This is a genomic window from Rhodococcus sp. NPDC057297, assembly GCF_042667435.1.
In the GTDB taxonomy this organism is placed as follows: Bacteria; Actinomycetota; Actinomycetes; order Mycobacteriales; family Mycobacteriaceae; genus Rhodococcoides.
This window is the reverse complement of sequence record NZ_JBHUZE010000003.1, coordinates 222,401-279,933: the sequence shown is the minus strand read 5'-3', so window position 1 is coordinate 279,933 and position 57,533 is coordinate 222,401. Positions and strand designations below refer to the sequence as shown.

The following is a 57,533-nucleotide window of genomic DNA, read 5'->3' as shown; positions in this document are numbered from 1 at the left end:
GGTGGGAGGATCCTGCCGCGTTGTCCCGGCTGCCGTGGCACGCCATCCCCGACATACTTCGCGGAGTGACCCGTGAGGTGTCGGAACTGCCGGAGCAGCACGACGCACCCGCGGCCGCGGGCACCTGCAGCGTCCAACTTCTCCGTACGTATCCGCGCAGGCGCCCGGCGTACCCGTTCGCGACACAGGGTGAGTTCAGCGCTGCCCGCGCGTACGCCAAAGTTCTGCGGCGCGCCCGCGAACTGGTCTACGTCGAGGATCAGTACCTGTGGTCGGTGGACGTGGCGCGAGTGTTCGCCGCCGCCTTGCGACGCTCACAGGATCTGCGCCTGGTCATCGTCGTCCCGAAGCATCTCGACGACGACAGCGCCATCACCATTCCGTCGGCTCTGCTCGGCCACTCCGCGGCACTCGACGTGATTCGCGATGCGGGGGGTGACCGCGTGCTCGTCCTCGACCTCGAGAACGACCGCGGCATCCCCGTCTACGTGCACTCGAAGGTGTGCATCGTCGACGACGTGTGGGCCGCCGTCGGTTCGGACAACTTCAACCGGCGGTCCTGGACTCACGACTCCGAGCTGACGGCCGCGATCGTCGACGACGAACGCGATGGTCGTGAACCCGCCGACCCGGCCGGTCTCGGCGACGGAGCGCGGGTCTTCGCTCGCGAACTACGGCTGGAACTCATCCGCGAGCACCTGGGCCGCGCGCCGGGCGACGACGGAGACCTCGTCGACCCTGCTTCGTTCTTCGACGCGGTGAGCAGCAGCGCGACGCGTCTCGATGCGTGGCACACGGCACCGTCGGCGTCGCCCCGACCGGCGGGAAGACTCCGCCGTCATGAGATCGATGTACCACCGCAGTGGCAACAGCGGCTGGCTGCGGTCGCGTACCGCTTGTTCGTCGATCCCGACGGCAGACCCCTCGGCATGAGGTTCCGACGCCGTTTCTGACACACTGAACGTTCATCCTCCCTTTTAATCGTTCAGAAACGGGCCTTGCGATGGATTTGCAGCGCGTCAGTCCACGTGTCGGCAGCGCCGCCGACGTGACTCGCCGCGCAGCGCTCATCGGCGCAGTGGTGTTTCTGGCCTGCCTCTTCGGTATCGCGACCCGCTTGCCGGGCACGCTGGCCGTGTTCTGGCCCGCCAACGCCGTGCTGCTGGGAATTCTGCTTCGCTCGCCTCGATCGGCAACGCCTGCCACATGGGTGGGTGCATCGCTCGGGTACTTCGCCGCCGATACGGTGACCGGTACCCCGTTGTTCTCCAACGTCGCCTTCAACCTGTGCAATATCGCCGGCGTCGCGGCCGGCTTCATGATCTTCCGGTTCATCGGCCAGCAACGGCCCTGGTTGACGCGCGTCCAGTCGCTCGCTTTGGTGGCCGCAGTCATTCTCGTCGCGTCGTCGGTCGCGGGCGTTGCCGGCGGATTCGCGAACTCTGCCATCGAGTCGACTCCGTGGCAGAGCGGATGGGCGCGCTGGTTCTCCGGGGAGTTTCTCAACTACATGGCCGTCATGCCTGCGGTTCTCACCGCGCCCACGACGGCGGATCTCCGCCGATTCCGTCGGCGCGGCGAGGTCGTTGCACTCGCCCGCCGGGTCGCCCCGGCAGCTGCGTTGCTGGTGCTCTGCCTGATCCTCGTCTGGGCGGTCGGAGGCTCGGGCGCGATCACGTTCGCCATGCCCGCCCTCGTCGTCGCCGCGTTGACGACGGGGGTCTTCGTCACGTCGCTGTTCATCTGGACGACGACGATGTGGATGCTCGTCCTCACCGCCGACGGACACATCGGGGTTCCGAATCTCGGTGCGATGCCGGTGGAACTGTCGGTGAGCATTGGATTGTCGTTCCTCGCGATCGCCCCGATCGCCGTGGCCTGCGTGACCAACGAGCGCCGCGCGGCCATCACCGCGCTACGCCACGCCGTCGCACACGACGACCTGACCGGTGCCCTACGTCGGGACGAGTTCTTCCGCCGCGCTCATCGGTTGACCCGCGACGCAACGGATGGCGTCGCGACGGTGCTGATGATGGATCTCGATCACTTCAAGACCCTCAACGACACGTACGGGCACAGCGCCGGTGACAGCGCGTTGGAAAGATTCGCCGACGACGTCAGATCCCGCCTCGACCGCCATCACCTGTTCGCCCGTCTCGGCGGAGAAGAGTTCGCCGTGTTCTGCACCGATACCACAGAGCTCGACGCCTACGCGATCGCCGACACCATTCGCCTCGGCCAGTTCGAGCGCGCTACCGAGCAGTTCGCCGGCCACGGCGTCACCGTCAGCATCGGGCTCGCACACGGATCCGACAGTCTCGAGATGTTGTTCGACGCCGCCGACCGGGCGCTGTACGACGCGAAGCGACAGGGCCGCAATCGCATCGTCACAGCGACACCCGCGAGCGACGTCCACCGGTCGAGCTGACGGACACTGTCAGGACAGGGCTTGAACCACTCTGTCCGCCAACGGTTTCGTCGACGCCGGATTCTGCCCGGTGTAGAGCGTGCGATCGACGACGACGTGCGGCGACCAGGGATCGGAATTCTCGAACTGTGCGCCGCGCTCTCTCAACCTGGATTCGAGAAGCCACGGTGCCTTGTCCGCCAGCCCTGCCTGGGTTTCCTCCTCGTCGGTGAAACCGGTCAGCTGGTAGCCGTCGAACACCCATTTCCCGTCCGGCGTCGTGGCAGGCAGCAACGCAGCCGGTGCGTGGCACACTGCCGAGACGATCTTGCCCGTGCTCAGGAAGTCGGTCACGAGCGCACCGAAATCGCTCGACACCGCGAGGTCCTCCATCGGCCCGTGACCTCCCGGCACGAAGACGGCATCGAAGTCGGATTCCTGCTGATCCTCCAGCGAAGCCGGGTTCTGCAGAATCGACTCGATCGATTCCAGATACTTCTTCTGGTCGGCGACCTTCGCCTCGTCTCCTCCGTTGGCATCGATCGCGAGCGATCCTTCGTCGACGACGGGCGCCCTGCCACCCGGCGTCGCGACGACGACATCCCAGCCGGCGTCGACGAACGTGCGGTGCGATTCGACGAGTTCCTCGGCCCAGAAGCCCGTCGGATGCTTGGTTCCGTCGTTCAGGGTCCAGTGGTCGGCAGCGGTCACAGCGAACAACAGTTTCGTCATGCGTCCTGGCATGCCCGCTGGCGCCACTTCCGAATCAGTCGCGCACTCCGGTCATCGTTACTTTCCAGGTGAGGACAGGTATGTCATCAGCCTCGTCGTCACGTATCCGCTGTTGTAGGCGCCGAGGGCGTTGAACTGCTCCAGCGGGGTGCCCGCACGCCTGACGCCTGCGCTCTCGAACTGCCCGACGGTGATGACCGGTTGTGTAGCGCCGGCCTGCAGAGACGCGATGTCGGAGGACAACTGCGCACGGGCGAGGTCGAACGCGTTCGACAGCGCGTTCTCGTACATGAACCCGGTGACCCGGAGGTTGTCGTCGGTGATCGCGTTGTTGTAGTACTTCTCGACCAGTTGCTGATTGCGGACGTAGTTGCTGACGCCGTAGCCGATGGTCGCGTACTGCCCGTTGGGTTTTCCTTCCCCCAGATACTTCTCGATCGCGGGCTGCGCGTTCCGTTGGTGCACGGCTGCCGCGACGTCGATGTCCATGTAGGACAGTTGGCCGATCACCGAATCCAGTGAGCGCCCCGTACGATCCGCCACCTGGGCGGGCATTCCGGTCCGAAACGCGGCGAGGTTGGCGTCGGCGCCGCGGCGGAAGAAGTCGCCGACCTGAGCGAGGTCGACGCCCGAGTCGATGTCGGCACCGGGGTTGTCGCGGCCGACCTCCCACACTGCTTTCGTCCCTGCCAATTGGGATTTCGCTGCTTCGAGGAAGATCAACGGTGTCGAGAGATAGTCGACGAATTCGACGATGTCGATGGGTTGTGTGTCGATCCGACCGTCGATCGCCTCGATCTCGCTTGCGGCGTAGTCGAAGATCGTCAGCGCGTCGAAGGCACCTGCGTACGCGTTGACCACCGCTTCGACGTCGGGCAACGTCACGGGTTCGAACGTGGCGATGGAATCGAGAAACGAGAAGAACGCGGCTTCCGCCGGACCGGTGTCGGTGGCCTGCGCAACGAATGCGCCCAGACCCGCCGGGCCCTGAGAGATCAACGGTGTCAACGAGTTACCCACCGAATAGGACGCTTCCATGACGGCGGCGGCTTCGAGCGCGGTGACCAACGCGCCGGCTATCGACCCCTGCCGATGCAGATTCCGAGCCCGGTCGGCGGCCTTCGCAGCAGTCTCCGGGAGCCCGGTGTTCATCATCGTCCGCAGGATGTTCACGTCGAGCGTGTCCAGCATCGTCAGCGCATTGTCGTACCGGCCCATCGCGGCGGTGTACTGCGCGTCGACCTTGTCGTACGCCCGGTTGTCGAGCCGCGTGTCCGGTTCCAGCCTCGGTGCCTCCAACTCGGAGCCGGTGAGCAGTCCGTACGCCTCGTAGATATCACCGACCTCGACGACGTTCACCCCGGCTCGGTCCCCGATCCGCACGACGTCGACACTGTCTCCGTTGCGGTCCGTACTGTTGCGTTGCCCGAGTGGAATCAGCACCGTGTCGTACCCGGCGGCACCCGCCGCCTGGACCTTCTCGGGGATACCGCCGACGGGACCGATGGTGCCGGTAGCGTTGATCGTCCCGGTCATCGTCGCGGTGTCGGAGATCTGTTCGTCGCGCTGCAACGCGATGAGCGCGGCGGTCTTCAACGCGCCCGCACTGGGACCGTCGATCTGCCCGCTGATCTCGAACTCGAAGCGACCGGACATCGGCTGCGACATGATCAGCGTCGAGACGATCGCGGCGTTCCACGACGCCGCCCTCGAGGCGTCGCCCAGGCCGGACACCTCGTCCTCGGAGAAGTCGACGCGAAACGACGAGTCCGTGGTCGCCGATCTCGTGACGATTTCTTCACCGACTCCACCATCGCCGCTTCCGGTGGTGAAGAGCGGCGCGATGGTCATCGACCGGCTCTCCATCGATACCGCACCCATCCCCTCGGACAGTGCCGTCCCCTGCGTCGTCGATGCGCAGCCGACCGCGAGTACCGCGGCCACCCCCACGGCGACCGACCTGGTCGCGAGAACTCTCCGTCTTGCCATGACAACCCTCCCCGAACACACCGAATCGGACAAATAGAACAATCGCCCGTTCAATGTAGGAGATGGCAGCCCGTCAGGCCATGAGTAGATCCACTCGAGCTGACTGGGTAGAAATCGCTGCGACTACCCGACCGAGCGACCAGCAGGGCGCAGCACGACGGTGAAGTTGTCCACCGTGGACTCGGTCACCTCGGGCGGGATCGCGGCGCCGTCGTCGCCGAGAATCGACAGAATGTCGAACCCTGCGCCGACGACGAGACTGCGCAGGTCCGTCAACGACGTGAAGTGCATGACCGGCCCGAAGTCGTGTGCAGCGAGCGGACCGACTGCCCACGAACCGTGGTCGACCGTCAGACGCCGATGCCGTCGCCAGTTCACTACTCTGCGTACCGAACCCGCCGGATCCAGAACACGACGTCCGACGGACACGACGATCTTGCGCGGCGAGAACGTCATCGGACGGTTGGGGCGTGAGAGTTGGAACGGTGACTCGCCGAATCCGGGACCGTCCTTGTTGAGCGTCGCCACCACGACGATGCCGTCGTCGGCGACGACACGGCGGCACTCACGCAACACCGACACTCTGTCGTCGTGGTCGACGGTGTCCATTCCGTTGTTGCTGAAGAGCACCAGACCGTAGCGACCATCGGCGATCCGATACATGTCGCGGGCGTCGGCGACGTACGCCGGGAACTGCGGAAAACTACGCCGGAACGCGTCGATCATGTTGGGTGAGTAGTCCACTGCGGTGTAGTCGTCGGAAAGCAGTCGCAGCAACGGTGTCGTTCGGCCACCTCCCACACCGATGTCGAGCACCGGGCGGCCTCGAACGTGGGGTGCGGCGAGCGCGAGCGCAGCGGCCTCGCCGCCGTCGAGGAACCCGGTCGTCGGCGCAGCGTAGGACTCGTACACCGCTGCGACGTGGGCGTCGTCGAACACGTGCTGGTTGTGGTCGGCTCGATCCATCAGATGGCCCCCTGAACGCTTGCAGTTTCAACAAGCGTACGGAGTCAACCTGAATGTCCGATAAGTAACGATCAGACCGAGCTCACCGCGGCCGTCCCGTCGTCCGTCGCCGGACGAGCGTGGGCGCCAGCACCACATCGCGCGCACTCTCACCCGCTATGCGCGCGAGCGCTTCCTGCACTGCCGCCTCGGCGAGCGCGGCCACATCCTGAGAGATCGACGTCAGCTGGATGTGAGCGATGCGCGCCAAGCGGGAATCGTCGTATCCGACGACCGAGATGTCCCCCGGTACGTCGATACCGCGACGAAGCAGGTGATCCAGCACTCCGGTGGCGGAGTTGTCGTTGAACGCCACCACGGCCGTCGGAGGATCGGTCGAGTCGAGCAGTAGTCGCATTCCCTGTGCGCCTTCGGTTTCGGTGATACCACCGTCGACGACAGGGGCAGACAAACCATGGCTTGCCATGGCGTCGACGAATCCTTGACGCCTGTCCTGCGCACCCGCCGAACTGCCGCCGTCGATGTGGGCAATTCGATTGTGTCCCAACGACATCAGATGTTCCACCGCCGACCCGACACCGGCCACATCGTCACCGCGCACCGATCCGATACCGTCGACGCCGCTGGTGCGCAGCAGCGTCACGACCGGCACCGCACGGTCGACCGAGCCGAGTTCGGTTGCATCCATTCGAGACCCGAGCAGCAGCGCTGCTTCGCATCGCTCGTGCACGAGCGTCCTGACCGCACTGGCCTCGTCCCGCGTGGGCGCTACGGCTCCGAGCATCACGTCGTACCCGGCCCGTTCGGCGACGCCGTAGATCTGCTCGACGAGATCGCCGTGGAACGGTTGCTGCAGATCGAACGTGACACCCAACAGTCGGGAACTGGTCTGACGAAGTTTCTGCGCGCGCCGGTCCGGGACGTAACCGATCTCGTCGGCAATCGATTTGATTCGCGTACGAGTCTCCTCCGAAGCCCCCTCCACTCCCCGCATGACGATCGAGACGAGCGCAGGTGACACCCCGGCAGCTTTTGCCACGTCGGCCATGGTCGGTCGAGCCACAGAAGTACCTTTCCGTCGTTTCCGCCTCGAGAGCAACAGTAGACAGAACACCGTGCCGACGCCCATTCGAACATATGCACTAACAGGCTGTGGACAAACCTGTGGAAATCTCGAGGACCAACACTTCCGATCTGTGGATGGCGTGTGGATGAACGTGGGCCGACGCCAGGTTTTTGCTGTTCAGGGGGTGTGTACCTGAATTACACGCCTGTGAGTAACTTGGGTGAGAAGGCTGTGGATCGACCGTCGCTAAGCTCAGTTGCATGAGCGAACCGATCCTTGTCTGCGCGTCCGTCTCCCACGGAAACACCAGACGGGTCGCCGACGCCATCGCCGGGGTCCTCGGCGCCTCGGTGATCTCACCCGAATCGGCCGATCCCGCCGGCCGCGACCTCGACGGGCACGACCTCGTCGGCTTCGGATCAGGCATCTATTACGGCTCGTTCCACTCCGCCCTGGTTGCCTACATCGACGCACTGCCACCCCAGGACGGCACACCCGCGTTCCTCTTCGCCACCAGCGGCCTCGCCGAATCCCGCTGGCTCCGCTTCTCCGCATCACTCGTCGAACGGCTCGAACACAAAGGCTTCGACGTCGTCGGAGGTTTCTCCTGCCGCGGATTCGACACATTCATGCCGTTCAAGCTCGTCGGCGGCATCCGACGCGGGCGACCGAACGGCACCGACCTCGCCTCCGCCCGCGCCTTCGCCGAGCACCTGCGCGACAACGCTCGATGAGACCCCGCCCCGCACGACGAAACCCCTCCCCAGCTGACGCTGGGAAGGGGTTTTCGCTCTTACGAGCCGCCTAAGAGAATCGAACTCTTGACCTTTTCATTACGAGTGAAATGCTCTACCGACTGAGCTAAGGCGGCGTGCCTTTCGGCGTTGGTGAGTCTAACGGAGCATCCGCCCGAAACTGAAATCGCCTCCCCTCAGGACCCCGCGGGGATGGCGAGACCCTCGACCGGACCGGCGAGAACGGACTTGAAGTACCTGGTCACGTCGTCGGCAAGCACCTCGGTGTCCCCGTTCGCGACACCGTCGACGATGGCTTTCGCCACATCCTTCGGATCGTTCTTCGGCACGTCCAGGTCCGCGATCATGTCCGTGTCGGTGTAACCCAGATGCACTCCCGTCACGAGCGTCCCTTGCGGGCCGAGTTCGACCCGAAGGGAGTTGGTCGCCGACCACAGTGCGGCCTTCGATGCGCCGTACGCTCCGGCGCCACCCACCCAGGACAGAACCGAATGCACGTCGACCAGTGCACCGCCGCCGTTGCTCGCGAGAATCGGCGCGAAGGACTGCGCGACCCCCACGGCACCGAAGAAGTTGGTCTCGAACACGGTCCGCACGTCCTCGAGTGTCGATCCCAGCAACGGACCCGACCCCGGGGCGCCCGCATTGTTGACGACGATGGTGACATCGGTCAGCTCCCGAGCCAGTGCTGCAACAGAATCCGGGTCGGTGACATCGAGAGCCTTCGCGGCGACGCGCGGATCGTCTGTGGGCTTGGGGACCCTGGCCGTCGCGTAGATCTTCGCCGCGCCACGCGCCAGAAACTCGTCGACGATCGATTTGCCCAACCCACGCTGCCCGCCGGTCACCACTACGACCGCGCCTTCGATTGCCACCATCGGACCCACCCTTCGACATAACTTAAATGCTTTTGACTCTGTCAGTACTACTTGCCCGGATCGACATAGTCAAATACTGTTGAGTTATGTCATCGACGCCGACACCGACGGAGCGATTTCGCCTCGACCCCGCCCCCGACGGCCTCGCTTACGTCCAGAACCTGCTCAACACCCGAGCGATCGACGCAAAGGGACTGCCCGACCTGCTCGCCGACGGCGCGGTGGCATCCACCGCGATGGGACACGACCTCGGCGACGACGACGCCGCGGCACTACGCGAACTGCGCACGACGATCGAACTACTCATTGCAGGCACGGCTCCGACAGCCCCGCGCGCCGACGCTGTCCTCACCCTCGATGCATCGGGAACCGTCCGGTTGGGACCGTCGGGAACCGGCCACGAGTACGTGGCGTCACGCATTTGGGCCGAGGTTCTGCTGGCTCAACGCGCGGACACCTGGCGGCGCCTCAAGCGTTGCAAGAACAAAGCGTGCGGCTCTGCGTTCTACGACCGTTCCCGCAACAACAGCGGCGTCTGGCACGACGTCAAGACCTGCGGGAACATTGCCAATCTTCGGGCTTCGCGGGCGCGACGGAAAGCCTGATCTCACGCCTCAGCGCAGCGCTGCACCCAATTGCGCGACCATGGCGTAGACGGCGAACTTGGGCTTGGAGTTGAGCGCCAAGGCTTCACGGCATTCGAGGATTGCCTCGATGCTCTTCAACAGAGCCTCCGGCGACGCACCCCTGGCCATACGTTCGATCTGTTCCGACATGTCCGGATGGTTGAGCACAGCGGTGGATCCGTAAGAGCGGGCCAACGCATCGCGATACAACCCGGCGAGGTCGATCAGAGCTCGGTCGAAAGCGTCACGAAGATTGCGGGTTCGACGTGACTTCTGCCGCGCCTCGAGTTCCTTGATGACGCCGGCGGACCCACGCAGCGCGCCCGCCGCGCCCTTACCTGTTCCGCCTGCGCCGAGCGCAGTGCGCAGCTCCTCCATCTCGACGTCGTCGAGAGCCGCACTGATTTCCGCGGCTTCCGTCTCCGCGGCCTTCACCATCTCCTCGGCCGCGAGGTAGGCCTGGTTGGGCCGCGCTGCAGCCGACGCGAGACCGAGGGCACGCTTGCGCCTGGCACGAGCGTCCTCGTCCTTCGCCAGTCGCCGGGCGCGGCCCACGTGTCCACCGCTGATCGACGCCGCCCACTGGGCCGTCTCCGCGTCGAGCTTGTCGCGAGTCTGCAGAACCTGAGCGATCGCCGGCGTCGTAGGCGTCACGAGATGCACGTGGCGGCAGCGAGAGCGGAGGGTGACGGACATGTCCTCCGGATCGGTCGACGGCGCACACAGCAACATGACCGTCCGCTCCGGCGGCTCCTCGACGACCTTCAGCAACGCGTTGGCGGCCGCCTCGCTGAGCCGATCCGCATCTTCGATGACAACGATCTGCCAGCGCCCGGTGCTGGGCCGACGCGCAGCGATCTGCACGATCTCCCGCATCTCCTTGACGCTGATGCTCAAGCCCTGCGGGATGATCCGTCGGACATCGCCGTGGGTGCCGGCCATCGTCGTGGTGCACGGGTGACAGGTACCGCAGCCTGGTGACCCCTCGGTGGTGCATTGCAGGGCCGCCGCGAAGCACAGAGCAGCGATGGATCGACCGGATCCGGGAGGGCCGGTGAACAACCAGGAGTGCGTCATCGCGGACCCCGGGTCCCCGGTACGAGCCCCGACGGCCGCGGCGGTCAACTCTGCCTCTACGTCCTCTTGGCCGATCAGCCGATCGAAAACTCCCGCCATGCCAGCGAGCCTAGTCGCTCGGTGCGACACGAACGCCTCGCGCCCGGCGCATCACGCAGGCGGCGGGAGATACGGCAGCACCACGCGGAAAACGTCGACCGAGCCGGCACGCACCTCCTCGGCGGACGACACACCGAGTCGATTCGCGCTCAGCATCACTGCACCCGACGCCGTCATCGTCTGAGTGGTGTACGTGTCGCCGTCGAGCAGGAAGGCGTAGGTGGTGTATCCGCCGTCGGTCAGCGTACGAACCTCGGTGGTCGAGGGACTCGTGTACGGGTCGGGAAGCGTCGACGTGTCCTCGAACACCAGAACCGACACCGCGATGCGGTCGTTTCCCCAGATACATCCGAGCTCTCCCACCGCGGTCGGCTGAGCCTCCACCAGATCGAGATCGCGCAGCAACGCATCCGGCAAGGCGCAGGGGTCGAAATCTGACGACGGTTCGACAGAAGACGTTGCTGCGTACTCTGTTTCGGATGAATCGAGGACCTCGTCCGACGCCGTGGCCGTCCCGTCGACACCGGAACCACACGCCGCGACGGACACCACGAACGCACTTGCCAGCGTGGTCAGCACTGCCGGTCGTCGCACCTAGATCTCCTCCAGGATCAGTGTCGTCGCGACCTTCAGCCGAATGCAGAAGGAATCGAAATCCGTTTCCGCGAGCGTGAACTGCACTGTTCGGCCGTCGATCTCGGCCAACGAGATGCATCTGTTGCCCTCGAACACGAAACTGTCCACCATCTGACCGTCCGCCTCGAACTCGCTCAACTCGGTGACTCCGGGTGTGGTCGCGAGCCGAGTCCGATCGACTCCTTCGCTGTACCCGACCGAGAAACGCCCGGACTGGCCCGTCCAGCTACACCCGTCCACACTCGGCAAGGGTTCCTTGGTTGCCGGGTCCACGCCCGCGTAGATACTCAGCTGAAGATCCTCGAGGACACACGGATCGAAGGACGACGGCCTCGCCGACGGGGACGCCGACGGGGTCGCTGCCGGTGACGACGACGGCGCCTGGCCGCCCGTAGACCCACCAGCGGCAAGACCTTGCCCTCGCCACACATCCTGGCCGACGGCTCTGCCGGGCGAGGTCCGAGTACACGCGGCCAACGACAACAACACGCACAACAGGACTACCAGTTTCTTCCCCACACCCACTTGGACGCACCGAGACCGCGGTTGGTTCCGTCGCCACCCTCAGCGCTCGAAAGGTTCACTCGTACGAACAGATGGCGTGCAGTGCCCATTCAAGCGAGCGGGCCGGCAGGCACCCATCGTTTGAATGCGCCATTCATGTTGACAGACAACATGATTGGCGCATTCGAGCGGAGGTCGGCGGTGATCGGCGCATCACCCGAGCGTTGGAAGCGATCAGGAGTCCGCTGGGGGAGCTTTCTTCGCTGCAGTTTTCTTCGCCGGTGTCTTCTTGGCAGGCGTTTTCTTGGCAGCAGTTTTCTTGGCTGCGGCTTTCTTCGCCGGGGTCTTCTTGGCTGCGGTCTTGGTAGCAGCCTTCTTGGTAGCAGCCTTTTTGGTTGCCTTCTTCTTCACGGGCCCGCGGGCACGCCTGTCCGCCAACAGCTCCGAGGCGCGATCGTCGGTGATGGTGGCGACGTCGTCGTCCTTGCGGAGGCTCGCGTTGGTCTCGCCGTCGGTGACGTAGGGACCGAAACGGCCGTCCTTGATCACCATCGGCTTCTCGCTGACAGGGTCGGTGCCGAGCTCACGCAGAGGTGGCTTCGCTTCACCTTGTCGTCCGCGTCGCTTCGGCTCGGAGTAGATTTTCAGCGCCTCGTCCAAGGTGACGGTGAAGAGCTGTTCCTCGTCGGTCAGCGACCGAGAGTCCTTGCCCTTCTTCAGGTACGGGCCGTAGCGACCGTTCTGGGCGGTGATCTCTTCCTTCGATTCCGGGTCCACGCCGACGATCCGTGGCAACGACAGGAGCTTGAGGGCGTCCTCGAGCGTGATGGTCGCCAGATCCATCGACTTCAGCAGCGAACCGGTGCGGGGCTTGGGTCCGGTGGCCTTCTTCGCCGCCTTCTTGGCCGGAGCCTTCTTCGCCGCAGCTTTCTTCACCGCGGTCTTGGTGCCGCCACCGCCGTCCGAGTCCTGCGGAATCGGCACGATGTCCGGCTCGGGAGGAGTCGGTTCCGGCTCCGGCTCGGGCAGGATTTCGGTGACGTACGGACCGAAACGCCCTTCCTTGGCTACGATCTCGTGACCGGTCAGCGGGTCGGCTCCGAGCTTGCGCCCTTCCTGCGGGGTCGCGAACAGCTTCTCGGCGAAGTCGATGGTCAACTCGTCCGGCGGCAGATCGTCGGGCAGGTTGGCGCGCTGCGAGATCGGGTCCCCATCGGGATCGTCGTCGTTTTTCACCATCCGCTCGAGGTACGGGCCGTAGCGCCCGACGCGTACATGGATCTCGCGGCCCTGATCGTCGTCGAACAACCTGATGGAGTTGATGACGCGAGCGTCGATGTCCTCGAGGTTGGTGCCGACCATCTTCTTCAGACCACCGGACCTCGCGACGGATCCCTCGGCCCCGGTGTCTCCACCGAAGTAGAAGCTCGTCAACCAGTCGCCGCGGCGTTCACGACCACCGGCGATAGCGTCGAGGTCGTCCTCCATGCCCGCCGTGAAATCGAAGTCGACGAGCCGACCGAAGTGAGCCTCCAGCAGCGCGACCACCGAGAACGCCACCCACGACGGCACGAGTGCGCTGCCGCGTTTGTAGACGTATCCGCGGTCGAGGATTGTCTTGATGATCGACGCGTACGTCGACGGCCGGCCGATACCCAGCTCTTCGAGGGTCTTGATGAGCGACGCCTCGGTGTACCGAGCGGGTGGGTTGGTGGTGTGGCCGTCCGGATCGAGCTGGGTCGCGGTGACCGCAGCGCCTTCCTTCAGCGCAGGGAGGCGAGACTCGGCGTCGTCGGACTGGCCGCCTGCCTCGTCGTCGACGCTTTCCACGTAGGCCTTCAGGAAGCCCGCGAAAGTGATGGTACGGCCGGACGACGAGAACGTGCACTGTTCGCCGGTGCCCGCGGTACCGGTGATGCGCAGCGTGAGCGTCGTGCCCCGCACGTCGGCCATCTGGGAAGCGACGGTCCGCTGCCAGATCAGCTCGTACAACCGGAACTCGTCGGTCTGCAGCGCGGAATGCAACTGGCCGGGCGTCTGGAACACATCGCCGGCAGGCCTGATTGCCTCGTGCGCCTCCTGGGCGTTCTTGACCTTGCGCGTGTACTGACGCGGCGACGGATGCACGTACTCCGCGCCGTACAGCTCGGTCGCCTGCGACCTGGCTGCCGAGATAGCCGACTCCGACAGCGTCGTCGAGTCGGTACGCATGTAGGTGATGTAGCCGTTCTCGTACAACCGCTGCGCGACGCGCATGGTGCGTTCGGAGGAGAACCGCAGCTTGCGGCCTGCTTCCTGCTGCAGCGTCGATGTCATGAACGGCGGATACGGCTTACGGGTGTACGGCTTGTCCTCAGCGGACGCGACGGTGAGGTCCACACCCTGAAGGGCCTCGGCGAGGCGTCGGGCACGCGGTTCGTCCAGAACGGTCACACCGTCGGACTTCAGCTTTCCGTCGGCACCGAAATCACGACCCGCGGCCACGCGTGAACCGTCGACGTTGACCAGCCGCGCACCGAAGCTCCGCGGCGACGCTTCCGCCCCGGCGTCGAGGGTGGCCGAGATGTCCCAGTACTCCGCACTGCGGAACGCCATTCGGTCGCGCTCGCGCTGAACGATGATCCTGGTGGCGACGGACTGCACACGGCCCGCCGACAGCTTCGGCATGACCTTCTTCCACAGCACCGGCGACACTTCGTAGCCGTAGAGCCGGTCGAGGATGCGCCTGGTTTCCTGCGCGTCGACGAGGTCCTGGTCCAGCTCACGGGTATCGGCGGCGGCCGCGAGGATGGCCGGCTTGGTGATCTCGTGGAAGACCATGCGTCGAACAGGGATCTTGGGGTTCAGGGTCTCGAGGAGATGCCAGGCGATGGCCTCGCCCTCGCGGTCGGGGTCGGTGGCGAGGAAGAGTTCGTCGGCGTCCTTGAGCAGGCTCTTGAGCTCGGCGACCTTGCCCTTCTTCTCCGGGGAGACGACGTAGAGCGCTTCGAAGTCGTGGTCGACGTCGACACCGAGGCGGGCCCACGGCTCACCCTTGTACTTCGCGGGGACGTCCGCGGCACCGCGTGGAAGGTCGCGGATATGGCCGACCGACGCCTCGACCACGTAGTTGCTACCCAGGTAGGGTGCGATCTTCTTGGCCTTGGTCGGAGACTCCACGATGACAAGGCGGCGCGGCTGGGCACCGCCGGTGGTGGTATCCCCCGTGCCGTTCTTGCGTGCTGCCACCTTGCTGCCGAACCTTCCTCGTTGCGTCCTGTAGAGCCACTCCGTGAGTAGTTTCTACCTGTCGAAACCGACAATTTTGCCGGTCCGCCTGGTAACAGAGTGGCATACGACGTCAAAATACTCGCAGATCAGCTCTACATCTTCTTACTCGGCGGTCGGCCAACTGGTACGTGCGTCCGGATTTTCCGGCGCAGGTCCGACGTTCTCGACCAGCCTCAGCATTCGCCTGCGCCCGGTGATGCGCAGCCCTGGATTGGAGCCTCGGGTGCCGATGAGAGTGGGAGCTATGCCTGCTCTCATCAGCGACTGAGCCAACGGGGCGTGCGTGTCGGGCGCGTGCGGATCCAGTCCCAGAACATACCGTTCGCCCTCGGCTTCCGGTCGGCCGCCTGCGAGCACCCACGCGCGGAGCTCGCGGGCGCCGGGCACCCAACCCGGCGGCATCGACTTGACCGCGCCCTTCGTCCACAACGACGCGAGTGCCGACAACTCGGGCACCGACGCCGTCCGCACGAGCGGCCTGTCCTCCTCGGACCGGCCGAGTTCGGACACGAGCCCGCACTGCGCCATCAGGTCCGCGATGGCCTCCGCGCGCCAGGACGAATCGACGACGACCGAGATGCGAGCACCGGACGCCGACAGAACCACCTGCCCGGTGGACGCGAGAAGTCCACTCAAGTCGGTCACCGACGGCGGCAGCGACTCGGCGGAGAAGAAGGACAACTGGTTCACAATGTGGACAGTAGAACAAAAGCGAGAGTGGAGCCTGCAGGAACGACCCGAGAAGACGGTGTCTGCTTCGGCCAGAAGCCACATATACAACTCATCCCCCTTCGCTTCGGCATGCGCCGAAAGCGATAGGGGGATGAGAGGTGTCGATTCCGCTCGCGGGGAGCGGGGTGTCGATCAGACTGCGCGAACTCCGGTTGCCTGGGGTCCCTTGGTTCCCTGGCCGACCTCGAACTCGACGCGCTGGTTCTCCTCGAGGGTGCGGAAGCCGCTGCCCTGGATCTCGGAGTAGTGGACGAAAACGTCAGCGGAGCCGTCTTCTGGTGCGATGAATCCAAAGCCTTTTTCGGCGTTGAACCACTTCACAGTTCCCTGTGCCATGCTTTTCCTTCTCTTTCTAACACCGGATGCGGTGGGCAGCACTTACAGTCCACCGGGCCGGTTCCGACCGTTGTACTTCCTGAATTCCCCCTCAGGCGGAACCCGCGTCCGACAAGCGTTGCCGAACCACAGACCCCTTCAGGAAACGCTCCAAAAGCACACCGCCCGCAACATAAGATCCTGCGAGCGTGAAAACGAACACAGAAGCTGCGACCGGTTCAAGTCAACCACGCTTTTCGCGTTTCCAACAGTCGAAAAAGTCAGTTTTCGCACATTTTGTTGATCTTGACGCTCATCACCGGCAGATTTGCGTCGCCCGACCCCTCTCACCAGCACGTATACCGAGGCGCCGTCGTCGTTCGAATGACCGACCGATAGCATGAAACCCGCAGGTCGCGACGTCATCGCGACGCACCTGCAACAGAACCGAAACATGGAGAGCAGTAGTGACCCAACCAGATCCATCGCCGACGGGTCATTCGAACAGCTACGGCAGGGCGCTTCTCGACCGCGTGCTGGCGGGTACGCCGTCCGGAGAGCAGCCCCTCACCCATGTCGCGGAGCTACCGGGTCGCGAGGCCCAATTCACGGACTGGCCAACATGGTTGAAGCCCGAAGTAGCCGCCGTCTTCCGATCTCGCGGTATCGCACGTCCGTGGACACACCAGGCGCACGCGGCAACTCTGGCCCACAATGGTCATCATGTTGTCCTGTCAACCGGCACAGCATCCGGGAAGTCACTGGCATACCAGATGCCCATCCTGTCCACACTTCTCGGCGATTCACGAGGCACCGCGCTCTATCTGGCACCGACGAAAGCGCTCGGTGCCGATCAACTGCGCAGCACCATCGCCGTCACCGACGAGTTGCGCGCTGATGCACCGGAACTGGCCGAGGTATTTTCCAGCGCCTACGACGGGGACACACCGATCGAGATCCGCCAGTGGGCGCGCGCGAACGCCAGGTGGCTCTTCACCAACCCCGACATGATCCACATCGGGATACTCGGCGCACACGAGCGTTGGGCACGATTTCTGCGCAACCTCCGCTACGTCGTGGTCGACGAATGTCACTATTACCGTGGCGTGTTCGGCTCCAACGTCGCCTTGATCCTGAGGCGTCTCCGCCGAATCTGCGCCCGCTACGGCGCGACCCCGACCTTTGTCCTCGCCAGCGCCACCACGTCCAATCCAGGCACGGCCGCGTCCAGGCTCGTCGGCGCTCCGTGCGAGGAGGTGACCGAGGACGGATCACCGCACGGCCCACGAACCGTCGCGTTGTGGGAGCCCCCGCTCATGAAGGAGATCACCGGTGAGAACGGTGCGCCCGTCCGGCGATCCGCGGGCGCGGAGGCGTCCCGCATCATGGCCGACCTGATGGTCGAGGGCGCGCGCACACTCACGTTCGTCCGTTCCCGTCGTGGCGCCGAGGTGACCGCGCTCGGCACTCAAAGCCTGCTGGCCGACGTCGACCGCGACCTTCCCGGCCGCGTCGCGGCCTACCGCGCGGGGTACCTCGCCGAGGATCGACGCAAGCTCGAATCCGATCTGTCCGACGGCACCCTGCTCGGTGTCGCGACCACCAACGCACTGGAGTTGGGTGTCGACATCGCCGGACTCGACGCCGTGGTGGTGGCCGGCTTCCCCGGCACGGTGTCCTCGTTCTGGCAGCAGGCGGGTCGGTCCGGTCGACGAGGCGAGGGGTCGCTCGTCGCCCTCGTCGCCCGAGACGATCCACTGGACACCTACCTCGTTCACCATCCGGCCGCCCTGTTGGACAAACCGATCGAGGCGACCGTCACCGATCCGTCGAACCCGTATCTCCTGGCACCTCAGATGCTCTGCGCGGCAGCCGAACTACCCATCACGACCGACGAGGCCGCCGAGTTCGGAGCAGAGGCGGTGCTCGACGGCCTCGCCACGGACGGGTTGGTGCGCAAGCGACCGCACGGCTGGTTCATCACGCCGGACGGCCAGCAGTACGCCCCGCACGCGTCGGTGAACATCCGCGGTGGAACCGGCACCCAGGTGGCCATCGTCGACGGCGGATCGGGGCGGATGCTCGGAACGGTCGACTCCGGAAAAGCGCCGGCAACAGTGCATCCCGGAGCAGTGCACATTCATCAGGGTGAGAGCTTCGTCGTCGACGATCTGAACCTGGAGGACGGTCTGGCGCTCGTTCATCCCGAACAGCCCGACTGGAGCACGTCCGCACGCGAAACGACCGACATCGCCGTCACCGACGTCCACTCCCGACGTGACCACGGTCAGGTCACCGTCGCACTCGTTCAGGTGAACGTGACGCACCAGGTCGTCGGCTATCTGCGTCGGCTGCACTCGGGCGAGATTCTCGATTCGATCGAGCTCGACATGCCGGAGCAGACGCTCGACACCCGCGCCGTGATGTACACGATCACCCCGGAGCTGCTGGAGGACAGCGGAATCACCGCCGAACGTTTCCCCGGCTCTCTCCACGCGGCCGAACACGCAGCCATCGGTCTGCTCCCGCTGGTCGCGACCTGCGACCGATGGGACATCGGCGGGGTCTCGACGGCGCTGCACCCGGACACCGGACTTCCGACGGTGTTCGTCTACGACGGATACGACGGCGGTGCCGGCTTCGCGGACCGCGGACATCGAGCGATCGTCGACTGGCTGGAAGCGACGAGAGAGGCGATCACCTCCTGCGAGTGCCCGTCGGGGTGCCCGTCGTGCGTGCAGTCACCGAAATGCGGGAACGGAAACGATCCCCTCGACAAGGACGGCGCCGTGACCGTCCTGGATGTCGTGGTGGCCGCGATTCGCCCGTCGTGATCGGCCACACCACGGCGCCGCAACTTTTGTAAGTTGTGGGCGAGTTCGACCGCTTCGCTGCACATCTCTCCGTCGACTGGTGGACTTCCATTCAGTAGACGAGGAGAGGTGACCATGTCGACGATGTCGCTGATCGATCACGAAGTGTCCGAGCCCCGATCCATACGGGACATGGTGGGCGCACACCACTTCGTGACATTCACCTACGAAGTCGGACGCGAGAAGATCCGCGAATTCACCCGTGCGGTCCACGACGACCACCCCGCGCACGTCGACGATGCGGCCGGCCACGAACTGGGGCACGACGGCATCATCGCGCCGGTCACGTTCGTCGCCGTCATCGGCGCAGCCGTGTTGCCGGAACTGTTCGAGAACCTCCTCGTCGGGTACGGGCTGAAGGACATTCTGCACTCCGACCAGCAGATCGTGCTGCACAGAACGATACGAACCGGTGATGTCCTGGGCAGCGACCTGTGCCTCGAATCGTTCCGCCAGGCTGGTGGCAGCGACATCATGGTCACCAGGAACGAAATCTGCGACTCGGCAGGCGAACCCGTCGTCACCACCAGAACCACGTTCGTCGCCCGGACCGACGAGCGCCGCGACAACGGCGTCACGGCTGCCGATGACGGCTTCGGCAGCCTGCTCGACGGGATCATGCGCAGAGGCGGGTAAGGCACGAGTGGAGCCTGCGGAGCGACGGTCAGGGGCCTGCGCGGGCCGAGGCCACTGCGTCGCGGATACCCAAGCGTCCCAGCGTCACCGAGACAGTGACTTCGACGACGACGTCCCACCCCTCGACAGTGCAGGTCGACACGGATCCGCCGACGCGCTCGACGACGTCTAGGCCCGTGGCGCACGCGTCCACGACACCTCGATCGAGCGCACCGGCCGCGGCCAGGGCCGCGAGATCCGCAGCCGATTGCGCTCGGTGGCGCGCGCCGACGGCGGATCCGACGTGCACGACGGCTATCACCACCACCAGCAACGCGGTCAACGCGAACGCCGCGGTCACCGTCACGCTGCCTTTGTCCTGTGATTCGAATCGAGCAAAGGCGTTCATTCGGGCACCGACTCCATGACCGCCACCGCATCGGCCGAGACGGTGAGCCCGGGCAGCAGCGTGGACGATTGGACTCGAACGGTCACCATTCCGTCCTCGGTGTCCACCGACATCGTGGCTCTCGCAGGCAACAGCGATTCCGACACGTCGTCACCTCGGGCCACGAGCCGAGCAGCCTCCCTGGCTGCATCGACGCACCGGACATGCTGCGACACTGCGGTGATCGCACCGATGCAGGTGATGACGACGGCGACGATGGAGGCAAGCGCGATAGCCGCCTCCACCGTCGCCGAACCGTCGTCGGCTACACCGAAGTGGCGAGCGCGCGATCGATGATCCCGGTCAACGCGTCGACGATGGACGATCCCGTGACCACCGTGTAGAGAATCGCACCGAACGCCGCCGCGGCGATCGTGCCGATGGCGTATTCCGCGGTGGACATCCCGTCGTCGTTCACCGCGGCGAGAATCAATCGCGTCCTCGCCTGTCGCATCACAGCTTTCATGATCTTCCCCCTTATTGACGTCCGGACCGGCGAACCCGGTCCGGAATTCCAGTCGTGATGTCACAGCGCACCACCTCCGAGCACCGTGCTCGCCAGTCCGATCACCACAGGGACGATGCCGAGACAGACGAAGGCAGGTAGGAAACACAGTCCCAGTGGCCCACTGACGAGCACTCCTGCTCGTTCGGCTTCCGCTGCCGCGGCGTCCTCGGCGCTCGCGCGCTCGGAGTCTGCCAACTCCGCGACGGCGTCCGCGAACGACGCACCCGATCGAGAGGATCGACGAGCCATGCGCGCCAACGCTTCCACCTCGGGTAGCGCACCGACTGCCCTCCACGCATCGTCCGGATCGGCGCCGAGACTCAGCAGGTCCGCTGTGGTCCGTAGCGCGTTGGACACGTGGGGCGGAGCCATCGTCGACACCGCGCGAGCCGCGGCCCCTGCGGACAGTCCACCGGCGAGGCACGCCGCCATCATGTCGAAACACGTTGCCACCGCGTGTCGATCGGCGACGGGGGCGGTCTCGCGTTCGTCGACGACGTAGCCCTCCCCCACTACCCTCCCGAGTCCACTCCTGTCCGCAGGTGCGGTGATCAGAGCGGCTGCGGCACACAGCATCGCAATCCCGATCATCGGCATACCTTGTCGGTGATGGCATCCGTCCACAGAAGTCCGCCGCAGACGAGGGCCGTCCCGATCACGAGGAGAACGCCCCCGAGCCCTCCTCCGAGGAGCACCGACAGCGGGGCCGCTCCCATTGCCTGACCGAGGCCGACGCCCACGATGGGCAGACACGCGAGGACGGTTCCGGTGGCCCGGGCACCTGCCAGCGAAGCCTGAGTGCGGTCACGGAACCGATTGCGTGCCTGCATGTCTCTGCGAGCGGCGCCGAGCAACCGGGCCAGGGCGAGACCGTGTTCGTCGGCGATTCGCCATGCGGAGGCGACGATGGACAGCGGGTCGGAGATCGCTGTGTCCGGTACCGACAGCCCATCGTGCGCGCGCCCGCCCATGCGTGCGTGTCCGGAGGCGCGCTCGAACGCGATCCCCACGGTGCCGGAACTTTCCGCAGCCGCGACAGCCGACGCGGACGCAGGATGCGATCCGACTCCGAGTTCTCCGATGACGGTGTCCAGTGCAGCGATCAAACTTGCGGATTCGGTACGGAACGTCCTCTTCTCGCGTGCGGATCGTCGACGCTTCCACACTGTGGCCCCGACGATCACAGCGGCGAACAGTGCATGAACTCCCGCGAACCACACGAGGGCGATCGCACCGACAACCGCCGAAACCGGAACGATCGCGGCCCGATACCGCAGGACCGTCACTGTTGGAGTGCGGAGCACTCGAAGGCGAGCCTGCGGACCGGGAACAGCGAGAAGCGCAGCTGCGCAGAGCAGTACGCCCATCGCGGTCACAGCGAATCCATCCGACGGCGAATCATGTCGTCGAGTTCGGCTCTGCCGCCGGCGGTACCGTCGATCGACCACGCGGGCACGACCCCTACTCGGCCCGTCACGTCGGGAACGAGCACGGCGATCTCCCTCAATCGCCTGCGACCGTTGGACGATCTGTGCACGTGTAGCACCACCTGAACCGCAGCGCCGAGTTGACTGTGCAGCGCGTCTCGACCCATGCCGCCGAGCGCCGCGAGCGCCTCCAACCTCGCGGGTACCTCGGCGGGAGAGTTGGCGTGAATGGTGCCCGCGCCCCCGTCGTGTCCGGTATTGAGCGCCGTCAGCAGGTCGACGACCTCGGCTCCGCGTACCTCACCTACCACGAGACGATCCGGCCTCATACGCAGTGCCTGACGCACGAGCTGGCGCACGGTCACCTCGCCGACACCCTCGACATTCGGCGCACGCGCCACCATCCGCACGACATGAGGATGAGACGGGGCGAGCTCGGCGGCGTCCTCGACACACACGATCCGCTCGGTGGCGTCGACCTCACCGAGAAGCGCGGCGAGCAACGTAGTTTTTCCCGCGCCCGTGCCGCCGATCACGAGGAACGCCAGTCTGGCCCGGACGATGGCGCGCAGCAGGTCGAGCGCCTCCGGATCGACGGCCCCGCGCTCGGCAAGTGCTCCCAACCCTTGAGTCGCCGGCCGAAGCACCCGCAACGACAGGCACGTGCCGCCACGCGCGACAGGTGCCAGCACGGCGTGCAGCCGAACCCCGAAGGAACCGTCACCGACCCCGGGCAGTTGACCGTCGACCCACGGTTGAGCATCGTCGAGGCGTCGGCCCGCCGACAACGCGAGCCGTTGGCAGAGTCGCCGCACGGCCGTCTCGTCGGCGAAACGGATTCTGCTGCGCTCCAGGCCGACTCCCCGGTCCACCCACACCTCGTCCGGCGCGGTCACGAGGACGTCCGCGACAGCCGGGTCTCGCAGCAGCGGCTCCAACGGTCCAGCGCCGGTGAATTCCGTCTGCAGAGTCCGCAGTGCAGCCAACAGGTCGGTGTCGCTGAGCACACCGCCGGCCTCGATCCTGATGGCTGCGGCCACGGTCGTCGGTGTCGGTTCCTCTCCCGCGCCGGCAAGCCTGCCCCGCACCCGATCGAGCAGTTCCCCCGTCACGACGGCGCTCATGCCGCCCGCCGTCCCTGCCGAGGCTTACGTGCGAACGTCTCCAGAATGTCCGACGCCGCACGACGAAGCGGCGATCGCGCCGACAACGTCAATCCACCACGCTCGACGCGTCGGGCGAGGCCCGGTTCGGGACGCATGCTCGCAAGCAACGGCAAGCTCAACGCGTCGGCGATGTCGGTGCTGCGGAGCCCACCGGGCGCCGGCCCGCGGACGACGAGCCCGACGTTCGAATTCCTGGCACTCAGGTACGCCGACGCGTTCTCCGCCGCCGACACCGACGCCAACGTGGCGGTCACCACCAGCACCACGAGATCCGCAGCGTCGTGATAGATGTCGGAATGCGATCCGATGGTGCGCGGTGCGTCGCAGACCACCAGATCACCGATGCGTCGTCCGGCGTCGACGACAGCGGACGACGACGCCTCGCCCTGGCCCGCGCCGCGCGTTCTGCTCGCCACACTGCCGGCCGACAGCACCGACAGATGCCCGACGGTGGGGAGCGCACCCCGGAGCGCGTCACCGGAGATTCGACCGGCTTCGACGATCAGCCCCGGCCATCGGAGCCCAGGGCTGGATTCCCAGCCGAGGAGCAGGTCCATTCCGGCGCCGTACTCGTCTCCGTCCACCAACAACGTTCGGATGTCCTGTGAGGACGCGGTGAGGGCTATCGCCGCAGCGAGGGTGGACGCCCCCGCTCCGCCGGTCGCACCCGTCACCGTGATGACCCCGCCGTCTCCCGCCGAGTCGTCCGGCTCGGCGCTGAGCAACGCGACGAGCGCGCTGTCGTCGCTCGGCAGTTCCATGACGTCGGATGCGCCGAGGACAGTGGCCAGACGCCAATGATCGACGCTCGCAGCACCGGGAACGACGACGGCAACTCTTGCTCGTCGCGGTAGGGACAGCCCGCCTGCCCTGCCGTCGACCAGGACGACACCGGCGTCCTCCCATTCGAGTCGCATCGAAGGCGAAATCTTACCGACTGGTAGGTCCCGTTCCACCACAACACAATCCGCCGCGGCCGCTACCCGCAGAACCTCTGCTCGCAGGGCAGCGTCGTCGGTCAACAGCAAGCAGGGGCGATCGCGTCTCGTCCCGATTCGGTCGGTGTCCATGGCCAGAAGCTTGGATGCGGAATCGGCTCGCCACCAGGGGGGTCTGCGACATTGTGGATGGATCTGGGGGTTGTGGATGAATTACTGGACACCCGTACCAGATTTCTTTCCCCGAACAGAGGACGACCCTCGCCAGGGGGGGAGGAGGCGAGGGTCGTCGGGTTCAGCCCCGGGGGGTCGGGCTGAACACGTCCGAACTAGTCGGACTGCACCGATACTACACCCGCATCACGTGCCGTTTGCAAGTTCAACATTCGACGAAATCCGGTACCGACCAGTAGCCCTGACCCCCACCCGACCACTACACACTCCACTCGCGTCACCTGGGTCGTTCCTGCAGGCTCCACTCCCGTCACCTGGGTCGTTCCCGCAGGCTCCACTCCCGTCACCTGCGCCCTCTATCCTTCACAGTGTGACCACCAGCGCCCGTATCGACGACGCCGAATCCACTCGTCCCGCCGGAAGAATTGCCGCGTTCTTCGATTTGGACAAGACAATTATCGCCAAGTCCAGCACGCTTGCGTTCAGCAAACCGTTCTTCGATCAGGGACTGATAAACAGACGCGCCGTACTGAAGAGCAGCTACGCGCAGTTTCTCTTCCTGCTCTCCGGTGCCGACCACGATCAGATGGAACGGATGCGCGCCCATATCGCAGCGATGTGCGCGGGTTGGGACGTGGAACAAGTCCGTTCGATCGTTGCAGAGACGTTGCACGACATAGTCGATCCGCTCGTGTTCGCCGAAGCCGCCGATCTCATCGCGGACCACAAACTGCGCGGACACGACGTCGTCGTCGTGTCCGCTTCCGGCGAGGAGATCGTCAGGCCGATCGCCGAGGCACTCGGCGCGGACATCTCCACGGCGACCAAGATGGAAGTCGAGGACGGCCGCTACAACGGGACCGTCGAGTTCTACTGCTACGGCGAGGGCAAGGTGGAGGCGATGGAGTCTCTCGCCGAATCCCGAAACTACGATCTGTCACAGTGTTTCGCGTATTCGGACTCCATCACGGACCTGCCGATGCTCGGCGCCGTCGGACACCCGACGGCAGTCAACCCGGACCGAGCGCTACGCAAGGAAGCCGCAGCCGCTGGATGGCCGATTCTGACGTTCTCCAACCCGGTATCCCTGCGATCACGTATCCAGAAACCATCGGGAACAACCGTAGCGGCAAGTGCTGCAGTAGGTTTCAGCGCTCTGGCCGCCGGCGCGATCACTTACAGACTACTCCGCAGAAAACGATGACCTCTACCCCTTGATGTGAGCGGCGCCACAGGGTACAAATGACGTACGGAAGAACGGAAGGCCAAGTTCGAACCGGAAGAGAAGGTTCGTTTCTCCCGACCGCGATTCCCAGCACGGACATCAGGCACCCACGCGGAGCGCGCCGCTGACAGGGCAGAAGCGCTGTGGGCCTGCGAGTTTCGGGAAGCAGCAGCAAGAACCCTGCACCGGTTGCAGGGATGACCTCCTACTTCACCGGATCGTCGCCGAGGCCTCGCGATCACAGAATCGCCACAGCCCACCTTTGCACGCTTGGTAACCGGTTAGTCCGTGCTAAGGGGCGGCGAAGTCGACTTCGGACGATGACGCCGCCCTTTTGGGGTTTCTACTGGCTTGCGGAGCCGGCCGCCTCCGCAATCGACGTCGCCTCCGCCGCGCCTGCTTCGAGAGCGCCGCAGCAATAGATGATCCAGCTCCCGACACCCGTCGCCGAGCCGGACGCGAAACCGTCGGCGCCGTCGCGATACGCCTGCGAACGTCGCATCCAGCTGACCTCGGGCACACCGAGGTTGTGCGGATCGAGACCGGACGACGCCGCGACCAATCTCGACGCCGCTCGGGCGACCACACCATCGGCGGTTCCGAACGGCTTCAACGTCAGCAGCTCACCGTGCACTATGGCGGCGACGACGGGCGCAGGAGCGGACGTGCCCCCGGTGACGAGCTGGGCGAGAAGATCCAACCGATTCCCGACGCCGTCGCGTGGCCGTCCGAGCAGTGTGTCGTCGTCGACGAGGTCGGCCGCAGCGAGCAGATGCAGCCGTGCAAGTGCTTGTAGCGGTGCCCGCTTCCACACGGGCAGCATGTTCTGCAGCGCGTCGCCGTCGAGCGCGGACCCGACGCGCAGGCACCCGGCCAGAATCGGATCGCCGTCCTCGCCTGCACGAGGGAAGTCCATCGTGCCCCCTTCGAGCACGGACGACGACCGAGCGGCGCGGACAGCGGCCTCCGCCGCGGTCGCCGGCCAACCCCGACGGTTCGCCTTGTGTCGGTGAACAGCGCCGAGAGCATCACGCGCGCGCTCGGCGGCGTCGACGATTCCCGGTAGCTCGAGCAGCGGTGCAAGTGGATCGGTCACGAGTGACGACGGTACCCGCGTGCTCTTCTCACCGGCACCGCACCACCGTGCGCTCACGACCGGGATGTCGGCGGTGGACGCACGGTGGTGCGAGTGACCAGGAGCGTCAGGCTCCGAGCTGAATGGATCCACCCGGAATAGCGGCCAGCAGCCGCTGCGTGTACTCCTCCTTGGGATTGTCGAAGACTTCGTCGGTCTTCGCTGCCTCGACGATTTCACCCGAGCGCATGACGAGGACGTCGTCGGCGATCTGCCGGACGACGGCGAGGTCGTGCGTGATGAACAGGTACGTCAGTCCCAGTTCTGCCTGCAGATCGTTCAACAGGGACAGAATCTGAGCCTGGACGAGTACGTCGAGGGCCGATACCGCCTCGTCGCAGATGACCACCTCGGGCTGAAGCGCGAGCGCACGGGCGATGGCCACACGTTGACGCTGACCACCGGACAACTCGTTGGGGAACCGCCGCATGACCGAGGCCGGCAGCGACACCTTGTCCAGCAGATCCCGCACCCGAGCTTCGCGCTCCTTCTTGGTGCCGACGCCGTGGGTGCGGAGCGGCTCCTCGATGGTGCGGAAGATCGAGTACATCGGATCCAGTGAGCCGTAGGGGTTCTGAAAGATCGGCTGGACTCGACGCCGGAACGCGAATGCGTCCTTGTTGGACAGCCCGGCGACGTCGCGGCCGTCGAACTTCACCGTTCCCTCCGTCGGCTCGAGCAGACCGAGAACCATCTGCGCCACGGTCGATTTACCGGACCCGGACTCGCCGACGATGGCCGTCGTCGTACCGCGCTCGACCGTGAAGGACACATCCTTGACGGCGGTGAAGAGCGTCGATTTGAACGGGCTGCCGCCGCGCAGCTTGAACTGCTTGGTCAAACGATCGACCACCAGTACGGTGTCCTCGGCGGGCTCGAAGGCACTGTCGTGCTCCTCGGCGACGACCTCCTCGGCAACCTCCTTGGCTTGCTCGACGATCTCCTTGCGCACCGCCGACGACTTCAGCCGCTGCGACGCCAGCGACGGTGCCGCCGCGACCAGCTTCTTCGTGTACGGGTGCTGCGGGTTCTGCAGAATCTCCAGTGCCGGACCGGATTCGACGATCCGGCCCTTGCTCATGACCACCAGGTGCTCGGCGCGCTCGGCAGCAAGACCGAGATCGTGGGTGATGAGCAGAACCGCAGTTCCGAGTTCCTTCGTCAGACCTTCCAGATGATCGAGAATCTGACGCTGCACGGTGACGTCGAGCGCGGACGTCGGCTCGTCGGCGATGAGCAGTTTCGGCCGGGCGGACAATCCGATCGCGATGAGTGCACGCTGACGCATACCGCCGGAGAACTCGTGCGGATACTGATTGACACGCTTCGCCGAGTCCGTCAGGCCTGCTTCGTCGAGCAGTTCGATGGCCCGAGCCTTCGCGGCCTTGCCCTTGGCTATGTTGTTGGCCGCCAACGCCTCCTCGATCTGGAAACCGATCTTCCACACCGGGTTGAGGTTGGACATCGGGTCCTGAGGAACCAGCCCGATCTGACTGCCGCGAACCTCGACGAAGTCCTTCTCCTTGGCCGTGGCCAGGTCCTTGCCGTCGAAGAGGATCTCGCCGCCGGTCACCTTGCCGGTGCCGGGCAGCAGATTGATGATGGCGTGCGCCGTCGTCGACTTACCGGACCCGGATTCGCCGACGATGGCCACGGTCTGGCCGGGATACACCGTCAAGCTGACGCCTCGAACTGCCGGTACCGGACCGGAATTCGACTGGAAGGACACCTCGAGGTTCTTGATGTCGAGCAGAGGCTGCTCTGCCTTGCCTGGATCAGTGGTCATCGCGTCGTCTTTCGTACGTTCGCTCATCGCTTACGGGCCTTCGGGTCGAGAGCGTCGCGCAACGCGTCGCCCATCATGATGAAGCCCAGCACGGTGATTGCCAGTGCCGCTGCGGGATAGAACAGAATCGTCGATCCCTGACGCAGGGTGACCTGCGCGGCGCTGATGTCGCCGCCCCACGACACCTCGGTCGGGGGAAGCCCGATACCCAGGAAGGACAGCGTGGCTTCGGCAACGATGAAGGTACCGAGCGAAATCGTCGTGATGACGATGATCGGAGCCATCGAGTTGGGAAGGACGTGCCGAATCAGGGTGCGCACCTTCGAGACTCCCAATGCACGGGAGGCCATGACGTAATCGTTGTTCTTCGCCGACAGTACGGCGCCACGCGTGATGCGCGCCATCTGCGGCCAACCGAACAGTGCGAGAACGAGAATCACGGTCCAGATGGTGCGATCGGTGAAGAGCTGCATGAGCACGATGGCAGCGAGGATCAGCGGGACACCGAAGAAGATGTCGGTCAGACGAGACAGCAACGAATCCGCCCAGCCGCCGTAGAAGCCCGCGAACGCACCGAACAGCACGCCGATGACCAGAACGAGGAAGGTGACTCCGACACCGGTCAGCACCGACGCGCGTGCACCGTAGATGGTGCGTGCGTAGATGTCACAGCCCTGACGGTCGAATCCGAAGATGTGGCCGGACTGCGGTCCCTGCATGCTGAAGTCCAGGTTGCAGTACCTGGGGTCGGCGCTGGTGAACAGCGACGGGAACGCAGCGACGACGATGACGGCCAGAATGATGAGCGCCGAGACGATGAAGATCGGACGCTTGCGCAGGCTGACCCACGCGTCCTTCCAGATGCTGGCGGGCGCCTCGTCGATGTTCACGGCATCGGTCTGACTGACGTCGATGACCTCGTCTTGTTCGACGAATCGCGCTTGCCGCACGGAGCGGTCGTTCGAAGATGTGGACTCAGGCATAACGGATCCTTGGGTCGAGCGCTGCGTAGAGGAGATCGACGACGAGGTTCGCGATCAGGTAGACGACGATCAGGACGGTCACGAAGGACACCACCGTCGGCGCCTCACCTCGGATGACCGCCTGGTAGATCGTGCCGCCGACGCCGTTGATGTTGAAGATTCCCTCGGTGATGATCGCGCCGCCCATCAGCGCAGCGAGGTCCGCGCCGAGGAACGTGACGACCGGGATGAGCGAGTTACGCAAGACGTGCACGTTCACGACGCGACTGCGGGACAGGCCCTTGGCTGTCGACGTGCGCACGAAGTCCGCGCTCAGGTTCTCCGCGACCGAGGTCCGCGTCAGGCGCACCACGTACGCGAAGGACACGGCACCGAGAACGAATGCCGGGAGCAACAAATTCTTGAAACTGGTGTTGCCACCGACCGTCGGCGGGACGATGCCCCATTTGATACCGATGAAGAACTGTGCCAGGAAGCCGATGACGAAGATCGGGACGGCGATGATGACGAGGCTGACGATCAGCACGGTCGAGTCGAACAGCTTGCCCTTGCGAAGACCGGCGATCAGACCGAAACCGATACCGAAGACGCCCTCGATGACGAGAGCCATCGCGGCGAGCTTGGCGGTGATCGGAAATGCCTGCACGAGAACTTCGCTGACGGGACGGCCGGAGAACGACATTCCGAAGTCGAAGGTGAAGATGCCCTTCAGGTACAGCAGGTACTGCACGATGAACGGCTGGTCGAGGTTGTAGCGAGCCCGCAGCTGATCGGCGACGGCGGGGCTGATGGCCTTGTCACCTGCGAGTGCGGCAATGGGGTCTCCTGGAAGCAGGAAGACCATGGCGTAGATCAGGAATGTCGCCCCGATGAAAACGGGGATCATCTGAAGTAATCGGCGTCCGATGTACCAGAGCATCGGATCACCTCCTTTGGAGGAAGGTGGACGTCACCGAGAAGGCCGGGGCGTCGAAAAGTAGTGAGGGGGCAAGCACACGAGCAGGGCGGTAGGTGAAAGACCTACCGCCCTGCTCGGTCTCATGGAGATGAAGAAGAGAAGATCAGTTCTTCTCGATCTCGTTGTAGATCGGGATTCCGTCCCAGCCGATCTTCACGTTGGTCACGTTCTCGGACCATCCGCTGGCTGCGTTGCGGTACCAGTTCGGCACTGCGGGAAGGTCGTTCAGCAGGATCGACTGAGCCTGGTTGACCAATTCCTGCGCTGCGGCCTTGTCCGTCTCACCTGCGGACTCGCGGAGCAGACGGTCGAACTCGGGGTTGGAGTAGTCACCGTCGTTGGAGCTGCCGCCGGTCTGGTAGTTCTGCGCAAGGAAGCCGTACTGCTGCGGGTAGTCACCCTGCCAGCCCGAGCGGAACGCCGTCGGGATGGTGCGGTTGGTGGCCTCGGTGCGCAGCTGCGCGAAGGTCGGGTACGGAGCACCCTGCGCCTCGATGCCGAGCGTGTTGCGGATGCTGTTGGTGACAGCGTCGACCCATTCCTGGTGTCCACCATCGGAGTTGTACGCGATGGCGAAGGTGCCGGTCCACGGTGCGATGGCGTCGGCCTGAGCCCACAGAGCCTTCGCGGCCTCGGGGTCGTACTCCACGTTGGACTCGTTCTCGAGCGAATCCGTCCAGCCCTCGATGGCCGGACTGGTGTAGTCCTTGGCCGGGGTACGCGTGTTGTTGAAGATCTGCTCGGTGATCTGGTCGCGGTTGATCGCCTTGGAGATCGCCTGACGACGCAGAACGCCTTCCTCGCCGCCGAAGTGCGCGAGACGCGACGGGATGGTGAACGTCTCGATGCTGGCAGACGGCTGGTTGACCGTGCGGCCGGGCAGATCGGTCTCGAACGTGGTGACGGCCGAGGACGGCACGTTGTCGAGAACGTCGACGTTGTTCGACAGCAGATCCGTGTACGCGGTGTCCAGGTTGCTGTAGAGGATGAAGCTGACGCCACCGTTGGCGGGCTTACGGTTTCCGTCGTAATCCGGGTTGGTGATCAGGTCGATGCGGACGTTGTGCTGCCACGCACCTTCGGACGCGAACTTGTACGGTCCGTTGCCGATGGGGTTCTCGCCGAATGCCGCGATGTCGTCGTATGCGACCTCGGGCAGCGGGTAGTACGCGGCGAATCCGAGACGATCGGGGAACGCTGCCTCGGGCTGCTTGAGCTCGATGGTGAACGTCTTGTCGTCGACGACCTTCAGTCCGGACATGGTCTGGACTGTCGGGTTCTCGGCGGCGACCTCGTCGTAGCCCTGGATCGGGTCGAAGAACGATCCCTGCAGCTGCGCGTTGGTGGACAGCGCGCCGTAGTTCCAGGCGTCGACGAAGGAGTTGGCGGTGACGGGGGTCCCGTCGGTGAACGTCCACCCGTCCTTCAACGTGATGGTGTAGTTCTGGCCGTCGGTGGTGTCGATGGACTCGGCCACCTCGTTCTGCACACCACCCTCGGGCGTGTACGAGACCAGGCCGGCGAAGATCGAGTCGACGACTCGGCCACCGGTGTTCTCGCTGGTATTCGTAGGAACAAGCGGGTTCTGGGGCTCGCCACTCCAGGCGTTGATGATCGCGGAGCCGTCTCCCGACCCTCCGCCACTCGTCGAGTCACCGGACGAGCACGCCGTGACCAGCGCCGCCGATACGACGACTGCTACCGCAGCTGTCGCAATGCGTGTTCTACGCAAGACAAATCCTCTCTTCGGTCGATCACGGGTTCGCCGTGATCGTCTCCCCACGGGCGTCACGCCCACGGGGTTCTGTGGGGCGACCGCCGGCCACACCCTTTAGTGCGGGGTGGCAACGATCTCAATACCGCAGACTTTAGACACATCCTGAAACGAACATGTGAACTCCCCCAGTTTTTGCTGACCGCCGAGTAGGCACGAAACATGATCGAAACGTTTCGGCAAGTCATTTGTCGCGATGACGGCACCCGTCCGTCCGGGCCACTCCGTCGGATCAGTCCTGAATACCGTCCGTCGCGCAGAACCGACCGATCACCGCAGATCAGAGGGTTGCACGCCGCTGCAACGATGCGACCGCCCTCACATGTGACTACCCTCACAAGGGCTTCCTGTGATGGCATTGAGCGCCTTACGCGGACGACGAAAGCGAGCATTCTTAAGATGACGACCAGCACCCCTGAAGCGACGGAGAACGGGGCCGGGGAGACCGCAGCGGAGACGTACCCGCCTTCGGCCGAATTCGCGGCTCAGGCGAACGCGACGGCCGACCTCTACGACGAAGCCGAGAAGGACCGCCTGGCGTTCTGGGCCGAACAAGCGCGCCGGTTGCACTGGCACACCCCGTTCACCGAGGTACTCGACTGGTCCGACGCACCGGTCGCCAAGTGGTTCGGCGACGGCGAACTCAACGTCGCCTACAACTGCGTCGACCGCCACGTGATCGACGGCCACGGTGACCAGGTCGCCATCCACTGGGAAGGCGAACCGGGCGACAGCCGCGACGTCACCTACTCCGACCTCCTCGCCGAGGTCTCCCAGGCCGCGAACACCCTCACCGACCTCGGTCTCGTCGCCGGCGATCGCGTCGCGATCTACATGCCGATGATCCCCGAGGCCATCGTCTCCATCCTCGCGTGCGCACGCCTCGGCCTGACCCACTCCGTCGTCTTCGCCGGATTCTCCGCCACCGCGCTGCGGTCACGCATCGACGACGCCGAAGCCAAACTCGTCATCACCACCGACGGCCAGTGGCGACGCGGCAAGCCCGCGCCCATCAAGGAAACCGTCGACCACGCCGTCGACGGGGCAGCCTCGATTCAGAACGTCCTCGTCGTCAAGCGCACCGACTCCGAGGTGGAATGGACCGAAGGCCGCGACCTGTGGTGGCACGAGACCGTCGCGCAGGCATCGACAGAGCACGAGGCGCAGCCGTTCCCGGCCGAGCACCCACTGTTCATCCTCTACACCTCCGGCACCACGGGTAAGCCGAAGGGCATCATCCATACCTCCGGCGGATACCTGACGCAGACTTCGTACACCCACCACAACGTCTTCGACCACAAGGCAGGCACGGACGTCTACTGGTGCACCGCCGACATCGGTTGGGTCACCGGGCATTCCTACATCGTCTACGGCCCGCTCTCCAACCGCGCCACGCAGGTCGTCTACGAGGGAACCCCCAATTCCCCCGACGAGCACCGGCATTGGAACGTCATCGAGAAGTACAAGGTCTCGATCTACTACACCTCCCCCACCCTCGTGCGCACGTTCATGAAGTGGGGCAAGGAAATCCCCGAAGCACACGACCTGACGAGCGTTCGCCTGCTCGGATCCGTCGGCGAACCCATCAACCCCGAAGCATGGCGATGGTTCCGCGACGTCGTCGGCGGCGGCACCGCCCCCATCGTCGACACGTGGTGGCAGACCGAGACCGGCTCGATCATGATCTCCCCGCTGCCCGGCGTCACCTCCACCAAGCCGGGTTCGGCGATGACCCCGCTGCCGGGAATCTCCGCCATGATCGTCGACGACGACGCCAAGCCACTGGGCAACGGCGGCAACGGATATCTCGTCCTCGACAAGCCGTGGCCGTCGATGCTCCGCGGCATCTGGGGCGACATGGAGCGCTACAAGGACACCTACTGGTCGCGCTACGCCGAAGAAGGCTGGTACTTCGCCGGCGACGGCGCCAAGTACGACGACGACGGCGCCCTGTGGGTCCTCGGCCGCGTCGACGACGTCATGAACGTCTCCGGCCACCGTATCTCCACCAGCGAAGTCGAATCGGCACTCGTCAGCCACCACGGCGTCGCCGAAGCAGCTGTCGTCGGGGCCGCCGACGACACCACCGGCCAGGGCATCGTCGCGTTCGTCATCCTGCGTGCCGGAGTGGACAACACCGGCGACGACCTCATCGCCGAGCTCAAAGCACAGGTGTCCGAGGAGATCTCACCGATCGCCAAGCCACGCGAGATCTCCATCGTCCCCGAACTGCCGAAGACCCGCTCCGGTAAGATCATGCGACGCCTCCTGCGCGACGTCGCCGAAGGCCGCGACCTGGGCGACACCTCCACCCTCGTCGACCCCAAGGTCTTCGAGGCAATCAAGAAGGGCCGCTGACACTCTCGCTTCCAAATGGGTCACTCCGCAGGCTCCGCTCCTGCCAAAATACCCCCGAGTTGTGCGTCCAGGACTCCTGGAGCCGCACAACTCGGGGGTATTTCCGTCAGTCGAGCGTTACACGTTCTCGAGCTGCTGATCCCTGGTTTCCTTCATCACGATCAGCGAGATCAGGGTCAGTGCAGCGACGATGGCCAGGTACACCCCGACCCATCCGACGCCGTAGCTCGAGACCAGCCAAGTGGCGATGAACGGTGCCACTGCGGCACCGAGGATCGAGCTGGTGTTGTACGAGATTCCCGAGCCGGTGTACCGCACGTTCGTCGGGAACAGCTCTGGCAGAACAGCACTCATCGGCCCGAAGGTGAGGCCCATCAGTCCGAGACCGACGCACATGAAGACCAGCATGCGTCCGGCCGACGCGTTCTCCGGCGCCGCGAACCAGTGGAACGACAGACCGAACACGACGATCGCCGAGGTGATGACGATCAGGGTGGGTCGACGGCCGTACTTGTCGGCGAGGATGCCTGCCACCGGAATAAGGGCCGCGAAGAACAACACCGCGATCAGCTGCAGCTCGAGGAAATCGGTGTAGGCGATGGTGATCTTCGGACCGTTCACGTCGGAGACCTTGCCGGTTCCGTAACTGACCACCCACGTGGTCATGATGTAGAACAGCGTGTACGTCGCCAGCATCACGAACGTGCCGATGATCAGCTGACGCCAGCTCGTCTTGAACACCTCGGCCAGCGGAGTCTTGACCTTCTGTCCGCGCTCGACGGCAAGCTTGAACACCGGAGTCTCCTCCAGCTTCAGCCGCACGTACAGGCCGATGATGACCATGATCGCGCTCAGCAGGAACGGAATTCGCCAGCCCCACGTCAGGAAGGCGTGGTCGCTGCCGGACACCGCGGCGTCGTACCCGGTGAGGATGACGATCAGCAAGAAGATGCCGTTGGCGAAGAAGAAACCGATCGGCGCACCCAACTGCGGGTACATCGCAGCCCAGGCGCGCTTGCCCGGCTTCGCCGTCTCCGTCGCGAGCAGTGCTGCGCCGCTCCACTCACCGCCCAGACCGACACCCTGCGCGAAACGCATCAAGGCCAGCAGAGCAGGCGCGATGATGCCGACGGAGTCGTACGTCGGCAGCAAACCGATCAGGAACGTCGCGACACCCATCGTCAGCAGCGAGCCGACGAGGGTTGCCTTCCGTCCGATGCGGTCACCGAAATGGCCGAACAGAATGGACCCGATGGGACGCGCGACGAACGCGAGCCCGAACGTCGCGAACGACGCGAGCAACGCCGTCGTGTCGTTCCCGGCCGGGAAGAACAGCTTGGGGAAAACGAGAACCGCGGCGGTCGCGTAGATGTAGAAGTCGAAGAACTCGATCGACGTTCCGACCATCGAAGCCACGACGATACGAGACCGTGGTACCTCCGGGGCCGCCGCTACAGAGCCGTCACCTGGGACGGCCGGGGAAGTACTCACTGCCTGCGCTCCTGCGATTGCACTCGGTATATGGGGGTATGTACAACTGGGAAGTTACCTGACAGCAACCTGAGAATTTCAGCGGATGCGTCGTTCCTGCAGCCACGACGCGTACGACCATGGGTCGGCACTAGTGTTAGGGCCGCAAGAACCAAACGATGCACCAGCAAGTGGAGGGGTCGAGAAGTTGAGCGATACCAATCGCGGCCAAGGCACCATTGCCAACGGCAAGAACGGCTACCCGGACGGGGTGCCGAACACCATCTCGTCCATCCCGTTGTCGGACGTCGACTACCGCGCGCCCGGCACCGGCAGCATCGGCAACCTGGTCAAGGACGCGACGACGCAGGTCTCGACGCTGGTGCGCGCCGAAGTCGAGCTGGCCAAGGCCGAGGTCACCGGTGAGATCAAGAAGGGACTGCAGGGCAGCCTGTTCTTCCTGCTCGCGCTCGCGGTTCTGATCTTCAGCGCGTTCTTCTTCTTCTTCTTCGCCGCGGAGACACTCGACATCTGGCTGCCCAGGTGGGCCGCTTTCCTGATCGTCTTCGTGTTCATGCTGCTCGTCGCCGCACTGTTCGGCTTCCTCGGCTACCTGCGCGTCAAGAAGCTGCGCAAACCCGAGAAGACCATCGACTCGCTCAAGCAGGCGTCGACGGTGCTGCCGAACCAGCACGAGAGCACTCCCGGCATCCCCGGTTACAAGAAGTAGCGGCGGCACGCACCGAACATGAGCCAGCCCGACCCGTCGACGGTGCGTTTCGCCGGCCCCTGGACGCACCGGGACGTACATGCCAACGGCATCCGCTTCCACGTCGTCGAGGCGGCCGACTCACCTGCCGACGGTCCTCTCGTGGTGTTGCTGCACGGTTTCGCCGATTTCTGGTGGTCCTGGCGTCATCAACTCACCGCGCTGACCGAGGCCGGCTACCGCGCAGTCGCCGTCGATCTGCGCGGTTACGGGGACAGCGACAAGCCACCTCGCGGATACGACGGATGGACATTGGCGGGCGACGTCGTCGGCCTGATCAGGGCCCTCGGTCACTCGCGCGCTGCTCTCGTCGGGCACGCCGACGGAGGTCTCGTGTGCTGGGCGACGGCCGCGTTGCACCCACGGATGGTGAGCGCTATCGGTCTGGTCGGATCGCCGCACCCGATCGCGCTACGCCGGTCGGTTCTCCGCGACAAGGCACAGCGGCGAGCCCTTCTGCCGTTCTTTCTGCGCTATCAGGTGCCTCTCCTGCCGGAGCGCTCCCTGACGAAAAAGAACGGCGAGGCCGTCGAGCAGCTGTTCAGGTCGCGTACCAGCCCTGCCTGGCAGGGCACCGAGGAATGCACCGACGCCGTGACCCAATTGCGGTCCGCGATCCGCATCGCCGGTGCTGCGCACTGTGCGCTGGAATATCAGCGTTGGGCGTTCCGCAGCCAGTTCCGCGGCGACGGCCGTCGTTTCATGAAGGCGATGGACACGTCGCTGGACATCCCCGCGCTGCAGGTCCGCGGCGAACTGGACCCGTACGTCCTCGCCCGCACCGTTCACGGTGACGTCGGGTGGGCCCCGGAGCGGCGCCTGCACACGGTTCTCGGTGCCGGTCACTATGCGCATCAGGAGTCGCCCGATGAGGTCACCGATCAGCTGAAGGAGCTTCTGGAGTCGTCCGGCGTCCGCTGACCCCTCTGTGAGTACTTATATAAGTACTCACATGCGGCGGAGCCGCATCAGACGATGCACGCTCCCGTGCCCACCGGCACCGGGGCGTTCATGCTCTGCGCGAGTTCGTCGGCGATCTCGGCTGCGGTCAACACGAAGCCGGTGTCGGGGTCGTCCACCGCTGCACCGAAGACCAAGCCCAGTACCTGGCCGTTCTCGGTGACGAGTGGGCCACCCGAGTTTCCCTGCCGCACCGTCCCGCGGACCGTGTACACCTGGCGCTCGACCGTTCCCGTGCGGTAGATGTCCGGGCCGTTGAGGTTCAGTACTTCACGTACGCGCGCCGGGCTTGCCGTGTACGGGCCGCCGCCCGGGTAACCCAGAACGATCGCGCTCTCGCCGGACACCGCCGGATCGGGAGCGAAGTTCAGAACCGGCGCCTGCAGCCCGGGCACGCGAAGGATCGCCACGTCCTCCTCCGGATCGAACAGAACGACGTCGGCATCCAGGACGGTGCCGAGCGAATCGACGGTGACTCCGTCGGTGCCTGCGACCACGTGAGCGTTGGTCATCACCAACTCCGGTGCGACGACGAATCCCGATCCTTCGAGCGCCTTCTGGCAGCTCGGCGCGACGCCGCTGATCTTCAACACGCTCTCGTGCAGCTGGTCCACAACGGGGCTGGCCTGCAGAGCCGGGTCGGGTACATCGACATTCGCCACCGGGGTGCGGCCGAACGGTCCGATGACGTCCGGCAGACCCGATGTGTCGAGCAGTGCGGAGAACTCCTTGGGGACCTCGCGAAGCCACCCGGGCGCGACGTCGTCGACCTTTCCGAGCACCGTCGATCCGCGAACGGCACTGGCCACGTCGGGTTGCGACGACGACGTCAGAGGAATGGCGAGCAACCACGCCGCGGCGAGCACCGCAACAGCCTGGAGTCCAGCGCCGATGACACTGTCCACCGAACGTGCACTGCGCGAATGCATTCCGCTGCGCAACGCCCGGCCCAAGACCATCCCCGACACTTCACCGATGATCACCAGCGCGACGATCAGCCCGATTCCGACGAGAACACGCATGCGTGAACCGTCCACGTGAACCAATACGTGTGGGGCGATCAGGATGCCTGCGACCGCACCGAGCACCACACCCAGAAACGCCATCGCCGACGCCACCGCGCCCTGCCGCCACCCCGAGGATGCCGCCAACAGGGCGACACCGAGGACGATGATGTCGACCCATGTCGAACCGGTCACTGGTCCAGACCCTCCCCTACTGTGGCCAAACTCGTCTCCAGATCACGGATGTCGTCGGTGTCCCATTCCAGTTCCCACCCGGAAACCGCGAGCAGGCCTGCCAGAATACCGCCGGTGAAGCCCCACACGAGCATCCCGTCGACTGCGAATGCGGGGCCCTGATAGCCCGCCGGGTGTCTGACCTGGAATCGGTTGTCGGGGTCGAGTAACGCCCGGATGGGAACTCGCACCACCCGCGCGGCCTCGGCGGTGTCGACGACTCCGACCTCACTGGGGTTACGCCAGTACGCGAGGACCGGCACGACGTCGAACCTGGACGGCGGCACGTAGATGCCAGGCAGCGTGGCGAGCGGCTCGACGCCTCCCGGGTCGAGGCCGGTCTCCTCGACCGCCTCGCGCAGGGCCGTCGCGACCGGCGAATCGTCCTCGGGATCCGTGGCGCCTCCGGGGAAAGCAACCTGACCGCTGTGTTGACGCAGCGTCGCTGCTCGCTGAGTCAGAAGCACGTCCGCGTCGGCGGGCACTCCGCCCTGCGCTGTCGGGTCCGCATCCTCCGAACCACCGAACAGCACCAGTACCGACGCCGCACGCACGATCGCCCCGTCGGGAGCCGTACGTTCGAGCACCGGATTGGTACCCGTCGTGTCGATCAAGCCCCGTTCGCCACTCGCGGCGTCGACGACCTGCCTCAACCACTGCGGAGTCATCGGCTGATTCCGAGCCCCGCGGACACGGCGTCGTCGATCTCCTGAACACTGTCGAACGGTTGTGGCAGCACCTCGGCGACATTGCCATCCGCGCCCACGAGAATCGACACGGGGAGCACATTCGGCGCGCCGACGGCTGCTGCTATACGACCCGCTCCGTCCTGCACACCCGGCAGCGTCACCCCGTAATCGGCAAGCTTCGTCAGCCCGTTCGACTCGTTCCGGTCCTGGTGCACGGTCAACACCGCGACCCGTCCCTGCATCTGCGACGCGTACTCCTGCAGATGCGGCAACTCCTGCGCGCACGGACCGCACCAATACGCCCACAGGTTGATCAACGTCGGAGTGCCCGCGAGCGCGCGGCCCAGATCCACCTGCGAACCGTCACCGATGCACTCGAGCACGATCCCGGCCAACGGACCGGACGAGTCGGTCTCGGCGGACGGCGCCGGGCAACTCTGCAGCCCGGCGCGTTCCCGCAGCGGGGCGAGCGCCTCGGCAGTGTCCGCGGAGCGACGCTCCTCGACAACCGGCGCGCCCTGCCCGGGCATCCCCGTCACCGGCTCCGGATCGTCGCCTCGCGGCCAGATCGCGTACACCAACGCCACGACCACCAGCAACGCCGCCAGCGACCACCTCGCCGCAGACCCCGTCACCGAGGTCCCCCACCAGATCGTTCCGCAGGCTCCACTCCTACTTCATGAGGTCGTTCCGCAGGCTCCACTCCTGCTTCATGCGGTCGTTTCGCAGGCTCCACTCCTGCTTCATGCGGTCGTTTCGCAGGCTCCACTCCTGCCAGTCTGGGTCGTTCCGCAGGCTCCACTCCTGCCAGGCGTAGGAGGTGATCCGTTTCCGGGCCCTTCACGAGCGCCGCAGCCTCCACCTTGTCGGTCGGGCCGAGTCCGTAGGAAGGACAGTCCTTGGCGAGGACGCAGACACCGCACGCCGGCTTGCGGGCGTGGCACACGCGGCGTCCGTGGAAGATCACGCGGTGGCTGAGCAGTGTCCATTCCTTGCGCTCGATCAGCGCGCCGACGGCGTGCTCGACCTTCACCGGATCTTCCTCGTCCGTCCACTGCCACCGTCGGACGAGTCGGCCGAAGTGGGTGTCGACGGTGATTCCTGGTACGTCGAACGCGTTCCCCAACACGACGTTTGCGGTCTTTCGTCCGATTCCGGGGAGCGTGACGAGGTCTTTCAGCCGGGGCGGGACCTCGCCGTCGAACTTCTCCAGCAGGGCGGATCCGAGCCCGATCAGCGAGTTCGCCTTGTTCCGGTAGAAGCCGGTGGTACGGATGTACTCCTCTAGTTCCGTTCTGTCCGCTTCGGCGTAATCCTTGGCAGTGCGATATCTCACGAAAAGCGCCGGCGTGACCATGTTGACGCGTTTGTCGGTGCATTGCGCCGACAGAATGGTGGCGACGGCCAGTTCGAGGGGGTTGGTGAAGTCGAGTTCGCAGTAGACGTGCGGAAACGCAACGGCGAGCTCTCTGTTCATTCGTCGCGCTCGGCGTTTGAGCCCCAATGCGGTCTCTTCGCGTTTGCGCACGTCGAGCGCCGGCGGGGCTGTCGATTTCACTCCACAACTGTACGGACAAGAATCTGCAACGAATCGGCCCTGTGTTCTTATCGAGACCTTTTCGGTGTTTACTGCTCGGTATGCAAGGACTCGCCGTAGTGCTCTTCCCTGTGCTCCTGATGTTGTTCGCCCTCGCCATGGAGCGCGTGGAGTTCCGCTTGAGCAAGCTCGGTGTCCGCGAACAAGAGGTGCAGGAGTTCCTCGATCAGGCCAGCACCTCCGAGGTCGCGACCCTCGCCAACGAGGGCATGCCGCACGCTCTCGCTCGTTTCAACAGCCGCAAGCGCCGTACCCCCGCTTCCGAGGAACTCGCGGACCAGCGCGCGAGCTGAGTCCGAATTGTCGCATTTTGGGTGAACAACAGCCCAACGGATCGTTTAGTTCACAACCTTCACGGCACGTCGGTGGTGCCGATCACTCGTATTACGCCTCGGCGAAGTAGACTTCACCGAGATAATTGTCATGTTTGATTACTGACGTGAGCTTCGAGAGCCCCAGGCTCGCCGAGCGCACGTAAGCGAGAAACGCCTATCGTCGACGCGGGTGACCACGCCGGCGACATCCCAAAAGGAGCGCAAGTGGACGACGTCCTGGCACGGGCCGGCATCTTCCAAGGAGTCGAACCCTCTGCGGTAGCAGCGCTGACGAAGCAGCTGCAGCCGGTCGATTTTCCTCGTGGACATGTGGTCTTCAACGAGGGCGAGCCGGGTGACCGGCTGTACATCATCGTCTCCGGCAAGATCAAGCTCGGACGCCGCTCTCCCGATGGCCGCGAGAACCTGCTGACCATCATGGGTCCGTCGGACATGTTCGGCGAGCTGTCCATCTTCGACCCGGGTCCCCGCACGTCCACCGCGACGACGGTCACCGAGGTCCGCGCGGTCAGCATGGACCGCGACGCTCTGAAGGCGTGGATCGACCAGCGTCCCGAGATCGCCGAGCAGCTTCTCCGCGTGTTGGCTCGCCGGTTGCGTCGCACCAACAACAACCTCGCGGATCTGATCTTCACCGACGTCCCCGGCCGTGTCGCCAAAGCGCTTCTCCAGCTTGCACAGCGCTTCGGCACTCAGGAAGCCGGATCGCTCCGCGTCACGCACGACCTGACGCAGGAAGAGATCGCTCAGCTCGTCGGCGCGTCGCGTGAGACCGTCAACAAGGCACTCGCGGACTTCGCGCACCGCGGTTGGCTGCGGCTCGAAGGCAAGAGCGTGCTGATCTCCGACTCCGAGCGTCTGGCTCGCCGGGCTCGCTAGCTCTCTCGAAGGTAGGTCAGCTGCGCCTTGACGGACATGCGCGCAGCTGGCCACAACTTCTTGTCCACGTCCGCGTAGACGTGCTTGACCACCTTCATCGGCTTTGCGTCCTGGCCGAGTACCGACAGCGCAGCTTTGATCTGCTCGAGTCGTTCGAACCGATGCTTTCGGTACATCCGCGCAACCTCCGCTGTGTCGGCCACCTCGGCTCCGTGCCCGGGTAGCGCGATCTTGCCTGACCCTGCGGCTTCGAGCCGATCCAGCGACGCCAGGTAATCCGCGAGAGTTCCGTCCTTGGGATCGAGGACCGTCGTACCCCGACCGAGGATCGTGTCGCCGGTGAGAATCGCGTCGTCGAGTTCGAAGCTCAACGAATCCGCTGTGTGCCCGGGAGTCGCGAGGACGGTGATCTTCAACCCTGCCGCGTCGATGACCTCGCCGTCGACCAACGCTGTGCTGCCGTAGACGAACTCGTCGGAGAACGCGCGGATCGGCGCGCCCGTCTTCTTGTGGAACCGCTTCAACCCGTCCGTGTGATCGCCGTGCCGATGCGTCACCAGGACAAGAACCACAGTGCCCGACGCGGCCACCGCGTCGAGATGCTTCTTGTCCTTCGGTCCCGGATCGACCACGACCACCTCGTCGCTGCCGGGTGCGCGCAGAATCCAGGTGTTGGTGCCGTCGAGCGTCATCTTTCCCGGATTGTCGGCGAGCAGAACCGCCGCCGTCGGTGTGACCTGTCGAAGCTGACCGTATGCCGGATGCGCGAGAGTCATAGTCGTACTTTAAGAGCATGAGAATCGGATTGGTCGGTGCGGGTCCTTGGGCTCGCGCGACACACGCCCCGTCCCTTGCCGCGCACCCGGACGTCGACTTCGTCGGCGTGTGGGCCCGTCGACCCGATGCTGCTGAGGGCATGGGCGCCCCGGTCTACGACCGCATCGAGACACTGATGGCCGACGTGGACGCCGTCGCGTTCGCGGTACCTCCGCAAGTGCAGGCCGGAATGGCGATCGCCGCAGCCGAGGCCGGAAAGCACGTCGTACTCGACAAGCCCATCGCGTCCAACCTGGACGACGCCACGCGTCTTGCCGAGGCCGTCTCCGGCGCGGGCGTCGGGTCGATCGTCGCGTTGACGAGGCGGTTCGCTCCGGAGACACGTGCGTTTCTGGCAGAGGCCGACGGACGGGATTGGAGTTCTGCATCCGGGACCTGGCTGTCCGGGGCAGTGCTCGGAGGCGAGTATTCGAATTCGCCGTGGCGTCGACGCGACGGCGCCCTCTTCGACGTCGGGCCGCATGTCTTCGACCTGCTGGACCTGACTCTCGGGCCCATCACCGGCGTGGCGCTGAGCCGTCGGGACGAATCTTCGGACACCTGGACCGTGGTGCTCGAGCACGAGGGCGGCAAGCTGAGCACGTCACGCCTGTCACTCGCGACGCCGGTGCAACCGTCGGTCTTCCGGGTGGAGGTCAGCGGCAGCGACGGTGTGCTGTCACTGCAAGACCGTTCGACGCCGGCGACCGACTGCTTCCGAGTTCTTCTCGACGAATTTCTCGAATCGGTCGCCGGCGGCGTCGAGCATCCCTGTTCGGTTCGCCGCGGGCTCCATCTTCAGCGAGCACTGGACGCCGTGTGAGGCACTAGACCTCCACGATCAGCTCGACCTCGACGGGGGCATCGATCGGGAGTTCGGCGACGCCGACGGCGGACCTGGCGTGCTTTCCGGCGTCGCGGAAGATCTCGCCGATCACGTTCGACGCGCCGTTGACGACGGCAGGCTGACCGTTGAATCCGGGGGCCGAGGCGACGAAGCCGACGACCTTCACGATCCGCTTGATCGAATCGACACCGACGAGCGAGTTGATCGCTGCCAACGCGTTCAGTGCACAGACTCGCGCAGCGTCGGCGGCGTCCTCGGCTGATACGTCCGCACCGACCTTGCCCGTGGCCGTCAGCTCACCGGAGACCAACGGCAGCTGACCGGACGTGTAGACCAGCGATCCGGTCTGCACAGCGGGGATGTATGCGGCCAGCGGCGGTACGACCGGCGGCAGCTCGATCCCGAGTTCGGTCAGGCGCTCACTCCACGCCATCGCTAGGCCTTCGGGCGCTTGAAGTAGGCCACCAACGTGTCGCCACCGTTGGGACCGGACATGATGGTCACGAGCTCCCAGCCCTCGGCACCGTAGTTGTCCAGAATCTGCTTGGTCGCGTGAATCAGTACCGGCGCTGTGAAGTACTCCCAGATGATCTTTTCGCTCATGGGGGTGAGCCTAGTCGGCGGGGATACTGCAGTCCGATCGACCGGACGCTTCGACGATGTGACGGCCGAGCGTCATGTGAGAGGGTCGAAATCGTGAGCCGTCTGGACATACTCGACGCGTCGTTCCACTACGCCTCGAAAAGTGCACCCCGCGACCAATACGTGTTGTTGACCTTCGACGCAGGTGACCTTTCGTCCCCGACACTCGACGAGATCACGGACTTCATCGACGCACGCGCCCGATCGATACCGGATCTGAACAAGCGTCTCGTCGAGATCCCCGGAAACCTCGAGTATCCGTACTGGTCACGAAGCGTCGGACTCCCGCCGATCGTCGAATTCGGTTCTGGCACATGGGAAAATGTCGTCGATGAGCTCGGTCTGCTGGTGCAGAAGTCCGTCGATGCAACTCGAGCCGCTTGGCAGGTCCACGTGGCACGCGACGTCGAGGACGTACCGCACGCCGTGGGACGCGCACTCGTCGTGGTCGTTCAGGTCAGCCACGCGCTGACCGACGGACGAGGAGCGACGCGGCTCGCGCGTGCCCTGTTCTCGGTGGATCCGCCCGAACCTTCCCAGTCGCAGGCACGCCTGTTCAAGCCCCACCTGCGTGTTCCGGTGGCAGTGGGAGCCCTTGCCGCGCTTCCGTTTCGTCTGGCCGCCGCGCGTCTTGCCGCTCGTCGTACACGCCGCACTTTCGAACGTGAGCGCGGATCCATCACCGATCGAAACGTCCTTCGACCCTCCATTTCGAGTAACGTCGAGCCCACCGGCAACCGCGTGGCCCACGTGATTCCCTGCGCTCCACATCGACTCACCAAGACCCGGTTCAGCGTCACGACCACGGCATTGACCGCGGTCGGCCTCGCTGCCGAGCGCTACCTCGAGACCGTCGGCGATGCAGTCCCGGTCACACTGAACGCGCTTGTTCCCATGGCACTTCCCGAGGACGTGAAGTGGCCCGCCGAGAACCGCATCGTGAACGGTGACGTCGACCTTCACGTCGATGTCTCCGACATCGCCGAGCGCGCGCGACGAACCGCGGCGTCATTGGCCGAGGCCCGCGAGAAGCTGCTCGACCCGCTGCTCCTGCGGTGGATCAGAGCCGAGAATCTCGTACCCGCTCCGGTCTTTCTCGCTCTGGACAGACGCGCACGCAAACATGCACTTCGAGAGCGCACCGTCCACGACGAAGTCACGAGCAACTTGACTGTCGTCAGTGTGAATCGGGGGGATGCACGTCTCGAACTGTGCGGGGCGCCCGGTCTGTTCTCCGGCGGCTTCCCGATGCTCGGCCCCGCCCGCTCCCTCACGCACGGCTTCTACGGCCTGGGCGACACGGTCACGGTCTGCGTGACAGCGTGCCCCGACACGTTCCCCGACCACGCTCGCTACGTCGACATTCTGAAGCAGGCCATCAACGACGTAGTCGCCGTGACAACAGACGAGACATAGTCGCCACGACGTCGGACCGCACGGTTCCACCGAGGTGACATCCGATTCGTCTATATGGTCGTGTTGTGGTCACATCGAGTTTCGAAGGTTGGCCGGAGAAGGCCGACACTGCGCGGTTGCACTTCGTCTCCGGCAAAGGCGGCACCGGTAAGTCGACGGTTGCTGCTGCGCTTGCGTTGGCACTCGCGGCCGACGGTCGACGAGTGTTGCTGGTGGAGGTCGAAGGCAGGCAAGGGATTGCCCAGTTGTTCGACGTTCCACCGCTTCCTCCGGTCGAGACGCGAGTCGCGTCCGCGGACGGCGGTGGCGAGGTCTACGCGCTGGCCATCGACATCGAGACCGCATTTCTCGAGTACCTCGACATGTTCTACAACCTGGGTTTCGCCGGGCGCGCCATGCGCAAGATCGGCGCGATCGAGTTCGCGACCACGATCGCGCCCGGTCTGCGTGACGTCCTGCTGACCGGCAAGGTCAAGGAGTGCGTGGTCCGCACCGACAAAGCCGGGAAACGCGTGTACGACGAGGTGGTCGTCGATTCGCCCCCGACGGGCCGTATCGGCAACTTCCTCGATGTCACCAAGGCGATGGCCGATCTGGCCAAGGGCGGTCCGGTCCGCTCGCAGAGCGAGGGCGTGGTGCGGTTGCTGCATTCCGCGGACACCGTCGTGCATCTCGTGACGTTGCTCGAGGCCTTGCCGGTGCAGGAGACGGCTGATGCCGTGAAGGAGCTGGAAGCAGCCGATCTGCAGTTGGGCACCGTCATCGTCAACCGCACCGAGCCGACGTACCTGCCGGAGGAGTCGCTCGACGACGCGGCGCACGGGACAATCGACGTCGCTGCGCTCAGAACCGGGCTGGAGAAGACAGGAATATCGTTGTCCGACGACGATTTCGCAGGCTTGCTGACGGAAACGATCGAGCACGCGTCGACGCTGGCCGCTCAAGTGGACAGCGGCCGTCAACTCGACGAGTTGGATTCCGCGAGACTGCGACTGCCGATGCTGGCGGACGGCGTCGACCTCGGCGGGCTGTACGAACTGGCGGCGGAACTCAAGGAACAGGGTGTGAAATGAGCAAGGCTGCAGCGCCCGTACTCGATATCGAGAAGATTCTTCGGGGCGCGAAGTCCCGCATCGTGGTGGTGTGCGGTGCAGGTGGCGTGGGGAAGACGACAACGGCGGCGTCGATGGCGCTTCGAGCTGCGGAGCAGGGCCGTAAGGTCGTGGTGTTGACGATCGATCCAGCTCGGCGCCTGGCCCAAGCCCTCGGTGTCGACGAGCTCGACAATTCGCCGCAACCGGTCAAGCTTCCGGCCGGGGCCACGGGCGAGCTGCACGCCATGATGTTGAACATGCGTCGGACGTTCGACGAGATGGTGATCGAGCATTCGACGCCGGAGAAGGCCGAGCAGGTGCTGGCCAACCCGTTCTATCAGACGGTGGCTTCGTCGTTCTCCGGAACGCAGGAGTACATGGCGATGGAGAAACTCGGCCAGCTCGCGTCCGACTCGACGTGGGATCTGATCGTCGTGGACACCCCACCGTCGCGCAATGCTCTGGATTTTCTCGATGCGCCGCAACGTCTCGGCTCATTCCTCGACGGCCGGTTCATCAGGTTGTTGATGGCGCCGGGACGCGGCCTGACGCGGATGGTGACCAGCGCGATGAGCCTGGCCCTCCGCGGCGTGTCGACGGTGATCGGTAGTCAGATGCTCACCGATGCGTCTGCATTCGTGCAGTCACTCGACTCGATGTTCGGCGGCTTCCGCGAGCGGGCGACGCGCACCTACCAGCTGCTTCGCGAGGACGGCACCAGCTTCGTCGTCGTTGCAGCGGCCGAACCGGATGCGTTACGCGAAGCGGCGTACTTCGTGGATCGATTGAGTGGTGAGGGAATGCCGCTGGCCGGCCTGATCCTCAACCGGACACACCCGACGCTGTTGTCACTCCCTGCCGATCACGCTGTGACGGCTGCGGATCAGTTGGACGGTTCGGAGGACGGGGAACTCGCCGCCGCGGTACTGCGCATTCACGCCGCCCGGGCAGTGACGGCCGCTCGCGAACTGCGCCTGCTCCGACGGTTCACCTCGGCACACCCACGGGTCCCGATCGTCGGCGTGCCCTCTCTCCCGTTCGAGGTGTCGGACCTGCATGCTCTCCGCGCGGTGGCGGATCAACTCACCCGGTCCGCGTAGGCCCGCTCAGATCGCGGCCTGCTGCTGGCGCTGCGTCTCGAAGAAGTCCGACCAGGAGTCGACCTCGGGATGCTGCTTGAGCAATGCGCGACGCTGACGCTCGGTCATGCCGCCCCAGACACCGAATTCCACGCGGTTGTCGAGCGCGTCGGCACCGCACTGCATCAACACCGGGCAGTGCCGGCAGATGGTCGCTGCTTTGCGCTGCGCTGCTCCCCGTACGAACAGCTGGTCAGGATCGGTGCCCTTGCACCGCGCCTGCGCTACCCACGCAATGCGTGCTTCTGCTTCTTCCACATCTAGCCGCGTCGGTGCTGCTGTCGTGTGCATTGCGGATCCCCTTTGCAGTTCGAACGTCCTTGCTGAACGTTCCAGAAGCTCCTGCGGTGCTGCATCGAGCTGGTTTCCATCGCTCGAAGCACATCGTTCTAGGAGCTGCCCCACATTCATATACAAGTGTTATGTGAATCACACCGTGCTCATAATTTAGGTAAATCCGGCGACGAACGCAAGACGAGAGAAGCAACTTTCTGGTACGACCGTCCCGACCTGCGGTTCCTCGCGCGACCAGTGATCCATTACAAGAAGTCGCGCAACGTAACGACGCGACGACGCCTCCCGGAACCGGCCGGATCATCTGCGTTTCTGGGCCAGCTGCACTAGTCCACGTACGCTGTGCTCGTGTCAGTTGGAAAAACCGTGGCGAAGCTCGCCGGATGTTCCGCACTCGCGGGTGCGCTGTTGGCCGGAGTCATGTTCCCGTTGGCAGGCGGGTTCGGCTATGCGTCGAATCGGGCTGCGGACACGGTGGACAACGTGTCCGCCGAGTTGGTCGAAGGCGCGGTCCCCGCGGTGTCCACGATGGTCGACGCCGCAGGCAACCCGATCGCATGGCTGTACGAGCAGCGGCGCTTCGAGGTACCGAGCGACAAGATCTCCAACGAGATGAAGCTCGCGATCGTCTCCATCGAGGACAAGCGGTTCGCCGAGCACCAGGGCGTCGACTGGCAGGGCACGTTGCGTGCGTTCCTCACCAACACCACGAGCGGCCAGGTCGAACAGGGCGCGTCGACGTTGGATCAGCAGTACGTGAAGAACTACCAGCTCCTAGTCGTCGCCAAGACCGACGCCGAGCGCCGCGCCGCGATCGAGACGACGCCCGCCCGAAAGATCCGCGAGATCCGTATGGCGTTGACGCTGGACAAGGAACTCACGAAGGACGAGATCCTCACCCGCTACCTCAACCTGGTGCCGTTCGGTAATTCGTCGTTCGGCATCCAGGACGCTGCGCAGACATACTTCGGCATCGACGCCAGCCAGCTCGACGCGAAGCAGTCCGCAATGCTCGCGGGCATGGTGCAGTCCAGCTCGGCCCTCAATCCGTACACCAACGAGCAGGGTGTCACCGAACGCCGCAACATCGTGCTGGACACGATGATCCAGAACATTCCGGATCGGGCCGAGGAGTTCCGGCAGGCCAAAACCGAGCCTCTCGGTGTTCTCCCGGTGCCGCAGACTCTGCCGCGAGGATGCATCGCCGCCGGTGACCGCGGATTCTTCTGCGACTACGCACTTCAATACCTCGCGAACGCGGGGATCAGCCGAGAGCAGATCGACAAGGGCGGCTACCTCATCCGCACCACTCTCGATCCGGCTGTGCAGAACTCCACCAAGGCATCGCTCTCGTCGAATTCCAGCCCGACTCTCGACGGCGTCGCCACGGTCATGAACGTTATCGCGCCCGGCCAGGACTCACACCGCATTCTGGCAATGGGAAGCAGCCGCACGTACGGTCTCGACGCCGATACCGACGAGACAGTTCAGCCGCAGCCCTATTCGCTCGTCGGTCACGGCGCAGGCTCGATCTTCAAGGTCTTCACCACCGCCGCAGCGATGGAACGGGGGCTCGGAACCAGCGCCACCCTGCAGGTGCCCCGCCGAGCCGAGGTCCGCGGACTAGGCGACGGTGGAGCTCGCGGCTGCCCGGCCAACACGTACTGCGTCGAGAACGCAGGCAACTACCCCGCATCGCTCTCCATCACCGATGCACTCGCCCAGTCGCCCAACACCGCGTTCGTGAAGCTGATCGAATCCGTCGGAGTCGCACCCGTCGTCGACATGTCCGTTCGTCTCGGGCTGCGGTCCTACGCGGACCCGAACACCTCGGGCTTCGACGAGCAGAGCATGGCCGACTTCCAGAAGAACCAGAACCTCGGTTCCTACACCCTCGGCCCCACCTGGGTGAACCCATTGGAGCTGTCCAACGTGGCCGCGACGCTGGCGTCAGGTGGCAAGTGGTGCCCACCCACTCCGATCGACTCGGTGTTCGACCGTGAGGGCAAACCGGTTCCGGTGACTCAGCAGGCCTGCGAGCAGGTCGTCGAGCCCGGTCTGGCGAACACGCTCGCCAACGCGATGAGCAAGGACGATCAGGCAGGCGGCACGTCGGCGTCGGCTGCGGGATCCGTCGGCTGGACGCTCCCGATGTCCGGCAAGACCGGTACGACGGAGTCGCACATGTCGTCGGGCTTCCTCGGCTTCACCAACCGCTACGCCGCGGCTGTGTACACCTACGGCGACTCGCCGACCCCCGGTGAGATCTGCTCGTTCCCGCTTCGCCCCTGCGGCTCGGGCAACTTGTACGGCGGCAACGAACCTGCGCGCACCTGGTACGACGCCATCGACCCCGTTGCGAACAACTTCGGCCCCGTCGAGCTGCCACCCGTCGACCAGAAGTACGTGCGTGGTTCGGCCAACGGTCAGGTTCCCGACGTGACCGGCCAGAGCCAGAGCTCGGCAACCTCGACGCTCCAGGGCGCCGGCTTCCAGGTGACGGTCGCGACGACGGCCAACTCGGCGTCACGCGGCACCGTGACGGGTGTGTCCCCGTCGGGTTCGGCAATCCCGGGATCGACCATCACGATCTACGTCAGCGACGGGTCGGTACGGGAGGCCCCGCCGGCTCCGGCTCTGCCGGAACTGCCGCCGGGCATCGAACTACCGGCCATCCCGCCGGGGCTGCAGATTCCCGCCATCCCGGGCATCACCGCACCGCGATAAGAGGCTCCGCCGCATGTAGGTGAACTCCGCGGCTCCGCCGCGTGTGAGTGGAAATGTAGGCCAGGGGCCAGGAGCGGAGCCTGCGGAGCGACCAGAAGACGCGACATTTCCACTCACATAAGGCAGAAGCGTCAGAGACGGTCTTTGACGGCCTTCGACACGCGCGAGCCGTCGGCCTTACCTGCAGCCAGAGCCGAGGCGACCTTCATGACCTGGCCCATCTGCTTCATTGCCGGCCGTTCGCCGATCTCTTCGGCGACCTGGGCGATGGCGGTATCGGCGACGTCGGCCAGCTCGGCGTCCGTGAGCGGGGTCGGCAGGTATTCGTCGATGATCTGCGCTTCAGCGCGCTCGTTCGCTGCGAGCTCTCCGCGGCCGTTCTCGGTGTAGATTTCTGCGGATTCGCCGCGCTTCTTCGACTCCTTGGCAAGGACTTTCAGTACCTGCTCGTCGGTCAGATCGTGCGCTTCCTTGCCGGAGACCTCCTCGGTCTGGATCGCGGCGAGGAGCATACGGATGGTGGCCGTGCGCAGCTTGTCCTTGGCCTTCATGGATGTGGTCAGGTCGGCTCGGAGCTGGGATTTCAGTTCGGACATGTACCAGAACGCTACGCGGGCTCCGTTCGCATCCGCACGTCGATTACCTGTACTGACGTATCGTGGGGAACGTGTCCGTGAAAAACAACGCTTGGACCCTCCCGTTCGCCCCGCAATCGCAGCTTGCATCAGACGCTCTCCGCGCCGCCGCGACGCGCGCACGTGCCAGTGCGGAGCAGGCGCCGTTGCAGACGGCAGCCCTGGCTACGGCCGGTGCCGCAGCGCTAGGCCTCGGGTACGCGACGCTCGTCGAGCGCAACGCCTTCGCTCTTCGGGAAGCCACGATGGCCGTCCTCGAGCCAGGATCGGCGTCACTCCGGGTTCTGCACATCAGCGATCTGCACATGATGCCGAATCAGCGTCTCAAGCAGAACTGGCTGCGGGAGCTCGACCGGCTCGAGCCGGACCTGGTCGTCAATACCGGTGACAACCTGTCGCATTCCAAGTCCGTCCCGGCCGTCGTACAGGCTCTCGGACCGCTCCTGTCCAGGCCCGGCCTGTTCGTCTTCGGCAGCAACGACTACTTCGCACCCAAGCCGAAGAACCCGTTGAAGTACTTCAAGAAGAACCACAAGCGCGTTCTGGGTGAATCACTCCCCTGGCGCGACCTCCGAGCCGCGTTCTCCGAGCGCGGCTGGCACGACGTCACCCACGTCCGTCGCGAACTCGAGATCGCGGGTGTGCGCATCGCGTCTGCCGGCGTCGACGATCCTCATCTCGAGCGGGACCGCTACGAGACCATCGCCGGCCAACCCAATCCGCTCGCGGATCTACGACTCGGCATCACACACTCGCCCGAACCACGGGTTCTCGACAAGTTCGCCGAGGACGGCTACGACCTCGTTCTCGCTGGGCACACTCACGGTGGTCAGCTGTGCCTTCCGTTCTACGGCGCTCTGGTCACCAACTGCGAGATCGACCGCTCACGAGTGAAGGGCCCGTCGAAGTGGGGTGCTCACACGCAGCTGCACGTCTCGGCCGGCATCGGCACGTCACCGTACGCGCCCGCACGATTCTGCTGCCGCCCCGAAGCAACGCTGCTGACCCTCACTGCAGCACCCAGAAAGGGCCCAAAAGAGGGCTCCGACGAGGGCGTTTCGCGTTCCGAGGCAGTCGTAAGCTAGACTTCTGCGTGCGGTACACGGGGTGTGGCGCAGCTTGGTAGCGCGCTTCGTTCGGGACGAAGAGGTCGTGGGTTCGAATCCCGCCACCCCGACAGCAAAGACCCTGATTCGGTTCACGAATCAGGGTCTTTTTCGTGTCTGTGTGCTTCGGTTTCGAGACCGAATGTGCCGTTCGGTCACTTGAAGTGACCGAACGGCACGTTCGGTCCGGAACCGGGGGGAACCTAGCTCGATGCGGCGCGGAGTTTGTCGAGCAACGGTCCGGCGGCTTCGGCGAGGAATTGTTCCTGGGTTTCGTCGCCGACCTGGACGAGGGCGATGTCGGTGAAGCCTGCTTCCCAGTACGGCTTGACGGCCTCGACGATGGCGTCGAGGTCGGGGCCGCAGGGGATGGTCTCGGCTACGTCTTCTTTGCGGACGAATTGTGTTGCGCCTGCGAACCCTGCGGTGGTGGGGAGGTCTGCGTTGACGGCCCAGCCTCCGGCGAACCAGCGGAACCGGTCGTGGGCGCGGTCGATGGCGGCGTCCTTGTCCGGGTCCCAGGAGATGGGGATCTGGCCGATGGTGCGTGATGGTCCGTCGTGATGGTCGACCCAGCCTTTGACGAGGTCTGCGTTGGGTTCGACGGCGATCAGGTGGTCGGCGTAGGGCGCGAATCGGGCGATGGATTTTTCACCGGACACGGCGACGCCGATGGGTACGCCGCCTTCGGGTAGGTCCCAGATGCGTGCGGAGTCGACGCGGAAGTGCTTGCCTTCGTAGGTCACCAAGCCGCCTGCGTGGAGTTTGCCGATGATGTCGAGTGCTTCGGCGAACATGTCCTGGCGCTTGTCGATGGACGGCCAGCCTTCGCCGACGACGTGTTCGTTGAGGTTTTCGCCGCTGCCGAGGCCGAGGGTGAAGCGTCCGTCGGCGAGGATCTGGAGTGTTGCTGCTTTCTGTGCAACGACCGCGGGGTGGTACCGGATGATGGGGCACGTCACGTACGTCATCAGCTCGACGCGTTCGGTGGCCTGCGCGACGGCGCCCAGCGTGGTCCAGGCGTACGGTGCGTGGCCCATGGAGGACAGCCATGGCGAGTAGTGGTCGCTTGCGACCTCGAAGTCGAAGCCGACGTTCTCGGCGCCGACGGCGTACTTGACGAGCTCTTTCGGCCCGCTCTGTTCGGTCATGAGGGTGTAGCCGAAGTTGGTCATGGTGCCTCCTCTAGATGGTTGCGACGGACCCGGAGTCCACGCGGTAGTTGGTGCCGTTGACGAACGATGCGCGTTCCGAGCACAGGAACACGACGACGGATGCGACCTCGTCGGGTTCGCCGCGGCGCTTCAGTTCCATGAAGGGGCGTTCCTCGTCGAGGAAGGTCTCGATTGCTTCGTCGCGGTCGGTACCGCGCTCGTCGGCGCGTTTGTCCATCATCTTGTCCGTCATCGGCGTGTGGATGAAGGCGGGAGATACGGCGTTGACCAGGATGCCCTCGGATGCATAGGTTTTCGACAATCCTTTGGTCAGCGACAGGATGCCTGCTTTCGATGCGCAGTACGGCAGTTCGTCGACGTACGGCTGTTCGGCGTCCTCCGATGCGAGCAGAACGATGCGTCCCCACCCGCCGCGACGCAGTGCGGGCAGGAAGGCTCGGACCACGCGCACCGGGCCCAGCAGATCGGTTTCGACGGTGCTGGCCCATCCTTCGTCGTCTATTTCGTGGAAGAGTCCTTGCGCGCCGGTCACTCCCGCGGATTGAACGAGTATGTCGATGTCTCCGACTGCCGCTGAGGTCTTCTCGGCCAGTTCGGCGACACTGTCGGCGTCGGTCACGTCGGCGGCGAAGGCGAACAACTTGTCCGGGGCGGCGTCCAGTTCGGCTGCTGCTTTCGTGAGCGCCTCTTCGTCCCGGTCGGTGACCACGACCGTCACTTCTTCTTGGAGAAGCAATCGAGCTGTGTGCCAACCGATGCCGGAGTCCGCCCCTGTCACGACCGCAACGCGGCCTTCGATTCCCAGATCCATGTGTGCATCCTCGTTCCTACGAGTCAGTTCGTTGCGTCGTGCGAATGCGCGATCGTCAGCGCTGCGTTCACCAGGGCCAGGTGGCTCAAGCCCTGCGGGAAGTTACCCAGAAACGATCCGTCCGAAGCATCGATCATCTCGCTGTAGAGGCCGACGTCGTTGGACGTCTCGACGAGTTGGTCCATCAGCTCGGATGCTTCGTCGTCGCGTCCGACGCAGGCGAGCGCCGAGACACGCCAGAACCCGCATGCGACGAACGTCGCCTCTTCTTTGTCGACGCCGCTGTAACGGTAGAGGTGTGGCCCGGCGCCGAGTTCGCGCCCCAGTGCGTCGATGGTGGACGAAAGTCGTTCTCCACGATCGAAGTCCATTTCCGCGGCGAGCAACACCGATGCGTCGAGACCGTCCGCCCCCGGATAGGCGAGGTAGGCCTGACGCTCCTCGGACCAGCATTTTTCTTCGACGTACTGCCTGATACGCCCGCGTTCGGCACGCCATCTGTCTGCAACGCCGGGGATCTGGCCCTCTTCGGCGAGGTGGACTGCACAGTCGAGCGCCTGCCAGCAGCCCAACTTGGAACTGGTGTAGTGCTGTTCGTCCTCGAGTTCCCAGATTCCGGCGTCGCGGCGCTGCCAGGAGTCGCAGGCTTCGTCGGCGATGGTGGCCAGTAGTCGTCCGGTTTCCGCGTCGAGTACGTTGCCGGCATCCACGTACAACCTCACGATGGCGAACAGGTCTCCGAAGATCCCCAGCTGTAACTGGTCTGCGGCGGCATTGCCGTTGACGACGGGTCCGACGCCGCGCCATCCCGGTACGTCGGGTTGCTCGGTGCCTCCGGGGAGTTCACCACCGAGCGTGTAGAACACGTTGACGAGAGGATCGTTGAGCCTGATGACCTTCAGAAGCCACGCAACTGCGGCGTGCACTTCTTCACGCAGACCGAACCTGATGAGCGCACGGATCGTGTACGCGGTGTCGCGGACCCACGCGTAGCGGTAGTCCCAGTTCTTTCCACCGGTGCGATTCTCGGGCAGAGACGTCGTGGCGGCTGCCGCGATGGCGCCGGAAGGACTGTGCAGCAGCAGTTTCAACGCGAGAGCGCTGCGTGCCACATGCTCCTTCCAGGGGCCGTCGTAGTGAAATTCGTCGGACCACATCCTCCAGTTGCCGACAGTACGATCGATCCCCTCGTCGACCTTGATCGGCTCGGGCAGGTGGAGCGGCTCGTTCTCGGTACCGACGAGACCGATCAGGTGACGAGATCCGGGCGACGTGGTGAACGTGCCGTCGATGATCTGGTCGCCGACGGTCACGTCGTCCGCCTCGAGGGTGCGGACGGCCATCGTCAGACCGTCGGCGCGGAGCACGGTGCCGTGCTGAGTGTCGTACGCCCACGGGGACGCGATACCGAGCATGGTCCCCGGAGCAACCTTCCATGCCATGTCGACGGTTCCCTCGACACCGTCGATGCGGCGTCCGAGTTCCACCCAGGGCAACCGGCCGGCCACTCCGGTGTTGAGCGAGTCGGTGACGCGGACAATTCCCGTATCCGTCGTGTACAACGTCGTCAGCACGTTTGTTCCCTCGACGAATTCACGCTCTGCGGTGAAGGATTCGACGGGGGCGAGCGCAAAGGTGCCGCCGTGCTCGGCGTCCAGGACGGCGGCGAACGGGGGCGGAGAATCGAGGTTGGGGATGGGTAACCAGTCGATTCGGCCGTCGTCGGCGATCAGGGCGACCGTCCGTCCGTCTCCGATCGCTGCGTAGTCTTCGATTGCTGCGTAGCCGTCCTGACGACTCATACGGCGGTCAACCTCGCGATGGGGCTGTCGGTCAGATGTTCGACGAGATCCGCTGGGTCCTCGTAGACCGCTTCTGCGCCGGCAGCGCGTAATTCGGCGTCGGGTACACCTCCGCACCTGACTCCGATTCCTGCCACTCCGACGCGTCTGGACGCTTTCATGTCCCACACGCTGTCGCCGATCATGACCGCCCCGCGGGCTTCTACGCCCGCGCGTTGCAGAGCGACGTCGACGATCTCGGGGCTCGGCTTGGCCACGTCGGCGTCCTCGGACGACGTCACGACGGACACGATGTCCTCGACGTCGAGGAGGTCACGGAGGTGGGCGAGTTCGTTCTCGGGTGCCGACGTGGCCAGTACGACGGTCAGGCCTGCATCGTCGATGCGCTGCAGCAACTCTCGTGCACCGGGCAGAATTTGCAGCCGCGCAATCGCTTGCTGGTAGTAGCTGGTGTGCAGATCCTTTGCTTCGAGTGCTGCGGCACTGTCGGAGGATCCGACGAGCGATTCGAGCAGCTTGTCGCCGTCCATGCCGATGCAGCGGTGGATCCTCCACGACGGGACGGTCACTCCGGCGTCGGCGAATGCCCTGGACCATGCGTCCACGTGAACGTAGTTGGAGTCCACCAGGGTGCCGTCTATGTCGAACAGGACTGCGCCTGAAGTCGAAGTC

The 57,533-nt window shown here is 64.8% G+C and carries 54 protein-coding genes, 2 tRNA genes and 1 pseudogene (2 of these 57 running past the window's edge); 19 read left to right on the top strand and 38 right to left on the bottom strand.

All coding sequences use genetic code 11. The annotated features are described in order from the left end of the window. Both ACFULT_RS11275 and ACFULT_RS11270 read left to right on the top strand, forming a co-directional pair. Positions 1-953: the 3' portion of a phospholipase D-like domain-containing protein gene (locus ACFULT_RS11275; RefSeq protein ID WP_037108557.1), read on the top strand. 718 nt of this gene lie to the left of the window's left edge; 953 of the gene's 1,671 nt are visible here — the last part of the coding sequence; its start codon lies off the left edge, out of view; the stop codon is at positions 951-953. A gap of 50 nt (positions 954-1,003) precedes the next feature. Beyond that, entirely contained in the window at positions 1,004-2,428 is a 1,425-nt protein-coding gene (locus ACFULT_RS11270; protein WP_378481483.1) for a diguanylate cyclase, read from the top strand. 9 nt (positions 2,429-2,437) lie between these two features. Here ACFULT_RS11270 and ACFULT_RS11265 read toward each other — a convergent pair whose 3' ends face one another. The 4 genes from ACFULT_RS11265 to ACFULT_RS11250 form a co-directional block, all read right to left on the bottom strand. After that, positions 2,438-3,139 carry a type 1 glutamine amidotransferase domain-containing protein gene (locus tag ACFULT_RS11265; protein ID WP_378481482.1) on the bottom strand — a complete coding sequence of 234 codons (702 nt, stop codon included), beginning with the start codon at positions 3,137-3,139 and terminating at the stop codon, positions 2,438-2,440. A gap of 57 nt (positions 3,140-3,196) precedes the next feature. Next, entirely contained in the window at positions 3,197-5,128 is a 1,932-nt protein-coding gene (locus ACFULT_RS11260; RefSeq protein ID WP_378481481.1) for a S16 family serine protease, read from the bottom strand. Positions 5,129-5,251: 123 nt separating this feature from the next. Next, positions 5,252-6,094 (bottom strand): class I SAM-dependent methyltransferase, encoded by an 843-nt coding sequence (locus tag ACFULT_RS11255; protein WP_378481480.1) that lies wholly within the window; start codon positions 6,092-6,094, stop codon positions 5,252-5,254. A gap of 82 nt (positions 6,095-6,176) precedes the next feature. After that, entirely contained in the window at positions 6,177-7,142 is a 966-nt protein-coding gene (locus ACFULT_RS11250) for a LacI family DNA-binding transcriptional regulator (protein ID WP_378481678.1), read from the bottom strand. Between the two features lie 278 nt (positions 7,143-7,420). On the opposite strand from ACFULT_RS11250, the gene ACFULT_RS11245 reads away from it, so the two are divergent. Then, positions 7,421-7,894 carry a flavodoxin family protein gene (locus ACFULT_RS11245; protein ID WP_037108535.1) on the top strand — a complete coding sequence of 158 codons (474 nt, stop codon included), beginning with the start codon at positions 7,421-7,423 and terminating at the stop codon, positions 7,892-7,894. A gap of 64 nt (positions 7,895-7,958) precedes the next feature. Here ACFULT_RS11245 and ACFULT_RS11240 read toward each other — a convergent pair. After that, positions 7,959-8,031: transfer RNA gene (locus ACFULT_RS11240), tRNA-Thr, on the bottom strand. A gap of 60 nt (positions 8,032-8,091) precedes the next feature. After that, a complete protein-coding gene (locus ACFULT_RS11235; RefSeq protein ID WP_037108532.1) occupies positions 8,092-8,793 on the bottom strand; it encodes an SDR family oxidoreductase in 702 nt (233 codons plus the stop codon). Between the two features lie 86 nt (positions 8,794-8,879). Between ACFULT_RS11235 and ACFULT_RS11230 the strand changes: the two genes are divergently transcribed. Next, a complete protein-coding gene (locus tag ACFULT_RS11230) occupies positions 8,880-9,398 on the top strand; it encodes a CGNR zinc finger domain-containing protein (RefSeq protein ID WP_378481479.1) in 519 nt (172 codons plus the stop codon). 9 nt (positions 9,399-9,407) lie between these two features. Here ACFULT_RS11230 and ACFULT_RS11225 read toward each other — a convergent pair whose 3' ends face one another. The 6 genes from ACFULT_RS11225 to ACFULT_RS11200 form a co-directional block, all read right to left on the bottom strand. Next, positions 9,408-10,595, bottom strand: a complete 1,188-nt coding sequence (locus ACFULT_RS11225; protein WP_037108528.1) for a DNA polymerase III subunit delta' — start codon at positions 10,593-10,595, stop codon at positions 9,408-9,410. Positions 10,596-10,646: 51 nt separating this feature from the next. After that, entirely contained in the window at positions 10,647-11,189 is a 543-nt protein-coding gene (locus tag ACFULT_RS11220) for a DUF3558 domain-containing protein (protein WP_378481478.1), read from the bottom strand. After that, positions 11,190-11,750, bottom strand: a complete 561-nt coding sequence (locus ACFULT_RS11215; protein ID WP_378481477.1) for a hypothetical protein — start codon at positions 11,748-11,750, stop codon at positions 11,190-11,192. Positions 11,751-11,969: 219 nt separating this feature from the next. Next, positions 11,970-14,963, bottom strand: coding sequence for a type I DNA topoisomerase (topA, locus tag ACFULT_RS11210; RefSeq protein ID WP_378481476.1), 2,994 nt, complete (start codon positions 14,961-14,963; stop codon positions 11,970-11,972). Between the two features lie 144 nt (positions 14,964-15,107). Continuing rightward, positions 15,108-15,695 carry a hypothetical protein gene (locus tag ACFULT_RS11205; RefSeq protein WP_378481475.1) on the bottom strand — a complete coding sequence of 196 codons (588 nt, stop codon included), beginning with the start codon at positions 15,693-15,695 and terminating at the stop codon, positions 15,108-15,110. A 174-nt stretch (positions 15,696-15,869) separates the two neighbouring features. After that, positions 15,870-16,073 carry a cold-shock protein gene (locus ACFULT_RS11200; protein ID WP_005248460.1) on the bottom strand — a complete coding sequence of 68 codons (204 nt, stop codon included), beginning with the start codon at positions 16,071-16,073 and terminating at the stop codon, positions 15,870-15,872. Positions 16,074-16,519: 446 nt separating this feature from the next. On the opposite strand from ACFULT_RS11200, the gene ACFULT_RS11195 reads away from it, so the two are divergent. Together ACFULT_RS11195 and ACFULT_RS11190 are read left to right on the top strand one after the other, a co-directional pair. Beyond that, positions 16,520-18,886 carry a DEAD/DEAH box helicase gene (locus tag ACFULT_RS11195; protein ID WP_378481474.1) on the top strand — a complete coding sequence of 789 codons (2,367 nt, stop codon included), beginning with the start codon at positions 16,520-16,522 and terminating at the stop codon, positions 18,884-18,886. 114 nt (positions 18,887-19,000) lie between these two features. Next, on the top strand, positions 19,001-19,561 hold the full coding sequence (locus ACFULT_RS11190) for a MaoC family dehydratase N-terminal domain-containing protein (protein ID WP_037108819.1): 561 nt from the start codon (positions 19,001-19,003) through the stop codon (positions 19,559-19,561). Positions 19,562-19,589: 28 nt separating this feature from the next. Here ACFULT_RS11190 and ACFULT_RS11185 read toward each other — a convergent pair whose 3' ends face one another. From ACFULT_RS11185 to ssd, 7 genes are read right to left on the bottom strand one after another with little or no spacing between them, the layout of a single operon-like run. Further along, complete coding sequence (locus ACFULT_RS11185) at positions 19,590-19,949, bottom strand: Rv3654c family TadE-like protein (RefSeq protein ID WP_094720487.1); 360 nt, start codon at positions 19,947-19,949, stop codon at positions 19,590-19,592. Then, positions 19,946-20,233 (bottom strand): TadE family type IV pilus minor pilin, encoded by a 288-nt coding sequence (locus ACFULT_RS11180; RefSeq protein ID WP_094720486.1) that lies wholly within the window; start codon positions 20,231-20,233, stop codon positions 19,946-19,948. Before ACFULT_RS11180 ends, ACFULT_RS11185 begins: the two co-directional genes overlap by 4 nt. A gap of 20 nt (positions 20,234-20,253) precedes the next feature. Then, positions 20,254-20,454, bottom strand: coding sequence for a DUF4244 domain-containing protein (locus tag ACFULT_RS11175; protein WP_037108504.1), 201 nt, complete (start codon positions 20,452-20,454; stop codon positions 20,254-20,256). A gap of 60 nt (positions 20,455-20,514) precedes the next feature. Beyond that, on the bottom strand, positions 20,515-21,093 hold the full coding sequence (locus tag ACFULT_RS11170) for a type II secretion system F family protein (protein ID WP_378481473.1): 579 nt from the start codon (positions 21,091-21,093) through the stop codon (positions 20,515-20,517). Next, positions 21,084-21,872 (bottom strand): type II secretion system F family protein, encoded by a 789-nt coding sequence (locus ACFULT_RS11165; RefSeq protein ID WP_378481472.1) that lies wholly within the window; start codon positions 21,870-21,872, stop codon positions 21,084-21,086. Before ACFULT_RS11165 ends, ACFULT_RS11170 begins: the two co-directional genes overlap by 10 nt. After that, entirely contained in the window at positions 21,869-23,047 is a 1,179-nt protein-coding gene (locus ACFULT_RS11160) for a TadA family conjugal transfer-associated ATPase (RefSeq protein WP_094720483.1), read from the bottom strand. Before ACFULT_RS11160 ends, ACFULT_RS11165 begins: the two co-directional genes overlap by 4 nt. Beyond that, positions 23,044-24,159: a septum site-determining protein Ssd gene (gene ssd / locus ACFULT_RS11155; protein ID WP_378481471.1), complete on the bottom strand. Its 1,116-nt coding sequence runs from the start codon at positions 24,157-24,159 to the stop codon at positions 23,044-23,046. Before ssd ends, ACFULT_RS11160 begins: the two co-directional genes overlap by 4 nt. Positions 24,160-24,571: 412 nt before the next feature. On the opposite strand from ssd, the gene ACFULT_RS11150 reads away from it, so the two are divergent. Next, a complete protein-coding gene (locus ACFULT_RS11150; RefSeq protein WP_378481470.1) occupies positions 24,572-25,405 on the top strand; it encodes an HAD-IB family hydrolase in 834 nt (277 codons plus the stop codon). 364 nt (positions 25,406-25,769) lie between these two features. Here ACFULT_RS11150 and ACFULT_RS11145 read toward each other — a convergent pair whose 3' ends face one another. From ACFULT_RS11145 to ACFULT_RS11125, 5 genes are all read right to left on the bottom strand, one after another. Next, entirely contained in the window at positions 25,770-26,522 is a 753-nt protein-coding gene (locus ACFULT_RS11145) for an oxidoreductase (protein WP_094720549.1), read from the bottom strand. Between the two features lie 106 nt (positions 26,523-26,628). Next, a complete protein-coding gene (locus ACFULT_RS11140; protein WP_378481469.1) occupies positions 26,629-28,374 on the bottom strand; it encodes a dipeptide ABC transporter ATP-binding protein in 1,746 nt (581 codons plus the stop codon). Further along, positions 28,371-29,330, bottom strand: a complete 960-nt coding sequence (locus tag ACFULT_RS11135) for an ABC transporter permease (RefSeq protein ID WP_019662960.1) — start codon at positions 29,328-29,330, stop codon at positions 28,371-28,373. The genes ACFULT_RS11140 and ACFULT_RS11135 overlap by 4 nt, the downstream gene beginning before the upstream one ends. Further along, the gene (locus ACFULT_RS11130) at positions 29,323-30,249 is read right to left on the bottom strand and encodes an ABC transporter permease (RefSeq protein ID WP_019662959.1); all 927 of its coding nucleotides are present in this window, start codon (positions 30,247-30,249) and stop codon (positions 29,323-29,325) included. Before ACFULT_RS11130 ends, ACFULT_RS11135 begins: the two co-directional genes overlap by 8 nt. Before the next feature lie 142 nt (positions 30,250-30,391). Beyond that, entirely contained in the window at positions 30,392-32,020 is a 1,629-nt protein-coding gene (locus ACFULT_RS11125; protein WP_378481468.1) for an ABC transporter substrate-binding protein, read from the bottom strand. A 441-nt stretch (positions 32,021-32,461) separates the two neighbouring features. Here ACFULT_RS11125 and acs point away from each other — a divergent pair, with 441 nt between their 5' ends. Further along, entirely contained in the window at positions 32,462-34,420 is a 1,959-nt protein-coding gene (gene acs / locus ACFULT_RS11120) for an acetate--CoA ligase (RefSeq protein ID WP_378481467.1), read from the top strand. Positions 34,421-34,537: 117 nt separating this feature from the next. On the opposite strand, the gene ACFULT_RS11115 is transcribed toward acs, so the two are convergent. Next, positions 34,538-35,911: an MFS transporter gene (locus tag ACFULT_RS11115; protein ID WP_052059230.1), complete on the bottom strand. Its 1,374-nt coding sequence runs from the start codon at positions 35,909-35,911 to the stop codon at positions 34,538-34,540. Positions 35,912-36,098: 187 nt separating this feature from the next. Between ACFULT_RS11115 and ACFULT_RS11110 the strand changes: the two genes are divergently transcribed. Beyond that, positions 36,099-36,620 carry a phage holin family protein gene (locus ACFULT_RS11110; protein ID WP_019662955.1) on the top strand — a complete coding sequence of 174 codons (522 nt, stop codon included), beginning with the start codon at positions 36,099-36,101 and terminating at the stop codon, positions 36,618-36,620. An 18-nt stretch (positions 36,621-36,638) separates the two neighbouring features. Continuing rightward, a complete protein-coding gene (locus ACFULT_RS11105) occupies positions 36,639-37,580 on the top strand; it encodes an alpha/beta fold hydrolase (RefSeq protein ID WP_037108481.1) in 942 nt (313 codons plus the stop codon). 47 nt (positions 37,581-37,627) lie between these two features. Here ACFULT_RS11105 and marP read toward each other — a convergent pair whose 3' ends face one another. The 4 genes and pseudogenes from marP to nth all read right to left on the bottom strand — a co-directional run. Then, positions 37,628-38,818, bottom strand: a complete 1,191-nt coding sequence (gene marP, locus ACFULT_RS11100) for an acid resistance serine protease MarP (RefSeq protein WP_037108478.1) — start codon at positions 38,816-38,818, stop codon at positions 37,628-37,630. Then, positions 38,815-39,525, bottom strand: coding sequence for a CoA pyrophosphatase (locus ACFULT_RS11095; protein WP_037108476.1), 711 nt, complete (start codon positions 39,523-39,525; stop codon positions 38,815-38,817). The genes marP and ACFULT_RS11095 overlap by 4 nt, the downstream gene beginning before the upstream one ends. Next, positions 39,522-40,181 carry a TlpA disulfide reductase family protein gene (locus ACFULT_RS11090; protein WP_037108473.1) on the bottom strand — a complete coding sequence of 220 codons (660 nt, stop codon included), beginning with the start codon at positions 40,179-40,181 and terminating at the stop codon, positions 39,522-39,524. The genes ACFULT_RS11095 and ACFULT_RS11090 overlap by 4 nt, the downstream gene beginning before the upstream one ends. A 164-nt stretch (positions 40,182-40,345) precedes the next feature. After that, a pseudogene (gene nth / locus ACFULT_RS11085) lies at positions 40,346-41,104 on the bottom strand (endonuclease III); the annotation flags it as partial. An 80-nt stretch (positions 41,105-41,184) separates the two neighbouring features. On the opposite strand from nth, the gene ACFULT_RS11080 reads away from it, so the two are divergent. Together ACFULT_RS11080 and ACFULT_RS11075 are read left to right on the top strand one after the other, a co-directional pair. After that, positions 41,185-41,436 (top strand): hypothetical protein, encoded by a 252-nt coding sequence (locus tag ACFULT_RS11080; RefSeq protein ID WP_019662949.1) that lies wholly within the window; start codon positions 41,185-41,187, stop codon positions 41,434-41,436. Positions 41,437-41,682: 246 nt separating this feature from the next. Beyond that, a complete protein-coding gene (locus tag ACFULT_RS11075; protein WP_019662947.1) occupies positions 41,683-42,357 on the top strand; it encodes a Crp/Fnr family transcriptional regulator in 675 nt (224 codons plus the stop codon). Here the strand turns inward: ACFULT_RS11075 and ACFULT_RS11070 are convergent. Further along, positions 42,354-43,133: an MBL fold metallo-hydrolase gene (locus tag ACFULT_RS11070; protein ID WP_037143247.1), complete on the bottom strand. Its 780-nt coding sequence runs from the start codon at positions 43,131-43,133 to the stop codon at positions 42,354-42,356. The two genes, ACFULT_RS11075 and ACFULT_RS11070, sit on opposite strands and share 4 nt — an antisense overlap. 17 nt (positions 43,134-43,150) lie before the next feature. On the opposite strand from ACFULT_RS11070, the gene ACFULT_RS11065 reads away from it, so the two are divergent. Beyond that, a complete protein-coding gene (locus tag ACFULT_RS11065; protein WP_378481466.1) occupies positions 43,151-43,996 on the top strand; it encodes a Gfo/Idh/MocA family protein in 846 nt (281 codons plus the stop codon). Between the two features lie 4 nt (positions 43,997-44,000). Here the strand turns inward: ACFULT_RS11065 and ACFULT_RS11060 are convergent, their stop codons facing one another. Together ACFULT_RS11060 and ACFULT_RS11055 are read right to left on the bottom strand one after the other, a co-directional pair. Continuing rightward, complete coding sequence (locus tag ACFULT_RS11060; protein WP_378481465.1) at positions 44,001-44,453, bottom strand: RidA family protein; 453 nt, start codon at positions 44,451-44,453, stop codon at positions 44,001-44,003. Between the two features lie 2 nt (positions 44,454-44,455). Next, on the bottom strand, positions 44,456-44,623 hold the full coding sequence (locus ACFULT_RS11055) for a DUF4177 domain-containing protein (RefSeq protein ID WP_094620701.1): 168 nt from the start codon (positions 44,621-44,623) through the stop codon (positions 44,456-44,458). A gap of 93 nt (positions 44,624-44,716) precedes the next feature. On the opposite strand from ACFULT_RS11055, the gene ACFULT_RS11050 reads away from it, so the two are divergent. The 3 genes from ACFULT_RS11050 (at position 44,717) to ACFULT_RS11040 (ending at position 48,272) form a co-directional block, all read left to right on the top strand. Next, on the top strand, positions 44,717-46,078 hold the full coding sequence (locus tag ACFULT_RS11050) for a wax ester/triacylglycerol synthase domain-containing protein (RefSeq protein WP_378481464.1): 1,362 nt from the start codon (positions 44,717-44,719) through the stop codon (positions 46,076-46,078). A 65-nt stretch (positions 46,079-46,143) separates the two neighbouring features. Further along, a complete protein-coding gene (locus tag ACFULT_RS11045; protein WP_378481463.1) occupies positions 46,144-47,151 on the top strand; it encodes an ArsA family ATPase in 1,008 nt (335 codons plus the stop codon). Continuing rightward, the gene (locus ACFULT_RS11040) at positions 47,148-48,272 is read left to right on the top strand and encodes an ArsA family ATPase (protein WP_037108459.1); all 1,125 of its coding nucleotides are present in this window, start codon (positions 47,148-47,150) and stop codon (positions 48,270-48,272) included. Before ACFULT_RS11045 ends, ACFULT_RS11040 begins: the two co-directional genes overlap by 4 nt. Before the next feature lie 6 nt (positions 48,273-48,278). On the opposite strand, the gene ACFULT_RS11035 is transcribed toward ACFULT_RS11040, so the two are convergent. Then, the gene (locus ACFULT_RS11035) at positions 48,279-48,602 is read right to left on the bottom strand and encodes a WhiB family transcriptional regulator (RefSeq protein ID WP_026347399.1); all 324 of its coding nucleotides are present in this window, start codon (positions 48,600-48,602) and stop codon (positions 48,279-48,281) included. 369 nt (positions 48,603-48,971) lie between these two features. Here ACFULT_RS11035 and ACFULT_RS11030 point away from each other — a divergent pair, with 369 nt between their 5' ends. Continuing rightward, positions 48,972-51,332 (top strand): transglycosylase domain-containing protein, encoded by a 2,361-nt coding sequence (locus ACFULT_RS11030; protein WP_037108457.1) that lies wholly within the window; start codon positions 48,972-48,974, stop codon positions 51,330-51,332. A 131-nt stretch (positions 51,333-51,463) separates the two neighbouring features. Here the strand turns inward: ACFULT_RS11030 and ACFULT_RS11025 are convergent, their stop codons facing one another. Further along, a complete protein-coding gene (locus ACFULT_RS11025) occupies positions 51,464-51,928 on the bottom strand; it encodes a GatB/YqeY domain-containing protein (RefSeq protein WP_037108454.1) in 465 nt (154 codons plus the stop codon). A gap of 185 nt (positions 51,929-52,113) precedes the next feature. On the opposite strand from ACFULT_RS11025, the gene ACFULT_RS11020 reads away from it, so the two are divergent. Together ACFULT_RS11020 and ACFULT_RS11015 are read left to right on the top strand one after the other, a co-directional pair. Next, complete coding sequence (locus ACFULT_RS11020; protein ID WP_170945242.1) at positions 52,114-53,052, top strand: metallophosphoesterase; 939 nt, start codon at positions 52,114-52,116, stop codon at positions 53,050-53,052. Positions 53,053-53,070: 18 nt separating this feature from the next. Then, positions 53,071-53,144, top strand: a tRNA-Pro gene (locus tag ACFULT_RS11015). A gap of 132 nt (positions 53,145-53,276) precedes the next feature. On the opposite strand, the gene ACFULT_RS11010 is transcribed toward ACFULT_RS11015, so the two are convergent. The 4 genes in view from ACFULT_RS11010 to ACFULT_RS10995 are tightly spaced (at most 23 nt apart) and all read right to left on the bottom strand, a layout consistent with a single transcriptional unit that may run on beyond the window. Next, the gene (locus ACFULT_RS11010) at positions 53,277-54,248 is read right to left on the bottom strand and encodes an LLM class F420-dependent oxidoreductase (RefSeq protein ID WP_037108449.1); all 972 of its coding nucleotides are present in this window, start codon (positions 54,246-54,248) and stop codon (positions 53,277-53,279) included. Positions 54,249-54,258: 10 nt separating this feature from the next. Next, positions 54,259-55,059 (bottom strand): SDR family NAD(P)-dependent oxidoreductase, encoded by an 801-nt coding sequence (locus tag ACFULT_RS11005; RefSeq protein ID WP_378481462.1) that lies wholly within the window; start codon positions 55,057-55,059, stop codon positions 54,259-54,261. Positions 55,060-55,082: 23 nt separating this feature from the next. Beyond that, positions 55,083-56,861 (bottom strand): glycoside hydrolase family 15 protein, encoded by a 1,779-nt coding sequence (locus ACFULT_RS11000; protein WP_094720473.1) that lies wholly within the window; start codon positions 56,859-56,861, stop codon positions 55,083-55,085. Further along, positions 56,858-57,533 carry the 3' portion of an HAD family hydrolase gene (locus ACFULT_RS10995; RefSeq protein WP_378481461.1) on the bottom strand. It continues 2 nt past the right edge of the window, so the window shows 676 of its 678 coding nt (coding positions 3-678); the start codon is cut by the window's right edge — 1 of its three bases falls inside, at position 57,533; it ends in the stop codon at positions 56,858-56,860. Before ACFULT_RS10995 ends, ACFULT_RS11000 begins: the two co-directional genes overlap by 4 nt.

Excerpts from the sequence above, each read along its gene's own strand:
- ACFULT_RS11270 (WP_378481483.1), top strand. The coding sequence starts at position 1,004 with ATGGATTTGCAGCGCGTCAGTCCACGTGTCGGCAGCGCCGCCGACGTG.
- ACFULT_RS11265 (WP_378481482.1), bottom strand. The coding sequence starts at position 3,139 with ATGACGAAACTGTTGTTCGCTGTGACCGCTGCCGACCACTGGACCCTG.
- ACFULT_RS11260 (WP_378481481.1), bottom strand. The coding sequence starts at position 5,128 with ATGGCAAGACGGAGAGTTCTCGCGACCAGGTCGGTCGCCGTGGGGGTG.
- ACFULT_RS11255 (WP_378481480.1), bottom strand. The coding sequence starts at position 6,094 with ATGGATCGAGCCGACCACAACCAGCACGTGTTCGACGACGCCCACGTC.
- ACFULT_RS11250 (WP_378481678.1), bottom strand. The coding sequence starts at position 7,142 with ATGGCCGACGTGGCAAAAGCTGCCGGGGTGTCACCTGCGCTCGTCTCG.
- ACFULT_RS11245 (WP_037108535.1), top strand. The coding sequence starts at position 7,421 with ATGAGCGAACCGATCCTTGTCTGCGCGTCCGTCTCCCACGGAAACACC.
- ACFULT_RS11235 (WP_037108532.1), bottom strand. The coding sequence starts at position 8,793 with ATGGTGGCAATCGAAGGCGCGGTCGTAGTGGTGACCGGCGGGCAGCGT.
- ACFULT_RS11230 (WP_378481479.1), top strand. The coding sequence starts at position 8,880 with ATGTCATCGACGCCGACACCGACGGAGCGATTTCGCCTCGACCCCGCC.
- ACFULT_RS11225 (WP_037108528.1), bottom strand. The coding sequence starts at position 10,595 with ATGGCGGGAGTTTTCGATCGGCTGATCGGCCAAGAGGACGTAGAGGCA.
- ACFULT_RS11200 (WP_005248460.1), bottom strand. The coding sequence starts at position 16,073 with ATGGCACAGGGAACTGTGAAGTGGTTCAACGCCGAAAAAGGCTTTGGA.
- ACFULT_RS11190 (WP_037108819.1), top strand. The coding sequence starts at position 19,001 with ATGTCGACGATGTCGCTGATCGATCACGAAGTGTCCGAGCCCCGATCC.
- ACFULT_RS11185 (WP_094720487.1), bottom strand. The coding sequence starts at position 19,949 with ATGAACGCCTTTGCTCGATTCGAATCACAGGACAAAGGCAGCGTGACG.
- ACFULT_RS11175 (WP_037108504.1), bottom strand. The coding sequence starts at position 20,454 with ATGAAAGCTGTGATGCGACAGGCGAGGACGCGATTGATTCTCGCCGCG.
- ACFULT_RS11170 (WP_378481473.1), bottom strand. The coding sequence starts at position 21,093 with ATGCCGATGATCGGGATTGCGATGCTGTGTGCCGCAGCCGCTCTGATC.
- ACFULT_RS11160 (WP_094720483.1), bottom strand. The coding sequence starts at position 23,047 with ATGAGCGCCGTCGTGACGGGGGAACTGCTCGATCGGGTGCGGGGCAGG.
- ssd (WP_378481471.1), bottom strand. The coding sequence starts at position 24,159 with ATGGACACCGACCGAATCGGGACGAGACGCGATCGCCCCTGCTTGCTG.
- ACFULT_RS11140 (WP_378481469.1), bottom strand. The coding sequence starts at position 28,374 with ATGAGCGAACGTACGAAAGACGACGCGATGACCACTGATCCAGGCAAG.
- ACFULT_RS11135 (WP_019662960.1), bottom strand. The coding sequence starts at position 29,330 with ATGCCTGAGTCCACATCTTCGAACGACCGCTCCGTGCGGCAAGCGCGA.
- ACFULT_RS11130 (WP_019662959.1), bottom strand. The coding sequence starts at position 30,249 with ATGCTCTGGTACATCGGACGCCGATTACTTCAGATGATCCCCGTTTTC.
- acs (WP_378481467.1), top strand. The coding sequence starts at position 32,462 with ATGACGACCAGCACCCCTGAAGCGACGGAGAACGGGGCCGGGGAGACC.
- ACFULT_RS11105 (WP_037108481.1), top strand. The coding sequence starts at position 36,639 with ATGAGCCAGCCCGACCCGTCGACGGTGCGTTTCGCCGGCCCCTGGACG.
- ACFULT_RS11095 (WP_037108476.1), bottom strand. The coding sequence starts at position 39,525 with ATGACTCCGCAGTGGTTGAGGCAGGTCGTCGACGCCGCGAGTGGCGAA.
- ACFULT_RS11080 (WP_019662949.1), top strand. The coding sequence starts at position 41,185 with ATGCAAGGACTCGCCGTAGTGCTCTTCCCTGTGCTCCTGATGTTGTTC.
- ACFULT_RS11070 (WP_037143247.1), bottom strand. The coding sequence starts at position 43,133 with ATGACTCTCGCGCATCCGGCATACGGTCAGCTTCGACAGGTCACACCG.
- ACFULT_RS11065 (WP_378481466.1), top strand. The coding sequence starts at position 43,151 with ATGAGAATCGGATTGGTCGGTGCGGGTCCTTGGGCTCGCGCGACACAC.
- ACFULT_RS11060 (WP_378481465.1), bottom strand. The coding sequence starts at position 44,453 with ATGGCGTGGAGTGAGCGCCTGACCGAACTCGGGATCGAGCTGCCGCCG.
- ACFULT_RS11055 (WP_094620701.1), bottom strand. The coding sequence starts at position 44,623 with ATGAGCGAAAAGATCATCTGGGAGTACTTCACAGCGCCGGTACTGATT.
- ACFULT_RS11040 (WP_037108459.1), top strand. The coding sequence starts at position 47,148 with ATGAGCAAGGCTGCAGCGCCCGTACTCGATATCGAGAAGATTCTTCGG.
- ACFULT_RS11035 (WP_026347399.1), bottom strand. The coding sequence starts at position 48,602 with ATGCACACGACAGCAGCACCGACGCGGCTAGATGTGGAAGAAGCAGAA.
- ACFULT_RS11025 (WP_037108454.1), bottom strand. The coding sequence starts at position 51,928 with ATGTCCGAACTGAAATCCCAGCTCCGAGCCGACCTGACCACATCCATG.
- ACFULT_RS11010 (WP_037108449.1), bottom strand. The coding sequence starts at position 54,248 with ATGACCAACTTCGGCTACACCCTCATGACCGAACAGAGCGGGCCGAAA.
- ACFULT_RS11005 (WP_378481462.1), bottom strand. The coding sequence starts at position 55,059 with ATGGATCTGGGAATCGAAGGCCGCGTTGCGGTCGTGACAGGGGCGGAC.
- ACFULT_RS11000 (WP_094720473.1), bottom strand. The coding sequence starts at position 56,861 with ATGAGTCGTCAGGACGGCTACGCAGCAATCGAAGACTACGCAGCGATC.